The following is a 57,104-nucleotide window of genomic DNA, read 5'->3' on the forward strand; positions in this document are numbered from 1 at the left end:
ACGCCGTGGAGTCATGGTGGGGAGACTAACGTTGCCAACCTGGTGACCTTGTGTAGTTATCACAATGCGGTTAATGAGGATGATCCGAATGCGCCACCGCGGCGCGGGCGCCTTACCCGTAAGGGCGGGACAATAGTCTGGCAGCCACCCCACGCGCACTAGCCGTTAGGACAACACCGCCTAACGGCGACTTCCGGCACCCCAAAAACCCAGCGCGCTTAACCGGAAGAGCCGCTTAGCTTGCTGCGGGAGCGAAATCGAGGGCAGTATTGGTGGACTGCACCACGCGCAGATCTGAATCATCCGTGCCGTAGATGACCTTGGTATCGAAGGCAACGCTGCCCTCCACAGGCAGCGGCTGCGTGAGATCGATGGAGAGCTCTCCGGTTGATTCGGTATGCGAATCAAGAACCTTGAGTTCCTTGTCTGCGAGTTCAGTTCCCTGGGCTGTGCCCTCGAAGGATAGCGCGCCGAGGGAGGGGCGCTGCTGGACTGAGACGCCCAGTTGAGCCTTATCGCCCTCTAAAGAGTTGAGGGTATAGGTGGTGGTCTGCAGCAGGGTGGATTCGCCGGCAACACGGGAATCAACGGTCCATCGTGCGCCCTCGCCGATTTCCTCGGTAGGGAAGACCACAGGAAACGAGCTCAGCTGGGTTACTGCCTGCTCGACTACCTGACGAGCGTTGTCGGAGGCTCCCTGCGGCGCAGCGAGACGCAGTGAGGACATCTGCCCGGAGTCTTCCGCGCGCCAGCCGAATTGGAAGCCCTCCGCGCTGGAGAGATCTTCTTCGCCACTATAAGTGGGCACACCAGAGGTCACGAAGGCATTGCGGGTGGCGGGTAACTGCCCTTCCACAGCTTCGGAGGCAGCCTCGACGCTGGCTTGCAACGGCAGCGTGACCTTCGGGTCGTCGACGGAGGAAGCCTTGAAAGCAGCTGCGGCAGTGGAGTTGAAGAGATCCTGTTGGAAGCCCTGTGCGAAGGAATAGTCGAGCTTTTGCTCGGAATCAATATCCTTAAACTCTAAGACGCGCTTTTCTCCCCGCCCGGCGTCGATGACGGATACGCGGGGCGCATCAAGGGTGAGCCCCACTGGCTGTTCGACCGGAGGTCCGGGCTTTTCATAGGAGCAGCCAGCTAAGGCTCCTCCGCTAAGGGCAAGGGCGGAAAGGATGACAAGAGTCTGCACACGAAACACACATTCCAAAATACCGGACGTGGCGGTTTAGAATGGTGCGGGTGAGTCAGATTCGAAGGAGTTTCCTTAAAACCATGGTCGCGGTCGTGCTTTCCGTGGCGGCCGTTGACCAGACAGTCAAGCAGCTCATGCTTACTATCCTGACCGAGGGCGAGCCGCTGCCGATCGTGGGGGATTGGTTCCGGCTTCATCTTCTTTTTAACCCCGGCGCGGCTTTTTCCATGGGCGGGGATTCAAGCACGTGGCTATTTACCACCATTCAGCTCTCCTTCGTTATCGGCGTGGCCATCGCGGCTCCACGCATAAAGGATCGTGGCCAGGCAATCGGTTTGGCGCTGATCGCTGGAGGTGCACTAGGCAACCTCCTCGACCGCCTCTTTCGCGAGCCGGGCTTCTGGTTCGGGCACGTCGTAGACTATATCTCGGTGGGGGACTTCGCAGTCTTCAACATTGCAGACGCCTCGATCACCTGCGGGGTGCTGGTATTCATTGTGTCCATGCTGCGAGAGGAAAGGAGGCACAAGCTTGAGCAATAGGCAGACACGCACCTTCCTTGTTCCCGAGGGCCTCGATGGAATGCGGGCCGACGCCGCACTGGCCAAGCTCTTGGGGCTCTCGCGCTCAGTCACAGCGCAGCTGTGTGCTGACGGCGACGTGGTGATCGATTCGGCCGCCGTGTCCAAGTCGGACCGCCTCCAGTCCGCGACCATGGTTGAGGTCACGTTGCCGCAACCAGATGCACCACTCGTGCCTAAGGAAGAACTCGTCGAGGGCATGGATGTGCTCTACGCCGACGAAGACATCATTTGCGTGCAGAAGCCAGTCGGGGTTGTCGCCCACCCCACCCTAGGATGGGAAGGCCCCACGGTCATCGGAGGTCTGCGTGCGGCGGGGTACAAGGTCGCAGAGTCCGGTCCCACGGAGCGGCAGGGAATAGTCCACAGGCTTGACGTGGGTACCTCCGGGGTCATGGTTGTCGCTTCCTCGGAGCGAGCCTACTCCGCGCTCAAGCAGGCCTTCAAGCAGCGCACCATCACCAAGACTTATCACGCCATTGTGCAGGGTTTGCCCGACCCAATCGAGGGAACTATCGACGCCCCCATTGGAAGGCACCCCTCCGCAGGGTGGAAGTTCGCCGTCGTAGACGAGGGTAAGCACGCGGTCACGCACTATAAGCTCCTCGAGGCTTTCCGAGAAGCAAGCTTGCTGGAGGTACACCTCGAGACCGGGCGCACCCACCAGATCCGCGTCCACATGGCTGCCGTTGGACACCCCTGCGTGGGCGACCCCATGTACGGCTCAGATCCCAATCTTGCCCAACGCTTGGGGCTCAAGCGGCAGTGGCTGCACGCGCTCAAGCTCGGGTTCACGCATCCAGGGACGGGCAAGTGGTTTGAGATAGAGGCGCCCTATCCGCCTGATCTGGCACATGCCCTGCAGGTCTTGCGCTCATGAGGGTTTCTGCCCCATCCGCGCAGCGCATCTACCGGCGGCGCCGCGCTGCAGGAGGAATGCTCCTCGCGGGGCTTCTTTTGCTCGTGGTTTTCCTCTTCGGCGCCTTCGGGACGCACTCATCTACAGGCCTGCAAGGAGACCGCTTGGGGCCGGATGAGGAAAGTCGGGCCGAATATATCGCGCGGGCGCAGAAGCAGTTGGCTGAGGTTGACGCTGATTCGCCTACCTACGCTCTTGTCTCTTTCGATCATGATCTTTCAGCGACGGAGACTGCCGCAGCGGTGTCTCCGATCCGCCGCCTCAACGCTGTAATCATTGCGCAGTCGGCTCCTTTGGCCGTGCCTGAGCCCATTGCGGGTGAGGAACGCACGGACGTCTTAGACAGGCTTTTTGCTCGCGTGAGCTCGAGCCTTTCCGGAGTTGGCACGACCCCAGCCCTGGATAAGGCGAGCGCGGTGCTGGTGTGGGACGATGGCGCACACCTGCAGGAACTCGCTGACAACCCCTTGATTGCTGCGGTTGAGCCTGCGCCAGCCGACGCCCCCTGGGGATCCTTCGCCGTTCGGCCGCTGGGCACGGATTAAACAACGGGTAGGCTCGGTTTGATCATGAAGAGCTTTAAGAACTGGCCACCAAATTATCGCTTTGCCTATGTGCTTTGTGCACTTGGCCTAATCGTGTGCGCCGGTGCAGTTGTCTGGCATCTCGGCGGCGCCGAGGGGATGGTGATGGCTGGGCTGGGATTGCTGAGCTGTGCGGTGTTGCTGGTGATGATGCCGCGGTGGGCGCTCGACGGCAATGAAGAAGGCGAGCGCCGAGCGCGTGCCAGAGCAGCGCGCGAGGAGTTGCGGCAATCGCGCCGCGGGAGCTCCCAGAACTAGAAATCCTCGATCTGGCGAAGCTTGTGGGAATGGCGGGTTGCCCTGCGCTGCCTGATGAGATCGGTGACGTAGATGGCCACCGCTATCCAGATGATGCCGAAGCCAATCCACCGCGCTGTCGACATGTGCTCATTGACCACGAAGAGCGCCCACAACATCTGCATAACCGGAGTGATGTACTGCAGCATGCCGATGGTAGCCAAAGGCAACTGTTTGGCACCTTTGGCAAAGGTCATCAGCGGCAGGGCGGTGATGATGCCGGAGCACACGAGCAACGCCACGTGGGAGGGCCCCTCGCTCAGGAAGGTCGATTCCCCGCGGATACTCAGATAGATGAGGTATCCGAGTGCAACGGGAACCATGACTAGCGTCTCAGCTGCGACGGAAGTGGCGGCTGAAACCTGCAGCTGTTTTTTGACGAGTCCGTAGATGCCGAAGCTGAAGGCCAAAAGGAGCGAAATATACGGCGCTTGGCCGGTCATAAACGTCAACCACAGCACCGCCACGAAAGCAACGCCCACAGAAGCCGCCTGCCAGCGATTGAGTGTCTCCCGCAGGAAGATGATGCCCAAGGCGACCGAAACAAGCGGATTAATGAAATATCCCAAGGCCGCGTCAGCCACATGCCCGGAGTTGATCGCAAGTACGTAGACACCCCAGTTGATGGTGATGAGAGTGCCGCAAGCAGCCACCTTGCCCCACGTGCGCAGGGTGAAACCGCGCAGCTCGCGCCAACCTCCGGTGAAAAAGAGGAAAACGCATACTAGAAGCGCGGTCCAGATGACGCGGTGCGCGAGAATTTCTAACGGCCCGGCGGGCTTGAGCAGTGGGAAAAACGCTGGGAAAAATCCCCACATGAGATAGGTAATTACGGTGTAGAACATCGAGGGCTAATGCTACTCCCAGTATAGCCAATGCGAAGCACGGGTTCGCGTTTATTTTCGCCTCTTGCGTCGACCGCTAGAATGTTCGCATGGCCAAAAACTCCTCCTTCGTCCACCTGCATAATCACACCGAGTTTTCCATGCTCGACGGCATGGCAAAGGTGGACCTGCTTGCTGAAGAGGTTTTACGTCAGGACATGCCAGCGGTAGGCATGACGGACCACGGCAACATGTTTGGCTCCAACGCCTTCTACCAACGCATGACCAAGGCGGGTATCAAGCCCATCATTGGCATCGAGGCCTATATGGCGCCGGAATCCCGCTTTAATAAGAAGCGCGTGCTGTGGGGAACCCCGGATCAAAAGCGGGACGATGTCTCGGCCTCCGGCGCGTACCTGCACCAGACCATGCTCGCGGAAAACGCCACCGGCCTGAAGAACCTTTTCACGCTTTCCTCCCTGGCCTCCTACGAAGGCCAGCTGGGAAAGTGGCCGCGCATGGACGCCGAGCTCATCGCTGAGCATGCGGAGGGAATCATCGCCACCACCGGCTGCCCCTCGGGAGACGTACAGACGCACCTGCGTCTGGGCCAGTTCGATGAGGCTTTAGAGGCCGCCGCGATGTGGCAAGACATATACGGCAAAGACAACTTCTTCCTTGAATTGATGGACCACGGACTCGACATCGAAAAGCGCACGCGTGACGGGCTCCTGGAAATCGGACGCCGGCTGGACTTACCTCCCCTAGTGACCAATGACTGCCACTACGTCCTGGAGTCACAGGCTCCCGCCCACGAGGCCATGCTCTGCGTACAGACCGGCAAGACTTTCATGGACCCGGATCGCTTCAAGTTTGGTGGAACCGGCTACTACATCAAGTCCGCAGCGCAGATGCGTGAGACGTGGGATGACATGATTCCCTCCGGCTGCGATAACACCCTGTGGATTGCCGAGCGGGTCCAAGACTATGGCGAGATCTGGGAGGAGCACTCCCACGACCGCATGCCTATCGCCGACGTGCCGGAGGGCCATACGCCTACCTCGTGGCTCACCCACCAGGTCATGGCGGGACTGCAGGATCGCTTTGCGGGACAAGAGGTGCCGGAGAAGTACCTGGAGCGCGCCCAGTATGAGATCAGCGTCATCGACATGAAGGGCTACCCTTCCTACTTCCTGATCGTGGCCGAGCTCATCAAGCATGCGCGTTCCGTCGGCATTTGGGTGGGACCAGGCCGTGGTTCGGCGGCGGGTGCCCTCGTTGCCTATGCCTTGACCATTACCAATATCGATCCTATCGAGCACGATCTGCTCTTCGAGCGCTTTTTGAACCCCGAGCGTCCCTCCGCACCGGATATCGATATTGACTTCGATGATCGCCGCCGCGGTGAGATGATCACCTACGCCGCTGAACGCTGGGGCGAAGACAAGGTCGCGCAGGTTATTACTTTCGGTACGGTCAAGACCAAGCAGGCCATCAAAGACTCCGCGAAGGTGCACTTCGGGCAGCCGGGATTCCAAATTGCTGACCGCATCAACGGCGCGCTTCCCCCGGCGATTATGGCCAAGGACATCCCGCTCAAGGGAATCATGGACCCGGAGCACGAACGCTATTCCGAGGCCGCTGAGGTCCGGCAAATGATCGAGACTGATCCCGATGTCAAGAAGATCTACGAAACCGCCCGCGGCCTCGAAGGCGTGGTGCGCCAAGCAGGTGTCCACGCCTGTGCGGTGATTATGGCCTCGGTTCGCCTCATGGACCACATTCCGATGTGGCAGCGCCCGGCGGATGGGGCGTACATCACCGGCTGGGACTACCCTGCGTGTGAGGCCATCGGTCTGTTGAAGATGGACTTCCTGGGATTGCGCAACCTCACCGTGATCGGTGATGCCCTGGCCAATATCAAGCGCAACCGTGGCGAAGATCTGGAGTTGGAGGATCTCCACGCTGACGATCCCGCGGTCTCCAAGGTCTATGACCTGCTCTCACGTGGCGATACCTTAGGCGTGTTCCAGCTCGACTCCGGCGGAATGCAGGAACTGCTGAAGCGCATGAGACCGACCGGCTTCAAAGACATCGTGGCCTCCCTGGCCCTGTACCGGCCCGGCCCCATGGGTGTCAACGCGCACTGGGACTATGCCGACCGTAAGAATGGTCGCAAGGACATCACCCCAATCCACCCCGAATTGGAAGAGCCGCTGCGCGAAATCCTCGACGAGACTTATGGCCTCATTGTCTACCAAGAGCAGATCATGCGTATCTCTCAAAAGGTGGCTAACTATACCGCCGGTGAGGCCGATGGCTTCCGTAAAGCAATGGGTAAGAAGAAGCCCGAGGTCCTAGCCCAGCAGTACGATAAGTTTTGGGGTGGCATGAAGGAAAACGGCTATTCCAAAGCCGCCATGGACGCCTTGTGGGGAACCATTGAGCCCTTTGCCTCCTACGCCTTTAACAAGTCTCACGCCGCAGGCTACGGACTAGTCTCTTTCTGGACCGCCTACCTCAAGGCTTACTACGCCCCAGAGTACATGGCGGCGTTGTTGACCTCGGTGGGAGACAAGAAGGATAAGTCTGCGATCTACCTTTCTGACTGCCGCCACCTGGGAATCCACGTGCTCTCGCCGGATGTCAATCACTCGGAGGAGAACTTCCAGGCCGTGGGCGAGGACATTCGTTTCGGCATGGGGGCCATCCGCAACGTTGGTTCCGAGGTGGTCGAATCCATCGTTAAGACCCGGCAGGAGAAGGGCGAGTTCACCTCTTTCTCGGACTATCTGGACAAGATCGAGCTGGCGGCCTGTTCCAAGCGTGTGACCGAATCACTCATCAAGGCCGGGGCCTTCGATTCCTTGGGCCATCCGCGCAAGGGCCTCATGCTCATCCACGAGGATGCGGTTGATTCAGTGCAAACCACCAAAAAGGCCGCGGACAAGGGGCAATTCGATCTCTTCGCCGGCTTTGGCGGGGAGGAGAACTCTAGCGCGGTGAGCGCCTTTGCTATCGATGTCCCTGACGAGAGTTGGGACCGCAAGCACGAGTTGGCCCTCGAGCGCGAAATGCTTGGCCTCTATGTCTCGGGGCACCCGCTCGACGGCTTCGAGGATGCACTAGATTCTCAGACGGATACTGCTTTGCCCAAGATCCTCGCCGGCGAGGTCCACAATGGCCAAGAGCTCATCATTGGTGGCATCATCTCGGGCGTGGATCGCCGCTATTCCAAACGCGACGGTTCTCCCTGGGCCATTGTCAACGTGGAAGACCATAACGGTGCCCAGGTAGACATCCTGGTATTCAATCAGGTCTATTCCTTGGTCGCCCCCCAGATCGTCGAAGACAATATCATCCTTGCCAAAGTCAAGGTGAAGATCCGCGACGACCGGATGTCACTGTTTTGCTCCGACATCAGGGTGCCAGACTTGGGCCCCGGCGGGGGAGCAGGTCTGCCGTTGCGCCTGACCATGCGCACGGATCAGTGCACCCTGGACAATATTGCCAACCTCAAACAGGTACTGGTCAATAACAAGGGTGAGTCCGACGTCTATATCACGCTTGTCGACGGCGACCAGTCAACCATGATGGTTTTGGGCGAGCACCTTCGGGTGGAGCGCTCCGGAAATCTCATGGGCGATCTCAAGGCAAAGCTGGGGGCGGGAATCCTCGGCTAATAGGCCGCACCTTCTTTTACTCTTAATAGCCCTTTTTACGCAGCACAGATAACAGCGACATGAATATAATGTCGCTGCGGTGCGGGTCGCACAAAGGAACCCAGCTAAGGTAGACCGCATGGTCTATTGAAGGCTAGATTCATTTCGCGTTGAAGAGGAGTTTTAAAAAAAAGATGGTCAATAGGATTCGCACCACCCATGTGGGTTCGCTACCCCGCACCAAAGAGCTGCTCGCAGCCAATCTCGAGCGTTCCGCTGGAACCATCTCTCAGGAGGAGTTTCACGAGATTCTGCGCCGTTCTGTTGAGGACGTTGTCCAGCGCCAGGTAGATCTTGGCATCGATATTCTCAACGAGGGCGAGTACGGTCACGTCACTTCAGGGGCCGTAGACTACGGCGCCTGGTGGAACTACTCCTTTACCCGTCTTGGTGGATTGACCATGACGGATAAGGATCGCTGGGAGATTGGGGAGCAGATTCGCTCGGAGCCTGGGAAGGTGCGCTTGTCCTCGATGAAGGATCGCCGCGACCGTGCATTATTTGCGGAGGCTTATAACGACCCGGATTCCGGGATCTTCACCGGTCGCAAGAAGGTGGCAAACCCGGAGTTTAGTGGGCCGGTAACCTACATCGGTCAAGACCAGGTCAATGCCGATGTCACCCTTCTCAAAGACGCGATGGCGAAGGCTGGTGCTCAGGACGGCTTCGTTGCTGCGCTCTCTCCGGGCGCGGCGGCGCGACTGCCCAACAAGTACTACGAGGAAGACATCGATCTCGTGCGCGCCTGCGGTCAGGCCCTCAAAAGCGAATACAAGGCCATCACGGATGCAGGGCTGACCGTGCAATTTGACGCCCCCGATCTTGCCGAGGCCTGGGACAGCGTGGTTCCAGAGCCCACCGTGGTGGACTTTCAGGCCTTCCTCCGTGAGCGCATCGACGTCCTCAATGAGTCGATTAAGGATCTCCCACGCGAGCAAACCCGCCTACACATCTGCTGGGGATCCTGGCACGGACCGCACGTGACGGACATTCCCTTCGCGGACATTATCGGTGAAATCCTGCGTGCCAAGGTCGGTGGCTTCTCCTTCGAAGGCGCATCTCCGCGTCACGCGCACGAGTGGCGGGTCTGGCAGGATCACCAGCTGCCCGCAGGAACGTTAATCTATCCCGGCGTCGTGTCTCACTCGACCAATGCTGTGGAGCACCCGCGGCTGGTGGCAGATCGCATCATCAAGTTCGCTGAGCTAGTTGGTCCTGAGAACGTTGTGGCCTCCACTGACTGCGGGCTCGGTGGCAGGTTGCATCACCAGATCGCCTGGGCCAAGTTGCAGTCCCTCGTGGAGGGCGCAGAGCTGGCCACGAAGGAGCTCTTCTAGTTTGAAGATGGCGGGGTCAGCTAGGGCTAAGAGGTTCTAGAGCTGGATGCCCGCCTGTTTGAGCGCGGCGCGCAGCGGCTCGAGTATGGAGGGATCAGATTTAGCGATAAGCGCCAGCCCCTGGACCGCCGCTGCGCCGAGGCCCAAGATTGCCCCGGCCCAAGCTATGCCTTCCGCGGTGGCAGTACCCGGGCGCAGGAACTGCACGAAATCGGGCATCTCGTCCCATTTCTGATTTTCCACTTCTTTCTCGTGCTCAGCCACACAGTCCGGCGGGGTGGGCATCCCGGAAGACCCATATCCATTGGCTAATCCCAGCATCAGTTCCTTGGGCCCCATGAAAGAAGAACCCGCGGTTCCATTCTCGACCGCAGCCTGGTGAGCCGCCTTGGCATCCTCAACTTCCTGTGGGCATGTGCCATCTTCGGCGTGGGCGGCGACGGGGCTGAGCAATGCGATGCCGGTGGCGCCAAGGGCGACAAGAGCGACTGAAAGGCGAGAGCGGGACATGGGTTTTGACTCCTTGGAGGGTGAGGGACGCAGGAAGCGTGCCCCCACAACTTAGCAGAGCAAGAACGGCCCCGCCATGGCTATAAGCGCGAAGCTATTCTAAATACCGGTCTGGCTACCGGTATTTCCCGACGAGAAGGCAACCAATTGAGCGGCAGGTAATGCGACGCTTCGCATACCCTGGGGCTAAGATGAATACCCATGAGTAGTAACACCGCAGTTTTTGAGCCCATTCATGCCTCGGACATCCAGTCGGCCCAAGCACGAATTAGCTCGGAGATTGCGCCGACCCCGCTGCAGTATTGCCCGCGACTTTCCCGCCAGACCGGCTACGAGGTTTACCTCAAGCGCGAGGATCTGCAGGATGTGCGTTCTTATAAGATTCGTGGTGCCGTCTACGCGATCTCGAACTTGAGTGAAGCGCAGCGGGAAGCCGGCATCGTGGCAGCATCTGCCGGCAACCATGCCCAGGGCGTCGCCTATGCCTGCCGCACCATGGGGATTTTTGGCAAGATCTTCGTGCCCAGCCCCACCCCAAAGCAGAAGCGGGACCGCATCCTCGTCCACGGCGGGGACATGATCGAGCTCGTTGTCACAGGCGCCAACTTCGATGAGGCGGCGACAGCCGCGCATGCAGATGCTGAGGCCCGCGGGGCCACCATCATTGAGCCCTTCGATGCCCGCGACACCATCACGGGTCAAGGCACCGTGGCCGCAGAGATCCTCACGCAGCTCTCCGCCCTGGGTAAAACCCTCAACACCGTCGTCGTCCCGGTCGGTGGCGGCGGACTGCTCTCCGGCATCACCAGCTACTTGGCTGACATGTCCCCGCGAACCGCGATAATCGGGATCGAGCCCGCCGGCGCGGCTTCGCTAACCGCAGCTTTTGAGGCAGGAGGGCCTGTCACCCTCGATACCGTCGATCCTTTCGTCGATGGTGCGGCTGTCAAGCGCATCGGCACGCTGCCCTATCAGATCCTTGAAGCCAATCAAGGCCGCTTGCATTGGGATACCGTCTCCGAAGGCGCGGTGTGTACTGAACAGCTCGATCTCTATCAAAATGAGGGCATCATCGCCGAGCCTGCCGGGGCTCTCTCGGTAGCCGGCCTGCGCACGCTCAATCTGCAACAGGGCTCCACGGTGGTCTGCATCATCTCCGGCGGCAACAATGATGTCTTGCGTTATGCGGAGATCATGGAGCGTTCCTTGGTTCACCGCGGATTGAAGCACTACTTCCTCGTGAACTTCCCGCAAGAACCTGGCCAGCTGCGCCACTTCCTGCAGGACATCTTGGGACCAGAGGATGACATCACGCTCTTTGAGTACCTCAAGCGCAATAACCGGGAAACGGGTGCTGCTTTAGTTGGCATCGAGCTTGGTACAGCCTCTGCTATTGATGGTTTGCTCAAGCGAATGGACGCCTCCCGTATCAAGGTGCAGCAATTGCGTCCTGGCACCCCGGAATATGATTTCCTCGTCGCTTAGTTTCTTTTTTGATGCTGAGCACGTACCAGCGACCGGTAGAACACGAGGTCTGTGAGCACGAGATAGAGATCAAGCGATCGCGTTTCATCACGCTCATTGGCAGGGCCGATAGTGAGGCGGCAGCGCGCGACTTCATCGAGGCCGCGCGACTGCGTTTTCCCGATGCGCGGCATCACTGCTCGGCTTTTATCATTCATGTGGATGAGGCCAATCCTATCGAGCGTTCGTCCGATGATGGTGAGCCTTCCGGAACTGCAGGAAAGCCCATGCTTGAGGTCATCAAGGGAACGGGGATGCTCGACATCTGCGTGGTGGTAGTTCGCTACTTCGGCGGAATTAAGCTTGGCGCCGGAGGGCTCGTGCATGCTTACGGTGATGCGGTGCGCCAGGCGCTCTTATCGCTGGATAGGGTAACCCGGAGTAGGAAAGAGCTTTATTCCTTGCGTTTGACCCATGCACGGGCGGGGCGGGTCGAAGGGGAGCTTCGCAACCGTGGCATTTCTATCGTCGATGCGGATTATGGCGCGCAAGTGACGCTGACAGTAGCTCTTAATCCTGGCGCGCGGGAAGACTTTGATGCCTCTTTGGCGGCACTTACCCAAGGCGAATCCAATACAAAGCCTGTCGGGCACGCCTGGATAGAGCGCCCCGAGCGTTGATGGATAGTACTGTAGAATATCCGCCATGACTATGCAGCCTCGTCCCAATAACCCAATTCAGAAGAAGAAACAGGAAGTCCGCAAGCACGCTCGCAACGGTGTCATCTGCGTGGCAGCGGGGCTCGGTGGTGGATTCCTCCTCGGACTAGCTGCAACGTCCTTCGTTACTTATATGATGCTCGGCATCATCGTTGCCGTTGCTGGCGGAGTATACAACTGGTCCAAGATCCAAAAGATCGTGGGCGAGAATAACAGCCAAAACTAGCGGCAATCATGAGTAATGATTCTGCAGGCCTACCGGTCAGAATCGATGCTTGGGTATGGTCGGTGCGGATGTTTAAGACCCGCTCTGAAGCGGCTGATGCGGTTAAAGCGGGCCATGTTAAGCTCAACGGCAACGCAATTAAGCCTTCTCAGCAGGTAGTTCCCGGGGATCGCGTTCGGGTATGGCGCAATCATCATGAACACGATCTAGAAGTTCTGGCTACTGTGCGCAAGCGCGTCGGCGCATCAATCGCGCGCACCTGCTACAAGGATCACGCACCTCCTCCTCCCCGGCAATTTCTTCCCGCCGTTCCCGTCCGTGAGCGCGGTGCAGGCCGCCCGACGAAGAAAGAGCGGCGTGACATGGAGAAATTCCGCCGCAATACGCGCTAGTTCTTTTCGCGCGTATTGCGCTCGGAGTCCTTTGCACTGTGCGCGCGGAGCGCCTGCAGGTTTTTGAAGCGCCCATTGAGCCTTCTGCGCCGGTCTGCGCGGTCTCCGATGGACCAGGTTGCATCGATATGCTTCTTGCCAAACTTGTTGAGCAAGAGGTCATCGATGAGGCGGACCTGACCGGGGCGGAAGCGGTAGTGCATGGCCTCGTGGACAAAAGCTATATCCCCGGCATTGAGTAGGGCCTGCAGCTGACCGAGCGAGGTGACATCGTTGGCTTCGAGCAGTTCCGAGAGGAAGCGGTAATGATCAGAGCGAGAGCGCGGGAAGCGTCCGCCTAAGACCACAGCCAAGACCCCCGGCAGCGTTTCAGCATTGAGTTCCACGTCTTCATCGGTGTCGCCACTGGGATCCTTCAGTGCAGCAATCTCATCGAATTGCTGATCTGCTAATTCAATCAGCCCAGCCGCTAAGGTAAAAAGCCGATCCACCTGTGGAGAAGGTTGATTAGGACCCTGCTTGTAGCGGATATCGTGCTCGAACTCTGCCCAAGCATGTTGCAGCACCGTGCGGATCTGTACCTCAAATGTCAGCCCTTCATAATCCGACAATTCCTCAATGGCGTTTGTAACTGTGAGGATCAAATGGTGGGAGCCGTAGCCGAAGCCGCCGGAAATGCGAGTTTGTGCTGCCTTGTCCACAGAACGAATGACCTTGAAAGACTCGCCGAATACCTCTAGAGCCTCCGGTATGGCGGTGGAGTGAAAGACTGTCACCCGCACACCAAGGACATCGTGGATTTCTTCCCACGGACGTGGATACATCAACGTGCCATCGGGGAAACGCTTCTTGGCCTTAGCCTTGAGCGATGGCCAGCCCTTGACACGGGGCGAGACTCGGTCGAAGATGACGCCTGCGTCATTGAGCAAATCTTCGATGGCATCACCGAACTCGACCGCGGCGGTAGGATGCGCCCTTAACCACTCGTGGTATTGATTTCCTAGCTTGGAGATGCCGTTTTCAGCCATGGTGATACTCTAAGCTCCTTATGCGTTTCATCAGGTTAATTCTTGCGGGAACCCATTGCTCAAGACCAAAGGGTGCGCGCTAATCAGCGGACTATGAGCTGGACGCACCTGCGCGCTGGTGTGTGCCCACAGCCGTGCCGCTTCCGCTGTAGGTGCACGAAGTACAAACACCCGAGCTGAGTAGGGGACGAGATACGTAAGTCTATCGCATCGAAGTACTCGGCGGAGATGGCCGTCTAAGGTGCTAAACGTTTGGGGATGTGCAAGCCAAGCACTAATAGGCGAGCCAAGTACACGAACCTCTACTCCTGGGCAACCGGGTAAAGAATGGACAGCAGGGCGAGTCCAAAACCGCAAGCCCTTCGGCGTCAAAGCTCGCCTCTGCAGGTTTGCCGCAGCCACCGTCCACGCCGCGTGGACGCTAAGTCCTAGCTCATCGATGCCACGCTGGCTGAGATGACGAGACTGTTCCTTCGAGTGCATAACGAGCGCCATGGAAAGCCGCGAGGAAAGCGCAATGGTGGCGAGGGAGTCACAAAAACCATCATCAGAAAGGCGCGGCGACTCAACACGCTCCCGTTCGTACAAGGCGGGTACCAAACCGGCGATTGTGGACTCCGCATCGGCTGCAAGGTGAGGGCCACGCGGCGACTCTTGTGGTGCGGGAACAGGTGTTACGAGGCCTTTTTCACGAGCAAGGGCTAGGGGCATGAGGATTAAGCTCTTTTCAGTCCGTATCAAACAAGGTGTTGAACTCTTGTCTGATTTAGACTCCAGCATCCACGTGGCGGTTCCAGGCCGCGAAACTTCCTAGAAGGGAGGTTCCTCGTCAAGGCTGAGCTCTGATATGAGCTTGCTCGCCGGCCACAGGGCAATGTCTTGACCCTTCGCGATGAGCTCTTCCGCTCGCTTTTCTTTCGACGTCTTCGTGGCCCATTGACCGAGCACCAATATGGTTGTTTTCTTGGTGACGTTCTTTCCCACCTGGCCACCGCGCTGCGCGATACCAGACCACAAAAGCCCCTTGTCAAAAGGCTCAAAATCCCCGGTTAGGGTGACGTGCTGGCCGTAGAGTGCTCCTTGAGGATCAGCGTCGCTGTTGGGTTCTGGGATGGTGGTGGGCGTTGCCACCGATTGCCATGGAGCGGGCCCCTTGCGGGAGGATTCCTTGCCTTGGCCTTGGCCTTCACCTCGTGGCTTGGAGGCTGTGCCACCTGGACGCGATACATCCCGAAAGTCTGTTCCTGCGCCGAGGTCTGCAGGGGAGGTCGGCGCGGTATCGGAACGCAGCACCGGGATGACTGAGTCCTGGCTCATGGTGCCGAGAGCAAAGCCGTGGGTGCTAAACAAGTGGGAGAGATCGCCGCTATAGTTCCACCGAGAGGCAAGTCCAACGACGATGAGCCCTGCTGCGCGGGCATCTTCCGCGGCATCATGATGGCGAAAATCGCCGGCGCCTATGGCTTTCGCCACCGTGGGCAGGCGGTGATTTACAACCTCAATGATTCCCGCGCGCGAGGCCTCGCGAGACAGGGCCAACGAGCAGGCGAGTGGCACTTCCGGCACGGGCGCCTGAGCATAAAGCAGCCCGGTGCGCAGTGCCGTGGAATCAAACTGGGCGTTGTGAGCCACCAAAATATCGCTGCCCAAAAAATCGAAGAGCTCGGATGCTACCTGTGCGAAGGCAGGGGCGTCTGCCACATCCGAGGCCGTGATTCCGTGAATAGATATATTCACGTCGGCGAAGCTCTCGAGGCCTGGAGGTGGGGTGCACAGCCAGCTGCGGGACTGCGTCTCCTTGCCATCGCGGAAACGCACCGCACCGATCTGGCAGATAGATCCCCAGTTGTCATTGGCGGTCTCAACGTCAACCGCAGTGAAATCGAGCGCCGGAATGCCGGGGGAAGACTCTGCGATGGTGGAGGGGGCATCTCCCCGTTTAGCGGCATCGATGGCTCGCGCCAAATCTTCTGGTTGCTGGTGGGGCGCGAAGAGAATGCGGATTCCGGGGCCCACTAGCGTCAGGGAGCCGAAACCGGTTGCGGTGGGCTCGACCACTTCAGTGTCGCTCACTTTATCCAATGGGATAGACACGGTGGCCTCCTTCCCGAGGGAAGACGCCAGAAGCGTGTGGTGGAGCACGATCGCTTCGGAGGTGACGTCTATGGAGGCTCCGTGGGCGGTGATCGACACGTGAAGTTACCTTTCTAGGGTTTAGGAGGCGGAATCGAATACTGGGGGTTCGACCTGCCTCAAAAGAAGCGTCGAACGTGGCTGGACTGTGATCGTACCCTGCGCATCAATGATCGTATCTTCCGCAGGGTAGCCCCCTGAATCCGCAGTGTCGACGATGAGCTCCCACTTGGCCCCCAGATCTCGTTGTGGCAGGGTGAACTCAATATCCCCGTCGTGCGCATTGAAGATCATGATGAAGGAATCATCATCGATGTCTTCACCCCGTGCGGTTTTTTCGCGGATGGCGCTGCCGTTGAGATAGACCATGAGAGAGCGGCCGAAATCATGATCCCAGTCATCCTGAGTCATGAGCCGCCCCGATGGTACGAGCCAGGCAATATCGCGGTCTTGGACATCAGAGCCAAGAGGGCCGCCAGCCAGGAAACGCTCACGACGGAAGGCAGGGTGGTTGCGCCGAATGGAGATAAGGCGCTTGCAAAAGCCGTGTACGGCGGCGAACTTTTCCTCTTTGAGAAGGGACCAGTCCATCCATGCCAGTTCATTGTCTTGGCAATAGGCGTTGTTATTTCCGCTTTGAGTACGGCCCATCTCATCCCCGTGGGAAATCATCGGAGTTCCCTGCGAAAGCAGCAGCGTGGTGAGGAAGTTACGCATCTGCCGACGGCGCAGTTTCTTTACATCTTCATCATTGGTGGGGCCCTCCACGCCATGGTTCCACGAGCGGTTGAAGGATTCCCCGTCACGGTTGTCCTCACCGTTGGCGTCATTGTGCTTCTCGTTATAGGTCACTAGGTCACGCAGGGTGAATCCATCGTGCGCTGTAATGAAGTTGATGGAGGCAGTGGGGCGGCGATCGTTATTGCCGTAGAGGTCAGAGGATCCAGTGATGCGGGAGGCAAACTCGCCCAGCGTGGCAGGTTCGCCGCGCCAGAAATCACGCACCGTGTCACGGAACTTTCCATTCCACTCGCTCCAGATCGGAGGGAAGTTTCCTACTTGATAACCATTGTGGCCCACATCCCAGGGCTCGGCGATGAGCTTGACCTGGCTGACCACGGGGTCCTGCTGGACCAGATCAAAGAAGGTTGCGAGCTTGTCGACGTCATCCAACTCCCGCGCCAAAGTCGAGGCAAGATCGAAACGGAAGCCGTCCACGTGCATCTCCGTGACCCAATAGCGCAGAGAATCCATGATGAGCTGGAGCGAATGAGGATGCCGCACGTTGAGGGAGTTGCCCGTTCCCGTGTAGTCCATGTAGTGCGCTTTATTATCTTCGACGAGGCGATAGTAAGCGCTGTTATCAATGCCACGGAAGGCGATGGTGGGGCCTAAGTGGTTGCCCTCAGCCGTGTGGTTATAGACAACATCGAGGATGACCTCTATGCCAGCCTCGTGAAAGGCGCGAACCATAGTTTTGAACTCGGAGACCGCTTCGCCGGGCTGTTGGGCGTAGGCATAGTCGAGGTGAGGTGCGAAAAAGCCGAAGGTGTTATAGCCCCAGTAATTGCGCAGCCCGAGCGTGCGGAGGCGATCATCCTGGAGAAATTGATGAACCGGCATCAGCTCCACCGTGGTAATCCCCAGGTCTGTGAAGTAATCAATGATGGCGGGGTGAGCCATGCCCGCATACGTTCCGCGCAGTTGCTCAGGAACGTCCGGGTGACGCATGGTCATTCCCTTGACGTGCGTTTCATAGATCACGGTCTCACTGTGCGGGGTGAGGGGGCGGCGATCCCCGCGCCAATCAAAGAAGGGGTTGATGACCACGGAAAGCATGGTGTGGCCGAGCGAGTCCTCTTGGTTGCGCCCTGCGCCAAGTTCCGGGGAGTGAATGTCATAGGAGTATAGAGAGGAATCCCCGTCAAACTCGCCGTCATAGGCCTTGGCATAGGGGTCTACGAGGAGCTTTGAGGGATCGCAGCGAAAGCCTTGCTCGGGATCATAAGGCCCGTAGACTCTGAAGCCATAGCGCTGGCCCGAGGTGACATTGGGAAGGTAACAGTGCCAGACGTGGGCATGGACTTCAGTGAGCTCGATGCGTTCTTCTTCACCGTTGTGGTCGATGAGGCAGAGCTCAACCTTTTCCGCAACGTCGGAGAATAGTGCGAAGTTTGTTCCAGATCCGTCGAAACTGGAACCTAGTGGATAGGCCTCACCCGGCCAGACCTGGCGCCGCTGATTAGGGGAGGAGTCGGCGGCGCGACTCGGTGTTGGGGAAGTTGTCATGGCCAAGATCTTAATCCTTGCAGTGGACATTGGGGCGGGCGACGGGGGTTTAGCTCTGAGAAAGCCCGCTGAGGATGATGGCTGTCGCGCTCCTGATATCGGATTCGCCGTCGTAGTCAGGTTGAGGCGTACCTATGGTCTCCTGAAGTTGCGCCCTAGATTGCTCCATCAGCGTGGCGCCGAGCACCAAGTGAATGATGGATAGGGCGGCCACGCGCGCTGCTTCGGAGTCGTCGTCGATTGAGGCGATGAAGCGCTCGACCAACTGCTCCCAGGCCTTCGAGCCTGGCAAGGAGAGCCCTGCGATGGTTACCTCAGCACCATCGCGATGGGAAAGAAGCACGCTGCGCAAGTTGAGAGCAAGATCCTCAGTTGTGGAGCCATTCAGCGGTTCAATGATCCGGCTGGCCATGGCGGCTATCAGATCCTGCTTGTTCTTTATGTGCCAGTACAAGGCACCGGGTGCGACGGAAAGTGTGGTCGCCACACGGCGCATGGTGACATCTGCCAGACCGTAGGCCTGCAGCAATTCGAGGGCCGTCTCGATGATTAAATCCCGTTTAAGTTGCACGCTTAGCCATTGTAGCGATCGGCTTTGATGGCCCGTGTGGATATTAGTATTCCAGGAAGGCGGGTCACGAGGGCAACCTAAGAAAGGTAGTCCTCACAGGTAGTTATGAGATAACGCTCAGCGCATCATTATTGAACACTTGTTAGTATGTCCAAGTTAGATTTTTAGGCAGCAAGCAGGCTGTTGTGTTGTTTGTCCGTTATTTTTCCCTCAGGAGTGAGCGTTGACCTTGAAGAGCCCAGTGAAAAAGACTGTCCTGTCTTTGGCAATGATCGTGCCGCTCGCGCTGAGTGCCTGCGGCTCCAGCGATGATGCAGCGGAGGATTCTACGGGCAGTAGCGCTGCGGCTTCTTCGGGGAAGGCGGGCGCGACTTCGTCAAGCGCAGCTCCCTCCTCGGAGCAGGCTTCATCTTCCGAACAGGCGCCTGCCGGCGCTGTCTCGGAAGATGCGCAGGCGTTGGCTAATGGCGAAACCCCGCTGGGAAATGTCCCCGTGGTCAAGCCAGTGGAAGGCGGCCAGGCTGCTTCTCAAGCGGACGTTGACGCAATCAACGGTCTCGTTCGCGGTCTCTATGAGACAACTACCTTGCGCCAGTTTTTCCAGTACATGCCTGACCATGCTTGCCAGGCTGTACGCAATGCCAATAACGGCGAGCTAGCCAACATGGATTACAACCAAGTCCCCGACGTGCCTATGGATTCCCTGAAGTCCGGTATGGCTGCTGAGGGACAAGACACCTCCGGCCTCGAGGGCTTCGATTGGAATGCCACGGGGGTTGACTCCGTCAATGATGTCCTTGTCAACGGGGACGATGCCTCGGCCACCATCAACGTCAACACCAATAACGGCGTTGATAGCTCCACCATGCGCTTTAAGCGTGAGGATGGAAACTGGACTTTCTGTGGCGAGTACTAGTCCTTTGGGCTGGAAACTACCGCGTATTTCCCGCAGCATTGGCTACTGTGCGGGTGTGCTGGCGCTGTCGCTGTGTGCATTTTCTGCCGTCGGCGCAGTGTGGGGTCTGCTGCGCCCGGAACTGACTGGTCACGCAGCCAAAGGCGGCGGATACGTGCTGGACACGGTGGACAACGTTGAGTTCACCTCCTTTATTACCTTCACGCTCATCACTGGTGCGATGGCCATGGTCTTGGCGTTAGTCACCTATGTCAGGGCTCCGCGTCTGCACAGCGCTGCGATGATTTACTGGCTGGGAGTAGTGGCGCTCGCTGCCACCGCCGCTTTCTATGTACTAGGCGGAGTCACAGCTACCCATGCGCCTGCGGATCCCGGAGAAGTCGTGCATTTCGTCCCTACGTTTAGTCCCGGAGTGGCGTGGGTCGTGGCGCCATTTTTGGCGATGTTTAGCTACTGGTCTGCACTGTTTATAAACAAGGAAACTGAAGAAGTAGCGCCTAGATAGGTTTTAAGGCCACTTCACGGGAGATGACCCCACCGTATTGCGCGCGATGTCATCGACGCCATGCAGAATGGCCCGCAGGGCGCGGCCGAGCGTTAGCCGGAGCTCGGAATCGGTCAGACCCCCAGAAGTGATGGCTGCGTAGTCCAGACGGACTTGAAGGCCATCGGCGTTAATATGACAAAACGCAGAAGCCGAGTAATTGCCGCGGTTCCAGTCGTTGCAGATGAGAAAGACCCGCAGGAACTCCTTCTCCTCGATATTAGGATCCCAATGGCCCTTGATAAGCAGGCTGGGACCATTGTCTAAGGCAAAGGCGAAAAGGATGTCGTTGATCCAAGCGTAGATTGCCTGCTCACTGGCGATGTGAAACCGAGATATTCCCAGCGCCGGCAGGGCTTCCATCAGACGGTCGAGGTCTACGGCGCTGGGGTGCTCGCCTGGTTCTTCCCCCTCCTCCGGTGAGGCAGGGGCGGGCACGCGGGCGATTTCTGGGAAGGCCTCAAAAAGAGCCTCTAGATAAGACTGGGCATTGAAAATAGCCGGCAGGAGGGCGGCTTCTATCTGCTGAGTGGTGGGTGCGTCCTCCACAAGGAAGAAAGTATGACCCCACAGCTGTACCGACTCGGGGGAGCCGTAATCGAGGATGAGCGTCGGCGAGAGACAGTCATGGTTCCACGCGTTGACAAACTGCGCAAGGCGGGAGACATCCCCAAACTGGAGGTGACCCGTATGCCGAGTGAAGAAGCGAAGAAGGGGATCCCCGCGGGTATCCATGCTCAGACGTGTCTCCCCCTGGTGCGGATGGGGAAACAACAACTCCCGTGATTTCACGCGAATGCACTCTAGCTCGGCGCGCCTAGCGCACTCGTAGACGCGGCTAATGAGGCCCGCGTCGGCAGCATGCTCGCCGGCCTCCGGATTAAACCCTTGCATCGCGTCACATCCTTCCCAGTTTGCTTCAACTTAGCAGGGAAAAGCGCTATTCTTGCGTGGTGCCGAGTCTATAGGCATGCCCCTGCCCCGCGCTGTGAAATTCATATCGGTATATTGGTCATGTTATAGATTGCACGGATTCTCTCCACGCCTGCGGCAAAGGGCAGTGGAAGAGCCTAAACATTTGTCACTGTCACTAAGGAGCCCGAATGCTTCAGACCATCGACCTTCGAGGGAAAGAACTCAGTACATCGCAGCTGCGCCGCGTTTTGCCACGCGGTGGCACCGATGTCGCTTCAGTCTTGGACAAGGTTGCACCGATGGTTCATCATGTACGCGAGGAGGGGGCAGCGGCGGCCCTCGACTACGGTGAGCAATTTGATGGTGTACGGCCCGCCCAATTGAAGGTCAGCCCAGAAGCACTGGAAAAGGCTGCGGCCGAGCTGGATCCGGCGGTGCGCGAGGCAATTGAGGAATCCATCGCCCGCGTGCGCAAGGTACACGCTGAGCAGAAGCCCGCGCGCCACACCACCGAGTTGGCACCGGGTGCGCAGGTCACGGAAGTATTCTTGCCCATAGACAGGGTCGGTCTCTATGTTCCTGGGGGCAAGGCTGTTTATCCTTCCTCGGTAATTATGAATACCGTGCCAGCGCAAGAAGCCGGCGTTACTAGCCTGGTCGTGGCTTCGCCACCGCAGAAAGAGTTCGGCGGATTGCCTCACCCAACGGTGCTGGCTACCTGCTACATCCTCGGCGTCGATGAGGTGTGGGCAGTAGGCGGCGCACAGGCAATCGCGCTGTTGGCCTATGGAGACGATTCCGCCGCTCTTGAACCGGTGGACATCATCACTGGTCCCGGCAACATCTTTGTAACTGCCGCCAAGCGCCTCGTTCGCGGAATCGTGGGCACAGATGCAGAGGCAGGACCCACGGAGATCGCCATTCTTGCGGATAAGACGGCCGACCCAATATACGTGGCTTATGATCTTATTTCCCAAGCAGAGCACGATCCTATGGCCGCAAGCGTGCTCATTACGGATTCGCCAGAGTTGGCAGAGCAGGTACGCCTAGAGGTCGAGGCACGCTATACCGCCACGCTAAATGCGGAGCGCGCCGCGCAGGCCCTGCGTGGCCAGCAGTCTGGCATCGTCTTGGTCGATGACATGGAGGCTGGCATCGCCGTCGCCAATGCTTATGCGGCTGAGCACTTGGAGATCCAGACTGCACAGGCGCGGGCTGATGCCGAAAAGATCACCCACGCGGGAGCAATCTTCGTGGGTGAATTCTCACCCGTGCCTCTGGGGGACTACTCTGCGGGCTCAAATCACGTGCTGCCTACCTCCGGGACGGCGCGCTTTTCCGCAGGTCTTTCCACCCACACGTTCTTGCGCCCGGTCAATATCATTGACTACGACCGCGCCGCCTTGGGCGAAATCGCTGATAAGGTTATCGCCTTTGCCAATGCAGAACAGTTGCCTGCACACGGAGAATCCATCCGCGCCCGGTTCGAAGAGGAGAAGTAAATGGTATCCATCAACGATCTACCTTTGCGCGAGGAATTGCGCGGTGAATCTGCCTATGGGGCGCCGCAATTGCACGTGGCCTACCAGCTCAACACCAACGAGAACCCTTACCCGCCCTCGCAAGCGCTTATCGATGATCTCGTCAACGAGGTGCGCGAGCTTGCACCGCAGCTCAACCGCTATCCAGAGCGAGACGCGGTAGAGCTGCGCGAGGCGCTGGCGGAGTATGTTTCGCGTCAGACCGGCGTGGTGGTCAGCCGCGAACAGGTGTGGGCAGCCAACGGCTCCAACGAGGTTCTCCAGCAACTTCTGCAGGCTTTCGGCGGCCCAGGCAGAAGTGTCCTAGGATTTACGCCTTCCTATTCCATGCACCCCATCCTCGCCGCAGGCACCCAAACTCGTTTCATTGAGTGCCCGCGTGGCGCGGACTTCCGCATCGATATAGAGGCAGCTCTGTCTGCCGTGGCACGCCACGAGCCCAACATTGTTTTTATTACGACCCCGAATAACCCAACTGGGGATGTAACCCCTTTGGAGGACGTCGAAAAGCTCGTGCAGGCTGCGCCTGGAATCGTCATCGTCGATGAAGCATATGCGGAGTTCTCACCCTCTCCTTCGGCGACAACTCTGCTGGAGAAGTACCCCACCAAGCTGGTGGTTTCGCGGACGATGTCCAAGGCCTTTGATTTTGCCGGTGGACGCTTGGGCTACTTCGTGGCAGATCCCGCCTTCGTTGAAGCCGTAATGCTCGTGCGCCTGCCTTATCACCTTTCCGTGCTCTCCCAAGCTGCGGCGCGGGTTGCGCTGCGCCACAGTGAGGATACGCTCGCAACGGTGGCTAAACTCGCCGCAGAGCGAGACCGAGTCGTCGCCAAGTTGAACAAGATCGGCTTCGAGGTCGTGCCGAGTGAATCTAACTTCGTATTCTTTGGCAAGTTCAAGGATCAGCATTCCGCATGGGAGGCCTTCCTAGACAACGAGGTGCTCATCAGGGATGTGGGCGTCACGGGTTATCTGCGTGCCACCATTGGGCTTCCCCAAGAAAACGATGCCTTCCTTAATGCCGCCGAAAAGCTGGCGGCTACAGTACTAGTAAAGCCATAGAAGGAGCGCACATGAGCAACCGCATTGCAACCTCGCAGCGAGTGACGAGCGAGTCTCGCATCGAAGTCGAGATCAATCTTGACGGCACCGGAAAGTCCGAAATCTCTACCGGCCTGCCTTTTTTCAATCACATGCTCACAGCCTTTGCCACCCACGGCTCTTTCGATCTGCGGGTGAGTGCAGAGGGAGACACGGAGATCGATGCCCACCACACAGTGGAGGACACGGCAATTGTCCTCGGCCGTGCTTTTTTGGAAGCTCTGCAGGATAAGGCCGGGATCCGTCGTTTCGGATCGCAGCTTTTGCCCATGGATGAAACCCTGGTGGAGGCAGTCGTTGACATCTCCGGGCGGCCTTATTTTGTCATGAATGGGGAGCCGGAGAACATGCAGTGGCAGGTTATAGGCGGGCACTACGCAACCGTCATCAACCGTCACTTCTTCGAGACCTTCGCTGCGCATTCTGAGGTAACGCTGCACCTCAACGTGCGTTATGGGCGCGATCCGCACCATATTACTGAGGCGGAGTACAAGGCCATTGCCCGTGCGCTGCGCCAAGCTAGCGAATCGGACCCCCGCGTCACAGGAATTCCCTCTACCAAGGGTGCGTTGTAATTTATGAATGTCATGATCCTGATCCTGTTTTTGCTTGCAGGACTACTGGTAGGGGGAACCTATTCCGCCTACCAGGCTGGATCGCGGTTCTTCAGCATCGTGGCCGGCCTGCTAGCTGTTGTTAGCTTGGCGGCGGCGCTGGTGTGGATGGTAGGAAAAATGAACTGGTAGGAGGACATAACGCGGTGACCCACAACGCCCCCAACGTCTGGAAAGTTCCTGGCTATACGGAAACAATGGTAGCTATCGCGGCGGCCTTTGGCGCATGGTCAATCCTCCTTCCTGTCGTTCCTCTCGCTGTCCTTGACGCGGGGGGTAGCGCCTCTCTTGCAGGCGGGACCACTGGGGTGTTCATGGCGGCAACAGTCATCACTCAGTTCTTGACCCCGCGCATGCTGCGTTCTTTCGGGTATAGGCCAGTCATGATGGCGGCGTCGTTCATGCTAGGGGTGCCTGCCTTCGGGCACCTTTTGGGCGAAGAAGCCTGGGTGACCCTGACTTTTTCTGCGCTGCGCGGGATTGGCTTCGGCGCGCTAACTGTCGCGCAGTCTGCACTCGTGGCAGAGCTTGCCCCCGTTGGCTTGCGAGGAAAGGCAACCGGCATGATAGGCGTGTTCGTGGGGCTTGCGCAGACTCTATTCTTGCCGCTCGGTTTGGCCATGTCTGATTGGTGGGGCTATTCCAGCGTCTATATTGCAGCCGCTGCAATAGGGCTTTTGGCCGTGGCAATGTGTATTCGCCTTCCACGCATTAAGGCACAGCGAGTGCAGCCTGGCGTGACAGCGCTCCCGCAGGTGCCTACGTGGAAACTGGTCGCCGTACCCGCCTTGGCACTGACCACTGTATCCATTAGCTACGGAGCCATCTCTGCCTTTCTCTCGCCAGCTCTGCGGGAGATCGATCCCCGCACGGGTGCGACTTTGGGCGGAATCCTGCTCTCGCTCGTGGGGGCGGCCAGCTTAGTATGCCGCTACCTCGCGGGGGTATTTGCGGATCGGGTCGGCATGGCCGGGCGTCTGTATATCCCAGCCCAGATAGCGGCCTTCGCTGCAGTGTCCCTCATAGCATTGGTCCTGCACCAACAGTGGTCGGTGTGGTGGATAGTCCTAGGCGTAGTTATTTTCGGCGGCGCTTTCGGGATAGCCCAAAACGAAGCTCTGCTCTCTATGTTTGAAAGGCTCCCGCGCGAGCGTGTCTCAGAGGCTTCGGCCATCTGGAATGTGTTCTTCGATTCGGGAACCGGAATCGGATCCACCGTCTTGGGCGCCATGGTCGTGGCTGTGACCTATAGCGGGGCCTTCGGCGTTGGGGCAGTTATTTTGCTGCTCGGTGTGGCGATGAGCTGCGCAGACTTCATGCTCGGGCGTTCCCGCGTGAGTGAAGTCGATGACATTAAAACAAGACTCAGAAGGATGCGTAAGGTATAGCCCATGACTTCGAAGAAGACGGTTGCGTTATTGGACTACGGTGCCGGAAACTTGCGTTCGGCCCAAAGAGCATTGGAACGCGTAGGCGCGGACGTGGCCGTGACCTCGGATCCGCATGTGGCGGTCAACGCGGATGGACTGCTGGTTCCCGGTGTCGGAGCCTTCGCCTCGTGCATGGCGGGTCTGCGGGCGGCGCAAGGACCGCGCATCATTGGGCAGCGCCTCGCAGGTGGGCGCCCTGTGATGGGCATCTGCGTGGGAATGCAGGTGCTTTTTGAGGAGGGCAATGAGCATGGGGTAGAAACTGCGGGCTGTGGTGAGTGGCCTGGGCGCATTGAGCGCCTGCACGCAGACATCCTTCCTCACATGGGGTGGAACACCGTTGATGTGCCAATGGGCAGCGAGATGTTCGCCGGGCTAAGTGAGCAGGAGCGCTTTTACTTTGTGCACTCTTATGGTGCACGCAGCTGGGATCTGGTGACGGATATAACCATTCCGCCGCTGGTTACCTGGGCGGAGCACGGTGGAGATAGGTTCGTGGCAGCCGTAGAAAACGGTGCGCTCTGGGCTACACAGTTCCACCCTGAGAAGTCGGGGGATGCGGGAGCTACCCTGCTGGAAAACTGGATGAAGACCCTCTAGGTAGGATGTGACCCATGACCTTTACTTTGTTGCCGGCTGTCGACGTCGTCGATGGCCACGCCGTGCGCCTAGATCAGGGCGAGGCTGGAACCGAGAAATCCTACGGAGCCCCTCTTGAGGCTGCACTGAAGTGGCAGGCGGACGGGGCGCAGTGGCTCCACTTCGTCGACCTCGATGCGGCTTTTAACCGCGGATCCAACCATGAGTTGATGGCGGAAATTACCAAGAAACTTCACATCGATGTCGAACTGACCGGCGGCATCAGGGATGATGAGTCGCTTCTCCGCGCTCTCGGAACGGGCGCGCGCCGAGTCAATATCGGCACCGCCGCGCTCGAAAAGCCAGACTGGATTGCGCGGGTCTTGGGGGAGTACGGCGATAAGATCGCGGTCGATCTCGCTGTGCGCAACATCGATGGTCAGTGGCGCACCCGTGGTAATGGCTGGGTGTCTGATGGCGGTGACCTGTGGGAGGTCCTCGAAAGGCTGGATTCAGCCGGTTGCCAGCGCTTTGTCGTCACGGATGTATCTAAAGATGGAACGCTGACGGGGCCGAATGTTGAACTGCTGCGCGAGGTCGCCATGGCCACGCAGGCAAGTGTGACGGCCTCGGGCGGAATCTCCACTTTGGATGACGTACGCGAGCTCGCGCTCTATCAGAACCAGGGAATTGATTCCGCCATAATCGGCAAAGCTCTTTATGAATCGCGCTTTACTCTCGGAGAGGCGCTGACGGCAGTGGCTGAGGTCGAGCCCCTGCCTGCTGAGGAACCCATCGATCTCGAGGAGCTCTAACTCATGACTGATCCACGGGAGCTAGTGGCGTTGGCGGAGTCTGCCGTGGATCATGTGGCGGACTTGTTCGTCGCTGGGCTGGGCGCACCGCCCGCGGTATTCAAGGGTGAGACGGACTTCGCCACCGAAGTTGACTTGCGCATTGAGAAAGAACTGCGGGCGACGTTGACCCAGTTGACTGGAATAGGCGTCTATGGGGAGGAGTCCGGCGGTACTTTGAGCGATACCATCTGGGTCGTGGACCCAATCGATGGCACGGCTAACTACTCAGCGGGAAGCCCGCTGTGCGGGATTCTAGTATCGCTGGTGCACGAGGCACGACCTGTTGCTGCGGTGGCGGACTTTCCACTCTTGCGCCGCCGCCTCGTTGCTGCTGAAGGTGGAACCTTTCGGAGTTTCGGTGGGGCACACCCGTCTGATGTGGTGGGCCAGGCCGCGCCAGGATCAACCACCTCGGGCCACGGCTTTGTGGGGTGCTCTTCTTATCTCGCCACGGAGATTTTTCATGGTCTGCGTGTCACCGGCTTGCGCCCGCGCATGACAGGCTCCGTTGGACTGGATAATGCCTTCGTGGCACAGGGCGTATTCGATGGCACCGTGAACTTTTCCCCTCACGCATGGGACAATGCCGCAGGGGCCTTGCTTGTCAAAGCCGCAGGCGGGGTAGTCACGGACGCAAGTGGTGAAGAGTGGAATGCCTATTCCACGAGTTTCGTGGCTGGCACGCCAAGAACCCATGAGACCATCCTCGACGTTATTTCGCAGCATTCTCCTTAAACAATCTGCTTGAGCCCTGCACAGCAGAAGCCGCGTGCGAGGTGAGGATACTGAGTCTTAGGCTTTTCTATATTTGCAGTACATCTATTTTTTAAAAAGGAGTCCGCGATGGCATTAGCAGTGAGGGTCATTCCCTGCCTCGACGTCGATAACGGAAGGGTAGTCAAGGGAATTAACTTCGAGAACCTGCGTGACGCCGGAGATCCCGTAGAGCTTGCCGCGCGTTACGACGCCCTCGGTGCAGACGAGCTCACGTTCCTCGATGTATCCGCTTCCAAAGACGGACGCGGCACCATGCTCGAGGTGGTACGCCGAACCGCCGATCAGGTATTCATCCCCCTGACAGTTGGTGGCGGCATTCGCTCCGTCGAGGATGTTCGTGAGCTCCTGCGCGCCGGCGCGGACAAGGTCTCAGTAAACTCATCGGCGATAGCGCGCCCTGAGCTCCTACGGGAATTGGCGGACGTTTTTGGTTCGCAGTGCATCGTGCTCTCCGTCGACGCCCGGCGTGTGGCGGAGCCAAATGAGGACCATCCTTCTGGGTTTGAGGTCACCACCCATGGTGGCACCCGCTCGGCAGGGCTTGACGCTGTGGCGTGGGCTGCCCGCGGCGCGGAACTAGGAGTGGGGGAGATACTCCTTAACTCCATGGACGGTGATGGCACTCGGGAAGGCTTCGATATCGAACTCATCGAGGCCGTACGTGCAGCGGTTGATGTGCCGGTCATTGCCTCGGGCGGTGCAGGCAAAGCAGCAGACTTCCCACCCGCAGTGGCCGCCGGGGCCGACGCAGTGCTGGCAGCCTCCATTTTCCACTTTGGAGATGTAGCAATCTCCGAGGTTAAGGATGAACTGGCACGGGCTGGACACGAAGTTCGGCGATAGTTAGGCCAAAAGCTAGGCAGCGTATTAGCGCGCTGCGGATTCTTGGGAAACAGTGATTGAAAGTGACGAGGACAGCAATGAAAGATAGCCCCTCTGCCAACCCGGCAGACTACGAGCTCAGCGAAGATATCGCAGCCCTTCTCAAGCGCAACGATGCTGGCCTGGTACCTGCAATCGTGCAGTCAGAGGAGGGAGAGGTGCTCATGATGGCGTGGATGGATGATCACGCCTTGGCCTATACTCTTGCCTCGAAAAAGGGAACCTACTTTTCTCGGTCGCGCCGTGCCTACTGGATCAAGGGCGAAACTTCCGGCCATACCCAGAAGGTGCTCGATGTTCGCCTTGACTGCGACGGGGACACCATCTTGCTGAAAGTGCGTCAAAAGGGCGGGGCGTGCCACACCGGTGACCGCACCTGTTTCGATGCGAAGGATCTGATGGGGGAAGAGTTCAATGGGTAGGCGCGTAGGCCCGCTTCTTATCGCCCTTGGCTCCATCTTGCTGTGGTTTTCCTCCCGCTCCACGTGGGTTCTGGCGTTAAGCCAGGACGATAAATCTGGAACGGTCGAAAGCGCTATCCTCGGATCCTCATGGTCCATTGAGCTCATGGCTCTCACCTTGGTCTTGCTCGCTGGAGCCGTGGCAGGAATTGCACTGCGGCGAATCGCGCGCCGAGTCGTGGCAGGCATCTGCGCCCTTGCTGCAGCCGCAGCCGCGTGGAGTCCGGTCAGTCTGCTGACCTATGGCCCCGACCCAGCCAAGGCACAGCGCGTGCTGCAAGGCGCAGCCGCCAACAAGACGGCCGTCGACACCGCACATATCTCCGAGTGGGCCATGGTCACCTCCGTGGAAGTGAGCAAGCTGGGGCCGATCCTAGCAGTCATCGCGGCTGCATTGGCTCTTTTTGGAGCCGTACTTCTTATCATGCGCCCAGGTGCGGATAAGCCGCGCTCGAGTAAATATGAGACCCCAGCTAGCCGGCAGGCGAAGTTGGCGGAGGAGCTGGAGACTTCAGCTGATTCCGGGCGGGTCATGTGGGAGGCTCTCGACGCCGACATCGACCCGACGGATGTTTCTTCTTCCTCTGCAGACGGCGCGGGGGAGAGTCCCACTCAGCACGAGCGACGAGACAAAGCTGAATAGCATCTAACCTCCCGCGGGGTGCTTTCCACCCCCTAGCGGGGGGCAGGTGCCCGGAGCGGAGATTTCCTTCTAGCGGCATGATCACGCTAGCCTAAATGTGATCTTTATCGCCCCTCGAAGGGAGGTGCTGATGCCCACTCCAATTGCAGTCGATCACCTTGTGGCAGGTGTGCTTGAAGATGTCGCTGCGCGGGAAGCGCAGGTTTCTTTCCAAGAAGTCAAGGCCCGCTCGCGGGATCTGGAACCGCCGCGCGATGCTTTCGCCGCTCTGATGCGCAATGGCTGTTCTGTGGTCACGGAGTTAAAACGCGCGGTGCCTTATGCCGGGGAGATAACCCAGTTGAGCTCACCGGATTCGGTGGCGCAGTTGGCACAAAGCCTGGAAGCCGCGGGCGTTCATATGATGGCATGCCAGACTGATCGCCGCCGCTTTCATGGTTCTTTGGAAGACATGCGTGCCGCGCGCGCCGCCATAGAAATCCCCATGATGTCCCGCGACATCATTGTTGATCCCTATCAGATCCACGAGGCGCGTTGCTACGGCGCGGATGCCATCCCCCTTCAGGTGGAGCTACTTGAGCAGGTGCGTTTAGAGGCTTTGCTGGACCGTATCGAATCGCTAGGGATGACGGCGATTCTGGAGGTCCGCAATTGTGCGGAAGTAGATCGGGTCATCAAAGCAGGAGGCAGTGTCGTCGCCGTTAACGCGTGGTCTTTGACTTCGGATGCGATAGACAGGTTTGCTTTCTCCGAGATTGTGCCGGGCCTTCCGGAGTCCATGCTGCGCATCGCAATTGGCGGAGTAAACGTCCCCCGTAATGTTTTGTCCTATGCCTCGCATGGCGCAGATGCCGTTCTCGTGGGTGAGGCCGTCATGACGGCCAAGGACCCCGTGGCGTTGGCACGCTCACTGGTTGCCGCGGGCCAACACCCCGCGTGTCCTTCGCGCAAACGTTCCTGATTGCTCAGCTGCTCTTTTACAGGCGGTTTCTGTGCCTTCTCCAGCCCAGCCCGTTCGCTGGGGAGATGAGGGGGGGTAAATTCGGTATTCTCCTGCAGGGTAGTGCACACTAGTTGTCGTGCACACTCAGATTCTTGCCAATATCCCGTCGCCGCCCCAAGGGGTGTGGCATCTTGGTCCTCTACCCATTCGCGCCTACGCACTTTGCATCATTCTGGGCATAGTGGTGGCCATGTGGCTGACGTATCGGCGCTATACCGAGCGTGGGGGCAACCCTGATACGGTATGGGACGCCGTTATCGTCATTATCCCTGCTGGAATCATTGGCGGGCGCGTCTATCATGTGGCAACCGATTACGATAAGTACTTCTGCGCGGATTGCAATCCCGTGGATGTCCTAAAGATCACCAATGGCGGCCTAGGCATCTGGGGTGCGGTCGCTTTGGGGGTCCTCGCCATTTGGGTGATGTTTAAGGTCAAGAAAGTGCCAATGGCTCCTTTCGCTGACGCCGTTGCTCCTGGGCTGATCCTCGCGCAGGCCATAGGGCGGCTGGGAAACTGGTTTAATCAAGAGCTCTATGGGCGAGAGACTACCGTCCCCTGGGCGCTCGACATTTACTATCGCGTTGATGCTTCGGGGGCCTTTGCGCCCGTGTCAGGGCGTTCAACGGGTGAGGTCATAGCGAGCGTGCACCCCACCTTCCTCTATGAGTTGGTGTGGAACGTGGCCGTCTGCCTGTTCCTCATCTGGGCACAAAAGGCATGGAAGCTTGGTCACGGGCGGGTATTCGCCTTATACGTTGCCTCCTATACCTTGGGCCGTTTCTTCGTGGAAAACATGCGCAGTGACGAGGCGACGCACATATTCGGCCTGCGCATTAACGTCGTGATGTCGGTGATTCTCTTTGTCATTGCGGTTATCGTTTTCTTCCGCCTTGGCAAAGGGCAGGAGAGCGCCCAGGAAGTTGATCCGCGTTTCTTTGCAGCGAAGCAAGAGAAAGAAGACGGAGATTCGCTCACTATCGGCGGGGGACAAGGAGGCTCTGTGGCGAAGCAAACAGCAGAGTCGGATGAATCACACAGCGGAAAAGATCGCTGAGTAAGACGCGCCCGCGATTTCCAGTTATGCCCGGTCATATCCGGAAAATGTCCGTTCTATTTTTGCTTTTGGTCGCTGAGAGTTAGCCTCAAAGACAATAGAGAAAGGGCTTGGCAGTGGCCGGGAATTACTAACGCGGGTACTTTGGGAGGCGTCAAAAGTTCCCCGACGAAGAGGCCTTTCAATGCTGGATAGAAGAACAAAAATCGTCTGTACGCTCGGCCCAGCCGTAGCTAGCGAGGATGCAATTCTGCGTCTTGTCCAAGACGGCATGGACGTCGCCCGACTCAACATGTCTCACGGCGTTCCCGAAGATCATGAGAAGAACTACCACTGGGTCCGCAACGCGACCGACAAAACCGGGCGCGCGGTCGGCATATTGGCCGACCTGCAAGGACCGAAGATTCGTCTCGGCACCTTTATCAACGGTGAAGAGCAGTGGAAGAACGGCGAGATCGTTCGCATCACGGTCGATGATATCGATGGCACCCACGACCGCGTTTCCACAACCTACAAGGGCCTGGCCAAGGATGCCCGCCCCGGCGATCGCCTCCTTATTGATGACGGCAAGGTTGCCATTGTCTGTACTTCGGTAGAAGGCAATGACGTTGTCTGCGAAGTAGTTGAGGGTGGTCCAGTATCGGATCACAAGGGTGTCTCCCTGCCAGGCATGGACATCTCGGTGCCGGCCCTGTCTGAGAAGGACATCAAGGACTTGCGCTTTGCGCTTCGCTTGGGCGTCGATTTCATCGCGCTGTCCTTCGTACGCTCGCCTGCCGACGTGGACTTGGTCCACGCCATCATGGACGAGGAAGGCCGCCGCCTCCCAGTCATCGCTAAGCTCGAGAAGCCAGAGGCAGTCGATGCACTAGAGTCCATCGTTCTTGCTTTCGATGCCATCATGATTGCCCGCGGTGACTTGGGCGTCGAGGTTCCGCTTGAGCAGGTTCCGCTGTTCCAGAAGCGCGCCATCCAGATCGCTCGCGAGAACGCCAAGCCCGTCATCGTGGCTACCCAGATGCTTGATTCGATGATTAGTAACCTGCGCCCGACCCGCGCTGAAGCCTCTGACGTAGCTAACGCCGTCCTCGACGGCGCAGATGCAGTCATGCTCTCCGGCGAGACTTCCGTGGGTATCGATCCCCAAAACGTCGTTCGCACGATGAGCCGCATCGTACAAAGCGCCGAGGCCGATGGAACCGTGCCCCCGCTCAAGCACGTGCCGCGCACCAAGCGAGGAGTTATCTCCTACTCCGCACGCGACATCGCAGAGCGGCTCAACGCCAAAGCCATCGTTGCCTTCACCACCTCTGGTGATACCGCAAAGCGAGTGGCGCGTTTGCACTCCACTCTGCCGCTGCTGGTATTTACCCCGAACCAAGAGGTACGCTCGCAGCTCGCTTTGACCTGGGGTGCACAAACCTTCTTAAGCCCCAAGGTTAAGAGCACCGATGAGATGATGGAGGCCATCGACGAGGCATTGCTCGAGATGGACGCCTACGAGGAAGATGATCTCGTGGTTGTTGTTGCTGGTACGCCTCCAGGAATCTCCGGCAACACCAACATGATCCAGTGCCACCTGCTCGGTGAGAACAAGAAGCGCGCAAACAACGCTTAAGTTCTTATGACCTGCCTAGCGGTACTCGCCAGGCAGGTCATAGACGCAAAGGATCTAAAAAGAGCCACGGCACTGCCGCGGCTCTTTCTTTTTATTTAACGCTGGAGGCGAGTTGGCTTAATCTTCCAGACTTCGTTGGCATAGTCGGCGATGGTTCGGTCTGCCGAGAAGCGGCCCGATTCGCAGATATTGGCCCAGCACATCTTGGCCCAGTGCTCAGGGCGGTCAACGTAGTCCTGTGCCATCTGGTCACGCGTTTGGCGGTAGGAGGCAAAATCGCCGAGGACGTACCAGGTGTCCTGGGCGTAAACACCATAGCCATCGACCAAGGAGGAGCGGAGGTCACCGAAGAGCCCGCGGGTTTCATCCCCGAGCGTCCCATCGGTCAAAGCATCTAGGACGCGAGAGAGCCCAGGCACCTCTGCCACGAGCTTGCCTGGATCGTATGTCTCGCGCAGGGTGGGGATCTCCTCATTCCTCGCGCCAAAGATATAGGCGTTTTCTTCTCCTGCGGCCTCCACAATCTCAATGTTGGCGCCGTCGAGCGTACCTAGCGTGAGAGCACCGTTCATCATGAACTTCATGTTGGAGGTTCCCGAGGCTTCTTTGCCTGCCAACGAAATCTGCTCGGAGACGTCGGCGGCGGGAATGATGTGCTCCGCGGGGGAAACGTTGTAGTTCTCAACAAAGATGACGCGGATGATGCCGTTGGTATCAGGATCATTGTTGACCAGGTCTGCCACCGAGTTGATGAACTTGATGATCTCCTTAGCACGAACGTATCCGGGTGCGGCCTTTGCGCCAAAGATGAAGGTGCGCTTGGGTACGTCCTCGCCGTCTTCCTTGATGCGGAAGTAGAGGTCCAGGATGTAGAGCGCGTTCATGAGCTGGCGCTTGTATTCGTGCAGGCGCTTGATCTGGACGTCGAAGATTGAATCTGGATCGACCTCAGCGCCCTGGTGCTGCTTAATCCATTGCACAAAGTCACGCTTGTTTGCGGCCTTGATATCCATGAGCTCTGTGAGCACCGCAGAATCCTCACCGAAGTGACGCAGCTCCTTGAGCTGTGAAAGGTGAGTAACCCAGTCATTCGATCCGCTCAGCTTGGTGAGTAGTGCGGAAAGACGCGGGTTGCACATCCTCAACCAGCGGCGTGGAGTGACGCCATTGGTCTTATTATTGAACTTCTCCGGCCACAGCTGGTACCAGTCCTTCAGCGTCTCAGCCTTGATGATCTCAGTGTGGATGGCGGCGACACCGTTGATGGAAAAGGCGGCATAACAGGCGATCCAGGCCATGTGCACCTGGCCACCGGAGACAGGCGCCATGTAGTCGATCCGAGCTTGGTCGAGGCCGCGTTCTGCCATGTCGATACGGAAGCGGCGATCAATTTCCTCAATGAGTTCCCAGATGCGCCAGAACAGTTTCTGGAAAATGGAGATCTCCCAAGACTCCAGCGCCTCGGCCAAGACCGTGTGGTTGGTATATGCAAAGGTTTCGGTGACGACTTTCCAGGCGTCATCCCAGTTCATGGCGTGGTGGTCGAGCAGGATGCGCATCAACTCTGGAATGGCGAGCACGGGGTGCGTGTCATTGAGCTGAATGCTGTTATAACGGGCAAAGCCGCTCAAGTCTCCGCCGTGTTGGGCGATGTAGTTGTCCACCATGGCTTGTAGGGAAGCCGAGACGAAGAAGTACTGTTGGCGTACTCGCAGGACTTTTCCCTCGTAGGTGGTGTCATTGGGGTAGAGGACGCGGCAGATGTCCATAACGCGCTCGCGTTCGACAATGGCATCAGTAAAGCGCTGGGAATTGAAGGCGTCGTAGTCGAATTCGTTGATGGGCTCGGACTTCCACAGCCGCAGCGTGCCTACGTTGTCGGTGCCATAGCCGGTGATAGGCATGTCATAGGGGATGGCGCGGACATCTATGTCATCGAAGTGGACGCGGCGTTGCTCGGAGGCTCTGCGGATGACGAAGGAATAGCCATTTTCCATCCAAGAATCCGGCTCTTCCTTTTGGAAGCCGTTCTCAAATGTTTGGCGGAAGAGGCCGTAGCGATAAAGAAGACCATAGCCGGTGACAGGAAAATCTTGGGTCACGGCGGAGTCAAGGAAGCAGGCGGCAAGGCGCCCGAGGCCGCCATTTCCCAGCGCTGCGTCATGCTCGGCATCGAGGACATCACTCAGCTCGTGCCCGGCCGCGGCGGCGGCAACTTTGGCATCTTCCACGAGGTCCAAGTTGGTTAAGTTGTTGAGTAGGGCGCGGCCTTGGAGAAACTCGGCGGAAAAATAGTGCTGCTGGCGCGTGGCGGCGTAGGTAGCGCGCGTGGCTTCCCAGTTATCTGCAATATGGTCGATGACTCCCGCGGAAATACCGGACCAAAACTTCAGGTCAGTGGCGCGCTGCGGACTGACTCCTGCCGCTGCGCGCACGTGTGCGGGAACTGCGGATTCGAATGCGGAATGCTGTGGTTTACTCATCGATGTACCTTCTGTCTGGCAGGGTGGGCGAGTAGCGAGAGATGTGCTTTGCGAGACTCCGCCAGTTTATCCGCATTGGCCAGTCCCCGCAGGCCCGCACGAGCCCTACCAAGCTCGCGCCTGCGTCCTAGCGGGACAGATAAGTTAGCACCGCGGCAGCAGCTGCCTTCGTAGACGCCGCAACGGTTGGCTTGTAGTCAGGCAGGAAAGTCGGCTGGTGGTTGACCGGAGGGTCATCGAGTTGCTCAGCGGGAGTGGAGCCGATGAACCAGAAGTAATAGGGCACGTTCCATGCCTGTGGCAGGTAGCAGAAGTCCTCCGAGGCGGTGGAGGGTTCGGCATCGACCGATTCTGCGCCAAAGGTGGCGTCGAAGACCTCGCGAATGGCGACATCGGCCGCTGGGTCGTTATCGGTGACTTCGCCGTGGGCGAAGTACTCAAAGGTGGGTTCTGCCGGGCTTCCCGAAGCCGCGCATTCCGCTTTCACCATTCGCTCTAGGGAGGCATAGACTCGTTCTGCCAGGGCTGGGTCGTAGAAACGCGTGTTGAGCACGAGTTCAGCGGTTTCGGGGATGATGTTGTTCTTGTCGCCGGAGTGGATCTCGCCTACGGAGATGACGAAGAACTCTTGCGGCGCGACCTCGCGGCCGACGATAGCCTGCAAGCGAATGACAATCATCGCAGCGATATAAGTGGGATCGATGGAGTTATGCGGCATTGATGCGTGAGCGGACTTACCGAAAACTCGGATGCGCAGGGAGTCGCAGCCGGCCATGATGGGTCCCGGCTTGCTGCACACTTGGCCGGCTGGGCCGGGCATAATGTGTTGGCCCAGACACAGGTCGGGGGCAGGAACCCGAGCAATCAGTTCGTCGGCAAGCATAAACTTGGCGCCCATCGATGATTCCTCCGCCGGCTGGAAAAGCGCCAGGAAGGTTCCGGTCCAGTGCTCGCGCCCTTCGTCGAGAAGCGCGCACGCCCCCAGCAACGCGGTGGTGTGCATATCGTGGCCACAGGCGTGCATATTCCCGTTGGTCGCGGCATAGGAAACGTGGGTCTCCTCGGCCACGGGGAGGCCGTCGAAGTCGGCGCGGAAAAGGACCGTGGGTCCCGGCCCATTGCGGAAGATAGCGACTATGCCGAAGCCGCCGATGCCGTCCACGATCTCAGCGTCCATGAGGGAAAGCCGCTCAAGAATCTTGGCCGCGGTGCGTTCCTCGGTGTGGGAGAGCTCCGGGTGCATATGCAGGTCTTGGTAGAAATCTTCTTGCCAAGACAGGTCGGGCGCGCCGGGCCCGAAGACTGCGGAGAGATGTGGGGAAAGTGACATAGCCTTAATCCTTTTCATTTGGGTAGGGTCGCCTACATGCCGACTATTCAATTTGATGTATTGGTCCCCGATCCGCAGGCGGATCGGGTCTCAGAAATCTTCAGTGCCGCAACAAGTGAACTGGTGAGCAAGGGATCGCTCCACAGCGCTGACGTTACCCGCGTTAATGTGGATGCGTTTCCAACGGGGCTCGAAGAGCAACTGCGCCAGACTTACCGTGACGAACACGAAGAGCGTGACCTCGACGGCGCACATGTCTATCGCTATGACATCGCCGTCGACGGCGTAACGGGCTCGGTCAATCAGCTGGCCATGGTGCTCTCCAGGCTGCTGACCCCGCACGCTGTACTGCCCAAGGACCACGTTCTATTGGAGGACGAGGTTGCTCACGAACTGCCGGCGATCTTCCCCTGGTCCATCAACATCAAACCAGAGTAGACACCAAAAACGCAGGCGCTCGCAGCGCTTAAAGGCCTAAAACCTACGGGGAAACCTACAGGAAACCTACAGTGAAAACTATAGGGAGCGGGCCTGGTAGGCGCGAGCAACTTCTTGGCCAGCATTAAAGAGGCGATCCGGCATCGAGCCAGAGCTTTCTAGCTCGACGCCGAAAGTCTCGGGGGGTACATCGGCGGCGATGTCACCGGCAACGATACCCAGGGGGGTGGGGGGAGTGCTGGTAGCGCACAGCTGGGCGATGGTGCCGACAACCTTTCCGGTTGTGGATTGCTCGTCGAAGCGCCCCTCACCGGTGACAACGAGATCCGCGCCGGAAATTCTCTCGGGCAGGCCTAAGGCCTCGGCCACATACGTGCCACCGGAGGAGACGGAAAAATGCCCGCCGTTGCCCCAGAGGGTTGCAGAAAGCCACGATAGGGCGATGGGGGTTCCACCGGCGGCCCCGTAGAACTCACTGTTCTTATCCACTCCCGTGACTTCGCACAAGTGCAAAAGTGCGCCGGCCAGAAGTGCGACTTCCTGGCGGTCCGCGCCTTTCTGGGGTGCGTACATCGTGGCGGCCTCGAGCGGAATAGCGTGCGTATCGGCTAAGAGGGTGTAATCAAGAGCGCCGGCCTTGATGTTGAGCTGCGCTGTATCGATAGTGGCCAAGCGCACGTTCGCGGCTCCGCCTTTGGGTAAGGCGTAACCTCGTAAGTCGTGGCCATAGGCGCCGAGTGCGGAAAGGATGCCCATGCCTCCGTCGACGCTGGCGCTGCCTCCTAAGCCGAGGACGATGTGCTGCGCGCCGCGCGACTGTGCGTCGGCGATGAGGACGCCTGTGCCATAGGAGTCGGCTTGGGTTGGGTTGAGACTGTCCGCCACGGCGGGCAGGCCGGTGGCAGCGGCGACGTCGATAAAAGCGGTGGTGCCCGCGAGATAGTAGCTGGCCTCGATGAGACGCCCCACGGCGTCGGTAGTTGGCAGCGTGATGGTGTGGACTAGAGCTCCGTCGAGAGCTGCAGCGTTGGCTAGGGCAGCGGCAGTGCCTTCACCGCCATCGGCCATGGGGAGGCTAACAACTGTGGCCTCGGGGAGTACAGACCTGATGCCGGAGGCAATTCCTTCAGCCGCCTCGACGGCGGTGGCAGTTCCTTTGAAAGAGTCGGGGGCGACGATGATGAGCATGCCCGTGATTATAGAGAGCCACTCGCGCTAGCTACATTCCATTTGCGTTTTTTGATGTATGCGGGGAAACTATTGGTCATTTGACCAATACTTAACTCTCCAAAGGGGACCATCCGTGTCTATCGATCAGCAGATTTCCGAGTACTACGACAAGCTCCTCAAGCGCAATGCCGGTGAACCGGAGTTTCACCAGGCAGTGTCCGAGGTGCTCGACTCCCTCAAAGTGGTTTTGGGCAAGGACCCGCACTACGCAGACGACGGCCTGGTGGAGCGCCTGTGCGAGCCGGAACGCCAGTTGATCTTCCGCGTCCCGTGGATCGATGACAAGGGTGACATCCAGGTTAACCGCGGCTTCCGTGTGCAGTTCAACTCTGCGCTGGGCCCCTACAAGGGTGGTCTGCGCTTCCACCCCTCGGTCAACCTCGGCATCATCAAGTTCTTGGGCTTCGAGCAGATCTTCAAGAACTCGCTCACTGGCCTGCCCATCGGCGGAGGCAAAGGCGGTTCTGACTTCGACCCCAAGGGTCGCTCCGACCGTGAGATTATGCGTTTTTGCCAGTCCTTCATGACTGAGCTGCAGCGCCACATTGGTGAGTACCGCGACGTTCCCGCAGGTGACATCGGCGTCGGCGGTCGTGAGATTGGTTACCTCTTCGGGCAGTACCGCCGTCTGTCCAACCAGCATGAATCCGGCGTCCTTACTGGCAAGGGCCTGACCTGGGGCGGCTCCCTCGTGCGCACCGAGGCAACCGGCTACGGCCTGGTTTACCTCACTGCGGAGATGATGCGCACCCACAAGGAATCCTTCGGTGGCGCCAAGGTCATTGTTTCCGGCTCGGGTAATGTCGCGCTCTACGCAGCAGAAAAGGCTCAGCAGCTCGGCGCGACCGTCGTTGCTATGTCGGATTCCTCCGGTTACATCACCACTCCCAACGGCGTGGACGTGGACGCACTCAAGGACATCAAGGAGGTGCGTCGTGAGCGGATCTCCGCTTACGTCGAAGAGGTAGGCAATGGTGCGCAGTACCACGCCGGAGGCAATATCTGGGAGGTAGAGGCGGACGTAGCACTGCCTTGTGCCACCCAAAACGAGCTCGATGGTGAGTCCGCCAAGCTGCTCGTAGCCAACGGCATTCGCTACGTGGCAGAGGGCGCCAACATGCCCTGTACGCCGGAGGCTGTTCACTACTTCCAGGCCAATGGAACCGCCTTTGCGCCAGCCAAGGCCGCTAACGCCGGCGGCGTGGCAACGTCCGCCTTGGAAATGCAGCAAAACGCTACCCGCGATTCCTGGTCATTCGAGTACACCGATGGCCGCCTGCACCAGATCATGTCCAACATCTTTAAGAACGTCGAGCGTACCGCCCGTGACTATGGCTGCGAAGGTGACTATGTGGCGGGCGCCAATATCGCTGGCTTCAAAAAGGTCGCTGACGCGATGCTGGCGCAGGGCGTCATCTAGCACTGCCAGCACTGCTTATATAAACCTTCGCGCAGTTTCTTTGTCCCCGCACCGCGTGGGATAAGGCGGCTGCGAGAGGTATTTAGGTACGCTATGGCGCATGTACCGCGTATTTGAGTCCCTCGATGAACTTGTTCGTAATCTGGAACAGGCCCACAGCGTGCCCATGACATCGAACTGCTTAGTGCCGCGCCACGAGATGCTGGCACTGCTCGATGATCTTCGTAATGCGTTGCCGGTAGAACTCGATGATGCGCAGGACGTGCTGGATAAACAGGATGAGATCATTCACGGCGCGGAGGATCGCGCCGCCCAAACCATTGCTCATGCTAATGCTGAGGGCGATGATGTCCTGAGCCGCGCCCAGGCGGACTCTGAAGCCATGGTCCATGACGCGCAGCAGCACGCGGATTCCACGCTCTCGCGGGCAGAGGAGGACGCGCGCACCCTCATGGACAAGGCACACGATGAAGCGGAGCGCACCGTCGCCCAGGCCAACAGCGAATATGATCGCACCGTGGCGGATGCGCGCGCGGAGCAAGAGCGCCTAGTTTCCCAGGCTGAGGTAGTTCGTCGCGCCAGCGAGGAGGCGCACCGCATCGTCGAGGCTGCACACACCGAGTCGAACCGGCTGCGTAGCGAGTGCGATGACTTTGTCGATAGCAAGCTCGGTGAGTTTGAAGCCTCCCTCGGCGGCCTACTGCGGACCGTTAACTCGGATCGCGCGGCACTGCGTCGCGGAGCAGGAGTTCGTTCCCGCGGAGCGGGGGAGCGCGCGCCGCGCACCGAACGGGAGCGCTAGGGAGGCAGCAATAGTTCTCGGATAGAGACCCTATTGCCGCTAGCCAATGATGCGGCCGCGCGTCACGCGCTGGTCGTATTCGTGTTCAGCCTTGAGCGAACTGAGGATGACGAAAGCAGTGATGATGGCCGCGACAAAACCGGGGAAAGCATAGACCGTCCACATGGTGGCGATTTCTCCGCGCAGGACGTCGAGATAGTCTGCTCCGTGCACTCCATAGCGGCTGAAAAACAACAGCGACTCGAAAGCAGCTGCCCCAGCGAGCATCGCGGGGACGCTGATGAATACACCGGAGATGACATCACCGGTGAGCCATTGCAGCACGGCCACGAAGACGCAGAAGCACAGGGCGCCAACCATCACGGCGAGCTCGAAAGGCAAAGGGCTTAGCGTTATGGCGCCGACGATACTGCCGGCCAGCACGGCTAAGAAGGCAATTCTCCTTGCTCCGAACCTTCCGGTACCGCGGGCCCTCAGCTTTAACAGGGCTAGCTTGGGTGGCAGGAGCCGGTGGCATATACATCCGAAGGCGAAAATCCCCAGGGCCGGAGCCAGGCCGACGAGGACGAGCTCTGTGAAAACTTGTCCCGCTACGGTGGTCATGCTTGGTTCCATGATCCATAGCCTAAGCACAGTTGAGCGCTCGTTAAAGGCCCTTGGCGCAGCACATAGGGGCTTATGACGCAGCTTCCAGCCCCTTGCCAGCTTGAAAGTTGAGGAAGGGGCCTGCCGGAGTAGTCTTTCAAGAATGCTTGAAGCCGGTTCTACAGGGTAGTGTGTATAGCGTTATGACATCACCGCTTAAATTCAATGTTGCTGATCTTCTCCGCAGCCAGGGTGCAGAAGCCATGCCTGAGCAGCGGAGCCAGACCGGTCCCGCCCCAGAAAGAATCGGCCTTTCCATGATCGCCGTCGAGAAGGGCGATGACATCACCGTCGATGCCACCTTGACTCCGCTGGGATCCGGCGTATTGGTCGATGCCGATGTAACTGGAACACTCACAGCTCAGTGCGCGCGGTGCCTACGCGAGCTGCATCCGCACCTCGATCTCCATGTCTCCCAGGTGTTTTCTGCCGATGATTCCTTCGTCACGGGCGATGCCGCCCCCGAGGATCTTGGTTCAGGCGATGAGATTCCCGCCATTGTGGCCGATGATCTCGATCTCCTGCAGACCGTGATCGACGAGGCAGGGCTCAACCTTCCTTTCGCCCCGGTATGTGAGGAAGGCTGCGAAATCGATACGCCAGAGGGCGTGGAAACCGGCGTCTTGGATGACGGGGATGACGCTGAAGAAGAGGAAGAAAAGGTCGACCCACGGTGGTCGGGTTTGGAGAAGTTCCTGTGAGCAAGAAGAAGAAACTAACCGGTGAGGAGGCGCTTTTCGCGGCCTTCGCTGCCGTCGATCACGCGCCATTGCTCGCGCAGTTGGGCGTCGAGATGTCGGAGGAGTACTTGCGCCATGCTCTGACGCACCGCTCCTTTGCCAACGAGAATGGTCACCTTCCCAATAACGAGCGCCTCGAGTTCTTGGGCGATGCGGTGCTGGGCCTTTCCGTGGCTTCCAAGCTTTATACGGTCTATCCCTCGCGCCCGGAGTCCGATATTTCCAAGATGCGGGCCTCCATAGTCTCGCGCTATGGCCTCTCCGATATCGCGCGGGAAATTGAGCTGGGCAAGCACATCCTCCTCGGCAAGGGGGAGCAGTCCACTGGTGGGCGCGATAAGGACTCGATCCTGGCGGATACCACCGAGGCGATCTTCGGCGCCATCTACCTTCAGTTCGGTTTCGAAACCGCGCGTGAAGTCATCTTGCGCCTCTTTGCCAAGAAGATTGAGAATGCTTCCATTTCCGGGCGCCACCTGGATTGGAAGACCACTCTGCAGGAGCTCTGCGCTGATCTGCATGCCTCCATGCCGGTCTATACCGCCACCTCCACTGGTCCCGAACACGATCAGACCTTCAGCGCCGTCGCCACAGTGGCGGGCGTGTCGGTGGGTCAGGGAGTGGGCCACAACAAGAAGCTTGCCGAGCAGGAAGCTGCCCAACAGGCATTTCATACCCTCCGCGAGACGCCCTTGTTGGTGCAAGGCACGGCCGACAAAGAGCGATAACGAGAGCCAATGCCCGAATTACCGGAGGTCGAGACCGTTCGCCGCGGGCTCGAGCCTTACTTGAAGGGGCGTAGCTTCGCGCAGATGGAGGTACTGCATCCGCGTGCGAACCGCGGGCAGGAGGCACCGCTCAAGCAGCTCCTTGAGCGAAGAACAATCCGTGGCGTGGCGCGGCGAGGAAAATTCCTGTGGCTTGAGTTTGCGGACGAGAACCTTAAGGACCCTTCGCGTGATGTCATGTTCATTCATCTGGGCATGTCGGGGCAGCTGCGCATCGGCCCTAGCGATTCCAAACACGTGCGTATCCGTACGCGCTTGAGCGACGGCACCGAGCTGAGCTTTATCGATCAACGCACCTTTGGCTACTGGCTTTTCGCGCCCTGGCTGAAGATTGCACACATCGCCCCAGATCCTCTCGAGGCAGACTTTGATGCTGCGGCCGCCGCGCGCAAGATCCGTGCCAAACGCACAGTGATTAAGACGGCGCTGTTGGACCAGACGGTGGTCTCTGGCATCGGCAACATCTATGCCGATGAGGCATTATGGCGCGCAAAGATTCACCCCCAAACCAAGGCCTGTGATCTCTCGCAGGCCAAGGCCCTAGCGCTTGTCGATGCCGCCACCACCGTCATGCGCGGGGCCCTCGCCGTCGGCGGCACCAGCTTCGATGCGCTTTATGTCAATGTCAACGGCGAGTCGGGGTACTTTTCCCGCTCGCTGCATGCCTATGGCCGCACGGGGAAGTCCTGTGATCGCTGTGGCAGCCCAATTCGCCGCATCGTTGTCGGCGGCCGTTCTTCGCACTTTTGCCCCCGCTGTCAGCGCAGAACCTCAGCGAGGTCACGGGTGCGGGAGTAGTATCACGCCTCATGGGGATTGATGCGGTGCTGCTCAGGCGGATTCTTCGTGCCTTGGTTCAAGTCTTGGTTCTCGGGCTCGGTTGGTGGGCGCGGAAGCACCCGAACACGGTAAAGACGCGGCCGAATCGTCAACGTATGCCGAAGTTCATTGCGATTTTCGGCTGGGTTCTTTTCGTCGTTGGTGCAGTGCAGGCGGCTATCGGCCTTTCCACTGATCCAGCGCGCGCAAATAATTTGAAGGGAATGCTGGTTGCGTCGGCGCTCATGATCCTCGCTAGTTTGGTGTTCGTTGTAATCCAGCACAATTGGTTCGTCGAGCCAGGGGCCGATCGGGTGGATTTTCGCACCGTATTCGGTCGCGAGAAGCACATCGAGTATCAAGATATTGTCCGTGTGCGCGAGTACAGCGCGCAGGGGCAGCCGTTTATCCAAGTGCGGGACTCACATGGCACCAAACTCGGTCTGAGCCTGCCGCTTTATGACATGAGCCCCTTGCTGGACTACCTCGACGCGCATCCCCCGCAGTCCACCCGGAACTGAGCGTTCCCAGCTGGTCCGCTGGTTTAGAGCCCATCCTTGAGGCGTTCCTGCAAAGCGAATCTCACGGTATTCCACTCGGATTCTATAATCGAGAAAACGACAGTATCTCTAACCGTGCCGTTCTCGAGCAGAATGTGATTTCTTAGGACACCGTCTTGTTTCGCTCCGAGTTTTTCAATGGCCGCGCGAGATTGGCGGTTCTGCCAATGAGTACGGAACTCCACTGCGAGGCAATCTAGTTCTTCAAAAGCTCTGGAGAGCAGTAGGAGCTTCGCTGCAGGGTTGATCAGCGTTCCTTGAGAGGCGTTCCCAAGCCAGGTGGAACCGATTTCCACACGTCTATTCGCAGGATCGAGATTCATGAAGGTTGTCATTCCGACTGCCTTTCCCGAAATCTGATCAATGATTGCCCAGGGCGCCATCGTTCCTTTGGCTTGCAAATCCAGCCGCTCCGAAATGACCTTCGACATGGTTTCTGGCGAAGGTATATGGGTGTACCAGACCTTCCACAGGTCATCGACTTTTACCGCCGCTATGAGGTCTTGCTCATGGGACAAGCTCAGGGGCTCCAGACGAACAAAATGGTTGTCAAGAATTGGAGTGTCTGCAAAAGGCATGGTCAATACTCCTAAGTATGTGCCGATTTTGAAAGAAGAATGCGTGTGGGGGGAGGACGTCTAAGGTGAGGTGAAGGCTGCGAGGCAGTGGAGATACAAGCGCCTCAACTGCTCACTATATGCTTGTTGGGCTCTCCAGCTCACGCAGCAAAGAATTGGCTTTGCTGTCTAGCGCACCTGCTTACTATCAGATGACCTCGACTCCGCAACGAATGAGTGCTGTGCGTGCTTGCAGGCCGAGGAAGCCGCCAAGATCCTGCACCTTCTTGAGCTGGGGGAGCGCAACGATATCGCTTTCACTGAGACTTTCCATATGGAAGGCACCGTCTTCACCGTCCCACTGGGGGATGAGTTGAAGATAGATTTCATTACCTCCATCGAAAACAATCTCCTCCACTCTTTCAGCAAGTCGCGCTGGAATCGGAAGAGTCCGGAACCACTCGAGCACTGAGGGAATGCATTCGAGCCCGGTGTCTTCAGGGTTAAAGGATTGATCGCCTTGATCTGCGGCGAAGTCGTAGACGTCAAAACGGGGCTTGAGAAGATCTTGTTCATACATCAACTCTTGGATCACCGCGAGGCGGAAGGGCAGCGATAGGAACTCGAGTAGAGGTTCATCACTAACGGGGTGTTTCCATCTGCCTGTTGGCGCTCTCTCGAGGGAAGGCCGGTTGTCACTGGGCGGCGCATTGTAGGTGATGCTCACCCACGCAAAGCGATGCGCTGCGGCGCGGACATAATCCGTCAGCTCGTCAGTCGCAGCTTTGGCTTTTCTTTGCACGAGATTGAGTGTGCGGAGATCGCCACATTCCGTTGCATTCAGGAAGAACGTCGCTGTCCACTCTCCAGCATGCGTATCCAGGGAAATATATGCTGTGCGCAAGTCCGCCTGTGGAATGGAAGACTGCGGTGAGCGACCTTCGACGGTGAGGGAGCCAGGAAAGAGCTGGGAAGGCCGCTTGCTGGCAAAATCAAAGTACATGGCTGCTTCACCTACTGGATCCTCTGCAAGGCGAACACCGAGTTCTGTAGTGTCTTCGCCATCCACGGTGAAGGCGAAGATGCCCACCTCATCCCACATTGCCAGCGATTCATAGCCCTTGCGCTCGAAATCTCCCGAGGCTCCAGTCGAGGACACTAATCGTGCCGGGCCGAAAATCTCGGCGAGTGAAGATACATTGAGGGGATTTAGCGGCTTGTCGTTGATGCAGATGCCCGTGGCTCTAATATCAAGGTGAAGTGCGTTGTAATCGTGGCAGGCAGCAGTCTTGTGCTCGCTGGAATCCCGCGGATCTTCTTGAGGCGCTTGAGCCTTGTTGCGGCGATGGAAAAATGACCACATGTCAGTGCAGTGTAGCGGATTCACCCAGCCTGAGCAGTCTGTTTAGCTGAACCAAGCGACGCTGGAGTTGCCTGATGCATGCCCAGCCGGCGCTGGCTTCCACGACAGTTGAAACTCGCTTATCTCAGCTGTTTGTTGAGTCAGTGTGAGCAGGTAGGTTCCCTCAGGAACTGGGAGGTGAAGTGCGGAGGAGGAAAGCGCGGAGGTATCGCTGTATTGTGCCGCCATGGTCAGCTGAGTGTAATCCGTTAACCAGAGTCCTTGGGGTCCGCACTTCACCACACCAAGCGCTTCTCGGAACGGCTGGCTGGGGGTGGAAGGGACATCGATAAGCAGTGGGGCGTCTGCGTGGTTAGGGCCGGGGGAGGCAATGAAGATGCTCCCGAGGTTGCCTTGTTGGGCGACGTGAGCCAGCAGCTGGTCTAGGGTCCAGTCCTCGGCCACGAATCCAGAGTAGAAATCCTTCGCTATGACACAAACGAAGCCGTCTTCATCGACGCCTTGGTTGAGGGCTTTAAACATGAGAATAACCTTAATCTTTGATTGTGTCCTCCCTTAAAGGGTGGGAGGGCGTAGGTTGCTTGATGTGGAGCGTACTCCACCGCTCTGAACTGTGTTAAAGCTTTTGGGCGTGGTGAAGGTGGCAGCTATAACAGGGCTGGGCGATTCGATAAATCGTTATAGTGCTTAAGAATTATTAGAAAAACTTAGAGTTTAGACGGCGGCCAGAATGACAGTGACCGAAGGAGTTTAAAAAGTAATGGGATATTTTAATCTGAGGCCATGGAAGAAGGCGCCTGAGCTCCCAGCTAAGACTGTCGAGCCCGAAGTTCCACCCACCCGCATTTTGTTGCGTCGGGCTGAAGAGTATCAGCAGATGGTTGCTGATGTGCTGGAAGCAGGAGCCAGCGAAGATGAACTTCCGATCGCTGAGCCGGTGGCAAACGGTGTGGTAGAGATGTGGTCTATTGACCGCGGGGACCATTTTGAGCATCTCTCACAACGCCACCTTGACCAGGCTGGGCTCAGCTTCAGGGTGAGCTACCCTGACGATCCAGATCTGTGCGCGTCCTTCATCCTGGTCGCCGATGAGTGGCTGGATACGTCTTCATTACTCGGGGAGGCCGTTTATGCTGTGGGAACGCGTACGCTCCTCCATGTGTGTGGCTCCGAGGACGCAGCTGCAGTCGGCGGAATGATTCAGATTGCGGAGACCTTCTACGAGGAGGGCCTGTCAGATCCGAAGAACAATGGGATGCCTTTGACTCCCCGTCCTTTAGTCATGCAGGACGGTGTTCTCGCCGACTTTACTGAGGAATAACGCCGCGGTAACTCCGAAGAATAGCAACAGTAGGTAATGCTCCTAGGTGAGCACGACCGCTCCTCGTGGTGGAAGCGTGTCCAAGAAGCGAAGCCAGGTTTTGGGCTAAGATACAGTGTCCACAACAAGGAGTGATGTAGATGACCGAGCGTCTTACGGCATTTGTCCACGGGAGTGTCCAAGGTGTGGGCTTTCGTTGGTGGACCCGCTCACGAGCTCTAGAGCTGGGGCTTTCCGGGCATGCAACGAACATGAATGATGGTCGGGTGCAAGTGGTCTGCGAGGGGCCACGCACCGACTGCGAAGCTATGCTTGGACTGCTGCGGGAGCAGCCATCAAGTACCAATCGCCCCGGCTTTGTCGACGGCGTTTTCGAACAATGGTCTGCGCCTAAGGGCGAGCAAGGCTTCATTGAGCGTTAGTGCTGCGCTTGAGCGTCGAGAGTCAACGCTGCCGCAGTGACTTGCTAAGATTCTGGGAATGCACCTCAAATCGCTCACGCTCAAGGGCTTCAAATCCTTTGCGTCGGCGACGACCCTGAAATTCGAGCCCGGAATCTGCGCCGTCGTCGGCCCCAACGGATCGGGAAAATCCAACGTCGTCGATGCGTTGGCGTGGGTCATGGGGGAAGGCAGCGCAAAGACCCTGCGCGGAGGGAAGATGCAGGATGTCATCTTCGCCGGCGCGGGTGATCGCAAGGCTCTTGGCCGCGCGGAAGTCTCTTTAACCATAGACAACTCCGATGGGGCACTTGGCATCGATTACTCGGAAGTCTCCGTCACCCGCCGCATGTTCCGGGATGGCGCGAGCGAGTACGAGATCAATGGTGCCAAGGCACGCCTGATGGATATTCAGGAACTACTGTCTGATTCCGGCATTGGGCGCGAGATGCACATCATCGTCGGCCAAGGAAAACTGGCGGAGATTCTCGAGTCCCGGCCCGAAGATCGCCGCTCCTATATTGAGGAGGCGGCCGGAATACTCAAGCATCGCCGCCGCAAGGAGAAGGCGCAGCGCAAGCTCGTTGGAATGCAGGCTAACCTAGACCGGCTCGAGGACCTCACTGAGGAGCTTGGAAAACAACTCAAGCCTTTGGCACGGCAGGCTGAGGCGGCCAAACGCGCTGCTACCGTGCAGGCGGATCTCCGTGATGCGCGCCTGCGTATCGCCGGTGCGAAAGTGGTGGAACTGCGAGCCAAGTTTGAGGATTCCCAGCAGCAAGCAGAGATGCTTGCTGCGCAGGTTGAAGAGTTATCCGCGCAGCTAGAGGAAAGCAGCCAGCGTCAGGCAGAGGTCGAAGCGGAGCTAGCTGAGGTTGCCCCACGCACGGAAGCTGCCCAGAAGCTGTGGTTTGATCTTTCAACCCTGTCGGAACGCATTTCTGCGACGCAAAGGATTGCTGCTGAACGGGCAAGCAACGCGGGAGCGCAGGTGCCTTATGCGGGTGAAGACCCCGCCGAACTAGAAGCGCGGGCGGCCGCGGCGGATGAGGAGTTCGCAGAACTTTTGGCTGGGGCAGAGGAAACGGCAGAGACGCTGGAGGCTATCCGCGAGGAAGTCGCCGAAAAGAAGGAAGCCTTCGCGGCCGCAGAGAAAGAGCACTTGGCGCAGTTGCGGGCACTAGCGGATCGCCGCGAAGGCGTAGTGCGGCTCATCGCCGCCGAGGAAAGCCTGAGCCAACAAGTCAATGCTCGTGAGGAAGAACGCTCGCGCCTGAATGAAAGCGTGGATTCTTTTAAGCAGCGCACAGTCTCCGCGAAGCAGGAGGCCGCCGAAGTGGCTGCAGCGCAACGCAACCTTGTTGCTGAGCGTAGCCCCTTGGAAGAAGAGAAGGCGCGCCGGACACAGGAAGCTGCAGCGGCGGAGGCACGTCTCGAGGAATTGCGGGAACTGCAAAGGCAGCGCGAGGGTGCTGTCTACGCTCTGCGTTCGAGGATCGAGACCTTGGAGCAGACCATTCCGCAGTCTGCGGACCTGGGGGAGGAGTTTCGCCCAGTGGCGGGGTTTGTTTCGACCTCGCTGGAGACTGCTGTTGCCGCAGCGCTGGGGCCTTTCAAAGAGGCCTTGGTCGGAGAAGCTGGACCCGAGATTATCGCGCAGCTGGAAGAATCTTCGCGCACCGCGATTGTTGACGTGGATTCGAGCCTTGCAGGAACGCAATGGCGCGTCGAAGCAGATCTTCCCGCAGGAGCCACGTGGCTCTTAGATCATCTCACTCTGGCTGGCGAGGTGGCGGTGGCGCTCACGCGCCTGCTAGCGGATGTCGCCTTGGTCAACGACATTGAAGCGGGGCGGCAACTAGTGGCGGCGGACCCACGGCTGCGGGCAGTGACCGCCCGCGGAACCCTCATGGGGGAGGGCTGGCTGCAGGTGGGCACCGGCTCTGCCTCGACCATCGAGGTCAACGCGCGCATAGAGAAGGCCAGCGCAGAGCTGTCGACGGCTGGGCGGGAGCTTGAGGAGCTCTCCGGAACTCTTCAGGGTGCTAAACTCGCGGCGGAAGAAGCGCGGGTGGCTGCTGCCGCCGCTACCGCTGCCCTGCGCGAGCATGACTCGCAGGTAGAGACCTGGGAGCGTGACCATCAGCGGCTGCGCAAGCAATACGAGGCAAATAAGGCAGAAGAAGAAAAAGCACTGTCCCGTGCCGAGACGCTCGATGAGCAGATTGCCCGCCTACACGCCGAGCTTGAGCAAGCACGGGATCGCCTTGCTCGCGCTGATGATGACTCAAACGCGGAGCCCGAAGAGCCTGCGGCGCAGACTCGCGACATGGCTTTTAGTGCGCTAGAACAGGTGAAGGCGATGGAGATGGAAGCGCAGTTGGCCGCCCGCTCCGCCCAGGACCGAGTAGCCCAGGTGCGTGGGAAGGGTGATGCGCTGCGCCGCCAGGCTCAGCACGAAAAGCAGGCGCAGGCACGCCACGAGCAGGCGATGGCGCGGCGCAAGGCGCAGGCTGAACTGGCAAGGGTTGTCAGTGCACATGCACGCGATCTTGCAGCGCGCACCGATTTTGCCCTGGACAAGGCCGCGGCCCAGCGTGAAGAGTTGCTGGCGCGGCGTACTGCTCTTGGCGCCCAGCTGCAAGAGGTCAAGAAAGAGGTATCAGCGGCGCGCGCGCACGCGGAGCGGCTGAGAAACAATGCCCATAGCAGTGAGATTGCCCGCTCCCAGGCTCAAGTGCGCCTGCAGGAGTCGGAGTCAAAGATAGTCGAGCAACTGGGAGTATCCATTCCTGACCTGCTGCGGGACTACACCCCGGATGAGGACTTCGACAGACAAGCAGAAAACGCCCGCCTGAAGCAGGCGGAGAGGGATCTCAACTCGCTCGGCAAGGTCAACCCGCTGGCTCTCGAGGAGTACAAGGCTCTCGAAGAGCGCTACTCTTTTCTCTCCCAGCAGCTGGCGGACGTGGTCCAGGCCCGTGAGGATCTCACGGGTGTTATAGCGGACGTCGACAAGCACATCCTGCGCCTCTTTAGTGATGCCTGGCGCGATGTGGAAGCTGAGTTTCCTAGGGTCTTTGCCACGCTGTTTCCCGGTGGGGAGGGGCGCCTTATCCTTACAGAGCCGGAATCGCTCCTCACAACCGGCATCGAGGTTGAGGCGCGCCCACCGGGCAAGAAAGTCAAGCGCCTTTCCTTGCTCTCTGGCGGAGAAAAGTCATTGACCGCGCTCGCCATGCTTGTCGCCATCTTCCGTGCCCGGCCTAGCCCCTTCTACGTCATGGATGAGGTGGAAGCCGCGCTCGATGACGTGAACCTACGGCGGCTGATTGCGCTTTTTGAGGAGTTGCGTAAGGATTCGCAGCTCATTGTTATCACTCACCAGAAACCCACGATGGACGTGGCTAATGTTCTCTACGGCGTGACCATGCGTGGGGACGGGATAACGCGTGTGCTCTCCCAGCGCATGCACCCGGCTGGCACTGCACCCGGTGCCGCGGCTGCTGCTAGCGACGCCGCGCGCCTGGGTGTGGATGCGACATCGCTGCCGCGTGAATAAGAGTTCATCGCGTCCACATTAAGGGCTGCGGCAAGGAAGAGCCGCGAAGCAACGTTTCGCGCTGAGCCCTGAAGAGAAAAGGGCTTAATGATGCCAGGCGCAGTCAAGCCTGGCATCATGGAGGCCATGAATACTCCTGTGTTGATTGGCATTATCGTCGCGGTGGCGCTTATCGTGCTGCTCATTCTCCTGATTGTCGTTGGCAAAAAGCGCGGGGAGGCTAAGCAGGTTTCCTTCGAAAAGAATGAAGAGGACAAGCCCAAAGAGCTTACCCAGGAACAGAAGTCTGGCAACTACCAGGCAAAGGCCGGCTTTAATTTCGCTCCCGCTACTGCAGCTCAAGAGCGCGAACCCGTGCGCAAACAGCAGGATCAGCAGGCGAAGCAGCCGCAACAGGATCAGGAGGCTCAGCAACCTCAGGACGCCACGGCGATAGCCAATGCACAGTTGGCGGGCAAGGATCCTTCTGCCGTCACTGAGACAGCCCCCACCGCACAACCGGCAGCACAAGCACAGGATGAACATCCCCTTGAGGCTCAGTCGGAGGAGACTCAAGCGGCAACGTCCGCTGATGAAGCTACCTCCGTTGAGGAAACCACTTCGGTCGATGAGGCCGTGGAAGCACAGGAAGTCGAAGAAGCAACGTCTGATGCGCCTGCTGCGGAGGCCGCTAAGCCCGAGGTAGAGCCCGCGCATCTTGCCCCTGCAGCATCTCCCGCTGAAGGCACCGTGGAGCCTACTCCTAAGGAAGAAACCGCCGAGGAGACTCCCCAGGTCCAGGACGCCGCGGAAAACGCAAAGGAAACCTCTGAAGCTACAGAATCCACAGGAGAAGAAGCAGAAGCCACCGCAGCCTCTGCTGAGGAGGCGGCAGCGGCCGCGGGTGCGCAGGTGGAGTCGGCACAAGAGGCATTAGCGCAGGAGCCTGGAGAGCAAGAGGTTTCTGAAGACGTCGAGGTAGTTGAGGCCCCCGCGGAGCCGCAGGAGGATATCGTCCCAGCCGGTGGCCGCCTGGGACGCCTGCGCGGGCGTTTGTCCCGGTCGCAGAATGCTATTGGCCAAGGGCTGATGGGTATTCTCTCGGCCGGCGATCTTGATGAGGATGCATGGGAGGAGATCGAGGACACCCTCATCATGGCGGACCTCGGGACCAAGTCCACGCTCAAGGTCACGGAATCCTTGCGCGAGAAGATTGCGCAGCAGGGTGTCTCCAGCGAGGAGGAAGCACGCGATATGCTGCGTGCCGCGCTCATCGAGGTGGGTCACCCCGAGATGGACCGCTCAATTAGGGCCATGCCCAATGAAGGAAAGCCTGCTGTTGTGATGGTCGTTGGTGTCAATGGCACGGGCAAGACCACGACTACTGGCAAGCTGGCCCGCGTGCTCGTGTCTATGGGGCGCACGGTCTTGCTTGGGGCTGCTGATACCTTCCGCGCCGCCGCGGCTGATCAGCTAGAGACCTGGGGCCGTCGCGTGGGTGCATCGACGGTCCGTGGCAAAGAAGGCGCAGACCCTGCTTCGGTTGCTTTCGATGCCGTTGCTGCCGGCGTAGACAAGGGCGTGGACGTGGTTCTCGTCGATACCGCCGGGCGTTTGCATACCTCGGTTGATCTCATGGATCAGCTGGGCAAGGTCAAGCGTGTTGTGGAGAAGAAGACTGCGGTCGACGAGGTCTTGCTCGTCCTCGATGCCACCGTTGGTCAAAACGGCCTGACCCAGGCGCGCATCTTCCGCGATGTTGTAGACATCACCGGTGTTGTGCTCACCAAGCTGGACGGCACAGCCAAGGGCGGAATCGTCTTCCAAGTTCAAGAGGAGCTCGGCGTCCCAGTCAAGCTCGTCGGGCTTGGAGAGGGCGCTGATGACCTTGCGCCATTCGAGGTTGAAAGCTTCGTCGACGCATTGCTAGGGGAGAAGTAGCGCCCTTTGTTTTCTTTCGAAAGGTAGAAATAGCGAGGTAGATACTTCCTTCGAATAATTGCCGTCCAGCCCGTGCGTGAAGGACAATAACCGCAGTTAAATACGGTTATTGTGGCCATCGCGTGCGGGCTGTGATGTGTGTAGGAACCTTTCGGGTGATAGCCTGGGAACACTGTGTTTTCTCTATTCCAGTTGTTCATTAGTATTCCTATGTCCCTGGGATAGCTGAGAATCCTGCACTCTCTATGTCGATGATCTCCACCCCAGTAAGTGAGGCAAGTTTTCCGTGACGCTGCTCTATGTGATTCTCCTTGCATCCGCAGCCGTAGTTCTCGCCCCTGCAACGGTGAAAGTCGCAGATCGCGCCGCAGGCTATCCGCTGGCCGCAATCTTTATCTTTGCGGCAGCGCTCCTTGCCCGTCACTTGCCCGAGGTGGGTAGGGGACAGGTACTGGAGTTCTCTCTGACGTGGGTCAAGGACTTCCTAGCCCCCGGAGTAGACATTAATTTTTCCCTGCGCGGCGACGCGTTGGGACTCTTCTTTGCCCTGTTGGCGCTCGTCATCGGTGCGGTGGTTTTTGTCTACTCGGCTGCCTACCTCCCCAAAGGCAAGGGCAGCACCAGCTTTTATGTGCTGATGACGGCCTTTACTCTGTCGATTCTGCTGCTGGTCTTGGCCGATGATGTGGTCGTGCTGTTCCTTGCTTGGGAACTGGTATCCCTGGCTTCTTTCCTTCTCATCGCGCGCTCCGGAAAAGCCGGAGAGGATGGCTCGCAGCGAACCCTGATCCTCACCTTTATCGGAGGATTGACTCTTCTAACGGCGGTGGCCATTGCGGCTACCTCCGCAGGAACCACAAATCTAACGGAGATCTTGGCATCCCCGGTATGGGGCGAAAGCCCAGCCCTGAGTGCTTGGGTGGCGCTCCTGGTCGCAGTCTCGGCCTTTAGCAAGTCCGCGCAGTTTCCCTTCCACTTTTGGTTGCCGGAAGCCATGGCTGCCGCGACTCCGGTCTCGGCCTTCCTGCACGCGGCTGCGGTTGTCAAAGCCGGCATTTACCTTTTACTGCGCTTTTCCACCATTTTCCACGACGTCGCGTTATGGAACTGGCTGCTTATCGTTGTGGGCATGGCTACGGCGGTGATGTCTGCCGTGTTCGCCTTGCAAAAGACTGACCTGAAGAAGCTCACCGCTTATTCCACGGTCTCGCACCTGGGCTGGATCGTGGCGACAATCGGTGTGGGTACTCCGCTGGCGATTACCGCTGCGGTGGTGCATACCCTGGCCCACGCCTTGTTTAAGTCCTCCATCTTCATGTTGATAGGCGTCATCGATCATGCGGCGGGCTCACGCGATATTCGCCGGCTCGGAGTCTTATGGAACAAGCTGCCCTGGACCTTTGGATCTCTGCTCATCGGCACGGCCTCTATGGCCGCGGTCCCACCGCTGCTGGGATTCGTTTCCAAAGAGGGGATGCTCGCCGCTTTTGAGGAGGCTCCCATAGGAACCGGCCCGCAGATCATTCTCTTGGTGGCAGCGGCTGTCGGTGCATTCTTTACATTCAGCTACTCGGCGAAGATCATCTTCGGAGCCTTCTTCGATGGTCCACGCCCCATGGATGGCGTACACGAGGCGCCAGTACGCTTGTGGCTGCCAGCCGCCTTGCCCGGTGTGCTCTCCCTGCCCTTGGTATTCGTGCTGGGCTCCTTCGATCGCCCGGTCGACGCCATTGCCCAGTCCATCGGTATGACGAGCCGCTCTCACCTGAGCTTGTGGCATGGCATCACGGTCCCGCTGCTCATTTCCATTGCCGTACTCATCGCGGGCGTGGTAGCTACTGTTTACCGCCGTCAGCTGTGGGCGCTGGTGGAGGACAAGGCTCTCTTCCCACGTAGCGGCAACGAAGCCTTGAGTGCCGTACAAAATGCGAGCCAGAAGTTGGGTAAGGCGGCCGGCAAGATGTCGGATACACACAACCCCTCCTTCTTGCTGCTGCCGATCATCATCTTGATCATCGTCTTGGCCGGGGTGACTCTGCTTGGCAATGGCATCGATGGAGTTCCGCTTGCACCGCGGGTGTCAGGCCTAGACAATGCCTGGGATCTGGTGCCTTTCGCCATCATTGCGCTGGCAATGAGCGGCCTCGTGCGCACCCGAAACCGCCTGACTGGGGCTGTCCTCATCGGCATGGTCGGCGTGGGCGTGACGTTGCAGATGCTGCTCTTGGGCGCACCGGACGTGGCGTTGACGCAGTTTACTGTCGAAGCCCTTTCCGTCATCGTCATGATGATGGTGCTGCGCTATCTACCGGAGAAGTTCCAGCCGGTGCGCAATAAGCCGCGCTGGATAAGCTCCATCGTCATCGCCATTCTGGCCGGTATAGCCGCATTCCTGGCGGTGTGGGCGCTCATCGGCCGCCACGAACGCTCTGACTTGGCGTTGTGGTATCTCAAGGAGGCTCCCGGGATTACCGGTGGTGACAACGTCGTCGCCACCATCATCGTTGAGTTCCGTGCTCTTGATACCTTGGGCGAGCTTTCCGTGCTGGGCATGGCCGCTGTCGTCATCGCTGCCGTCGCTGCTTCCTTGCCTCGCTTCCCCTTCACGCCGGGCACGCGCCCAGCTCCCTTCGGCCAATCGCAGCTGAACTCGGTGCCGCTGCGCAAGGTGCTCGTCCTCGTGGTACCGGTGCTGGTCATCGTTTCTGTCGTGGTATTCTTCCGCGGACACAATGCCTCCGGCGGCGGATTCCCCGCGGCGCTGATTATGGGCGCTGCCATCGGGTTGACGTACCTTTCGCGCGGCTCCGATGAGATTGTCTTTGGCAAGATGACTCCTATTCACCTCACCGGCATCGGAATCATCGTGGCGCTTTCGGCCGGATTCATCGGCTACTGGCACGGTGGATTGGGCAACGGCGGCTTCCTTACCGCGATTCATGGCCATGCCTTTGGCC

53 protein-coding genes (1 of these 53 running past the window's edge) are annotated in these 57,104 nt (G+C 58.7%); 38 read left to right on the top strand and 15 right to left on the bottom strand.

Annotated features, from left to right (window positions below; all coding sequences use genetic code 11):
• Positions 1-235: 235 nt before the first annotated feature.
• On the bottom strand, positions 236-1,198 hold the full coding sequence (locus tag B2696_RS10105; RefSeq protein ID WP_075730103.1) for a hypothetical protein: 963 nt from the start codon (positions 1,196-1,198) through the stop codon (positions 236-238).
• Positions 1,199-1,230: 32 nt separating this feature from the next.
• On the opposite strand from B2696_RS10105, the gene lspA reads away from it, so the two are divergent.
• The 4 genes from lspA to B2696_RS10125 are packed head-to-tail and all read left to right on the top strand — an operon-like array spanning position 1,231 to position 3,534.
• Positions 1,231-1,734 (top strand): signal peptidase II, encoded by a 504-nt coding sequence (gene lspA, locus B2696_RS10110; protein WP_286955224.1) that lies wholly within the window; start codon positions 1,231-1,233, stop codon positions 1,732-1,734.
• Between the two features lie 40 nt (positions 1,735-1,774).
• On the top strand, positions 1,775-2,653 hold the full coding sequence (locus B2696_RS10115) for an RluA family pseudouridine synthase (protein WP_075731205.1): 879 nt from the start codon (positions 1,775-1,777) through the stop codon (positions 2,651-2,653).
• Positions 2,650-3,237: a hypothetical protein gene (locus tag B2696_RS10120; RefSeq protein ID WP_286955226.1), complete on the top strand. Its 588-nt coding sequence runs from the start codon at positions 2,650-2,652 to the stop codon at positions 3,235-3,237. Before B2696_RS10115 ends, B2696_RS10120 begins: the two co-directional genes overlap by 4 nt.
• Before the next feature lie 24 nt (positions 3,238-3,261).
• Positions 3,262-3,534 (top strand): hypothetical protein, encoded by a 273-nt coding sequence (locus tag B2696_RS10125; protein ID WP_286955228.1) that lies wholly within the window; start codon positions 3,262-3,264, stop codon positions 3,532-3,534.
• Here B2696_RS10125 and rarD read toward each other — a convergent pair.
• Positions 3,531-4,418, bottom strand: coding sequence for an EamA family transporter RarD (rarD, locus tag B2696_RS10130; protein ID WP_075730099.1), 888 nt, complete (start codon positions 4,416-4,418; stop codon positions 3,531-3,533). The two genes, B2696_RS10125 and rarD, sit on opposite strands and share 4 nt — an antisense overlap.
• A gap of 89 nt (positions 4,419-4,507) precedes the next feature.
• Here rarD and dnaE point away from each other — a divergent pair, with 89 nt between their 5' ends.
• Together dnaE and B2696_RS10140 are read left to right on the top strand one after the other, a co-directional pair.
• A complete protein-coding gene (gene dnaE, locus B2696_RS10135) occupies positions 4,508-8,080 on the top strand; it encodes a DNA polymerase III subunit alpha (RefSeq protein WP_286955229.1) in 3,573 nt (1,190 codons plus the stop codon).
• Positions 8,081-8,253: 173 nt separating this feature from the next.
• A complete protein-coding gene (locus tag B2696_RS10140; protein ID WP_075730097.1) occupies positions 8,254-9,456 on the top strand; it encodes a cobalamin-independent methionine synthase II family protein in 1,203 nt (400 codons plus the stop codon).
• A 36-nt stretch (positions 9,457-9,492) separates the two neighbouring features.
• On the opposite strand, the gene B2696_RS10145 is transcribed toward B2696_RS10140, so the two are convergent.
• Positions 9,493-9,966 carry a hypothetical protein gene (locus tag B2696_RS10145; RefSeq protein ID WP_286955231.1) on the bottom strand — a complete coding sequence of 158 codons (474 nt, stop codon included), beginning with the start codon at positions 9,964-9,966 and terminating at the stop codon, positions 9,493-9,495.
• Positions 9,967-10,167: 201 nt separating this feature from the next.
• Between B2696_RS10145 and ilvA the strand changes: the two genes are divergently transcribed.
• Genes ilvA through B2696_RS10165 form a run of 4 tightly spaced genes read left to right on the top strand, consistent with a single transcriptional unit; the run spans position 10,168 to position 12,767 of the window.
• A complete protein-coding gene (gene ilvA / locus B2696_RS10150; protein ID WP_286955232.1) occupies positions 10,168-11,451 on the top strand; it encodes a threonine ammonia-lyase IlvA in 1,284 nt (427 codons plus the stop codon).
• 11 nt (positions 11,452-11,462) lie between these two features.
• The gene (locus B2696_RS10155) at positions 11,463-12,110 is read left to right on the top strand and encodes a YigZ family protein (protein ID WP_286955234.1); all 648 of its coding nucleotides are present in this window, start codon (positions 11,463-11,465) and stop codon (positions 12,108-12,110) included.
• Between the two features lie 25 nt (positions 12,111-12,135).
• Complete coding sequence (locus B2696_RS10160) at positions 12,136-12,375, top strand: hypothetical protein (protein WP_075730093.1); 240 nt, start codon at positions 12,136-12,138, stop codon at positions 12,373-12,375.
• An 8-nt stretch (positions 12,376-12,383) separates the two neighbouring features.
• Complete coding sequence (locus B2696_RS10165) at positions 12,384-12,767, top strand: RNA-binding S4 domain-containing protein (RefSeq protein WP_276621728.1); 384 nt, start codon at positions 12,384-12,386, stop codon at positions 12,765-12,767.
• On the opposite strand, the gene B2696_RS10170 is transcribed toward B2696_RS10165, so the two are convergent.
• The 4 genes from B2696_RS10170 to B2696_RS10185 all read right to left on the bottom strand — a co-directional run bounded on the left by B2696_RS10170 (position 12,764) and on the right by B2696_RS10185 (position 18,788).
• Complete coding sequence (locus B2696_RS10170; RefSeq protein WP_286955237.1) at positions 12,764-13,795, bottom strand: GTP pyrophosphokinase; 1,032 nt, start codon at positions 13,793-13,795, stop codon at positions 12,764-12,766. The two genes, B2696_RS10165 and B2696_RS10170, sit on opposite strands and share 4 nt — an antisense overlap.
• An 810-nt stretch (positions 13,796-14,605) precedes the next feature.
• Entirely contained in the window at positions 14,606-15,988 is a 1,383-nt protein-coding gene (locus tag B2696_RS10175; protein ID WP_286955238.1) for an exonuclease domain-containing protein, read from the bottom strand.
• 21 nt (positions 15,989-16,009) lie between these two features.
• Positions 16,010-18,217 (bottom strand): glycogen debranching protein GlgX, encoded by a 2,208-nt coding sequence (glgX, locus tag B2696_RS10180; RefSeq protein ID WP_276621723.1) that lies wholly within the window; start codon positions 18,215-18,217, stop codon positions 16,010-16,012.
• A 49-nt stretch (positions 18,218-18,266) separates the two neighbouring features.
• The gene (locus tag B2696_RS10185; protein ID WP_075730088.1) at positions 18,267-18,788 is read right to left on the bottom strand and encodes a TetR family transcriptional regulator; all 522 of its coding nucleotides are present in this window, start codon (positions 18,786-18,788) and stop codon (positions 18,267-18,269) included.
• A 241-nt stretch (positions 18,789-19,029) separates the two neighbouring features.
• On the opposite strand from B2696_RS10185, the gene B2696_RS10190 reads away from it, so the two are divergent.
• Both B2696_RS10190 and B2696_RS10195 read left to right on the top strand, forming a co-directional pair.
• Positions 19,030-19,704 carry a hypothetical protein gene (locus B2696_RS10190; RefSeq protein WP_286955239.1) on the top strand — a complete coding sequence of 225 codons (675 nt, stop codon included), beginning with the start codon at positions 19,030-19,032 and terminating at the stop codon, positions 19,702-19,704.
• A complete protein-coding gene (locus B2696_RS10195; protein WP_276621719.1) occupies positions 19,691-20,209 on the top strand; it encodes a hypothetical protein in 519 nt (172 codons plus the stop codon). The genes B2696_RS10190 and B2696_RS10195 overlap by 14 nt, the downstream gene beginning before the upstream one ends.
• A gap of 3 nt (positions 20,210-20,212) precedes the next feature.
• Here B2696_RS10195 and B2696_RS10200 read toward each other — a convergent pair whose 3' ends face one another.
• Positions 20,213-21,142, bottom strand: a complete 930-nt coding sequence (locus B2696_RS10200) for a YbjN domain-containing protein (protein ID WP_286955240.1) — start codon at positions 21,140-21,142, stop codon at positions 20,213-20,215.
• Positions 21,143-21,351: 209 nt separating this feature from the next.
• On the opposite strand from B2696_RS10200, the gene hisD reads away from it, so the two are divergent.
• From hisD to pyk, 14 genes are all read left to right on the top strand, one after another.
• The gene (hisD, locus tag B2696_RS10205; protein ID WP_276621717.1) at positions 21,352-22,665 is read left to right on the top strand and encodes a histidinol dehydrogenase; all 1,314 of its coding nucleotides are present in this window, start codon (positions 21,352-21,354) and stop codon (positions 22,663-22,665) included.
• The gene (locus B2696_RS10210) at positions 22,666-23,769 is read left to right on the top strand and encodes a histidinol-phosphate transaminase (protein ID WP_075730083.1); all 1,104 of its coding nucleotides are present in this window, start codon (positions 22,666-22,668) and stop codon (positions 23,767-23,769) included.
• A gap of 11 nt (positions 23,770-23,780) precedes the next feature.
• On the top strand, positions 23,781-24,383 hold the full coding sequence (hisB, locus tag B2696_RS10215; protein ID WP_276621716.1) for an imidazoleglycerol-phosphate dehydratase HisB: 603 nt from the start codon (positions 23,781-23,783) through the stop codon (positions 24,381-24,383).
• 3 nt (positions 24,384-24,386) lie between these two features.
• On the top strand, positions 24,387-24,554 hold the full coding sequence (locus tag B2696_RS10220) for a hypothetical protein (protein ID WP_170216827.1): 168 nt from the start codon (positions 24,387-24,389) through the stop codon (positions 24,552-24,554).
• A gap of 65 nt (positions 24,555-24,619) precedes the next feature.
• Entirely contained in the window at positions 24,620-25,810 is a 1,191-nt protein-coding gene (locus B2696_RS10225; protein WP_286955275.1) for an MFS transporter, read from the top strand.
• A 3-nt stretch (positions 25,811-25,813) separates the two neighbouring features.
• The gene (gene hisH, locus B2696_RS10230; protein WP_075730081.1) at positions 25,814-26,452 is read left to right on the top strand and encodes an imidazole glycerol phosphate synthase subunit HisH; all 639 of its coding nucleotides are present in this window, start codon (positions 25,814-25,816) and stop codon (positions 26,450-26,452) included.
• Between the two features lie 14 nt (positions 26,453-26,466).
• A complete protein-coding gene (gene priA, locus B2696_RS10235) occupies positions 26,467-27,246 on the top strand; it encodes a bifunctional 1-(5-phosphoribosyl)-5-((5-phosphoribosylamino)methylideneamino)imidazole-4-carboxamide isomerase/phosphoribosylanthranilate isomerase PriA (protein WP_276621714.1) in 780 nt (259 codons plus the stop codon).
• Positions 27,247-27,249: 3 nt separating this feature from the next.
• The gene (locus tag B2696_RS10240) at positions 27,250-28,023 is read left to right on the top strand and encodes an inositol monophosphatase family protein (RefSeq protein WP_286955241.1); all 774 of its coding nucleotides are present in this window, start codon (positions 27,250-27,252) and stop codon (positions 28,021-28,023) included.
• Positions 28,024-28,131: 108 nt separating this feature from the next.
• Positions 28,132-28,908 (top strand): imidazole glycerol phosphate synthase subunit HisF, encoded by a 777-nt coding sequence (hisF, locus tag B2696_RS10245; RefSeq protein ID WP_075730078.1) that lies wholly within the window; start codon positions 28,132-28,134, stop codon positions 28,906-28,908.
• Between the two features lie 77 nt (positions 28,909-28,985).
• Positions 28,986-29,369: a phosphoribosyl-AMP cyclohydrolase gene (gene hisI / locus B2696_RS10250; protein WP_286955242.1), complete on the top strand. Its 384-nt coding sequence runs from the start codon at positions 28,986-28,988 to the stop codon at positions 29,367-29,369.
• Positions 29,362-30,051 (top strand): TIGR02234 family membrane protein, encoded by a 690-nt coding sequence (locus tag B2696_RS10255; protein ID WP_286955243.1) that lies wholly within the window; start codon positions 29,362-29,364, stop codon positions 30,049-30,051. Before hisI ends, B2696_RS10255 begins: the two co-directional genes overlap by 8 nt.
• Positions 30,052-30,181: 130 nt before the next feature.
• Positions 30,182-31,012 (top strand): indole-3-glycerol phosphate synthase TrpC, encoded by an 831-nt coding sequence (locus B2696_RS10260; protein ID WP_286955244.1) that lies wholly within the window; start codon positions 30,182-30,184, stop codon positions 31,010-31,012.
• Between the two features lie 118 nt (positions 31,013-31,130).
• Positions 31,131-32,111 (top strand): prolipoprotein diacylglyceryl transferase, encoded by a 981-nt coding sequence (gene lgt, locus B2696_RS10265; protein WP_075730074.1) that lies wholly within the window; start codon positions 31,131-31,133, stop codon positions 32,109-32,111.
• A gap of 187 nt (positions 32,112-32,298) precedes the next feature.
• The gene (gene pyk, locus B2696_RS10270; RefSeq protein WP_075731199.1) at positions 32,299-33,729 is read left to right on the top strand and encodes a pyruvate kinase; all 1,431 of its coding nucleotides are present in this window, start codon (positions 32,299-32,301) and stop codon (positions 33,727-33,729) included.
• 95 nt (positions 33,730-33,824) lie between these two features.
• Here the strand turns inward: pyk and B2696_RS10275 are convergent, their stop codons facing one another.
• Both B2696_RS10275 and B2696_RS10280 read right to left on the bottom strand, forming a co-directional pair.
• On the bottom strand, positions 33,825-36,212 hold the full coding sequence (locus tag B2696_RS10275; RefSeq protein ID WP_286955245.1) for a glycogen/starch/alpha-glucan phosphorylase: 2,388 nt from the start codon (positions 36,210-36,212) through the stop codon (positions 33,825-33,827).
• Between the two features lie 127 nt (positions 36,213-36,339).
• Positions 36,340-37,542 carry an amidohydrolase gene (locus B2696_RS10280; protein ID WP_286955246.1) on the bottom strand — a complete coding sequence of 401 codons (1,203 nt, stop codon included), beginning with the start codon at positions 37,540-37,542 and terminating at the stop codon, positions 36,340-36,342.
• 36 nt (positions 37,543-37,578) lie between these two features.
• Here B2696_RS10280 and B2696_RS10285 point away from each other — a divergent pair, with 36 nt between their 5' ends.
• A complete protein-coding gene (locus tag B2696_RS10285; RefSeq protein WP_286955247.1) occupies positions 37,579-37,980 on the top strand; it encodes a hypothetical protein in 402 nt (133 codons plus the stop codon).
• A gap of 78 nt (positions 37,981-38,058) precedes the next feature.
• Here the strand turns inward: B2696_RS10285 and B2696_RS10290 are convergent, their stop codons facing one another.
• Entirely contained in the window at positions 38,059-39,168 is a 1,110-nt protein-coding gene (locus B2696_RS10290; RefSeq protein ID WP_286955248.1) for a glycerate kinase, read from the bottom strand.
• 115 nt (positions 39,169-39,283) lie between these two features.
• Between B2696_RS10290 and gdhA the strand changes: the two genes are divergently transcribed.
• On the top strand, positions 39,284-40,630 hold the full coding sequence (gene gdhA, locus B2696_RS10295; RefSeq protein WP_286955249.1) for an NADP-specific glutamate dehydrogenase: 1,347 nt from the start codon (positions 39,284-39,286) through the stop codon (positions 40,628-40,630).
• 100 nt (positions 40,631-40,730) lie between these two features.
• Positions 40,731-41,432, top strand: coding sequence for a DivIVA domain-containing protein (locus B2696_RS10300; protein ID WP_276621704.1), 702 nt, complete (start codon positions 40,731-40,733; stop codon positions 41,430-41,432).
• A gap of 39 nt (positions 41,433-41,471) precedes the next feature.
• On the opposite strand, the gene B2696_RS10305 is transcribed toward B2696_RS10300, so the two are convergent.
• Positions 41,472-42,035, bottom strand: coding sequence for a hypothetical protein (locus B2696_RS10305; RefSeq protein ID WP_276621703.1), 564 nt, complete (start codon positions 42,033-42,035; stop codon positions 41,472-41,474).
• Positions 42,036-42,220: 185 nt separating this feature from the next.
• Here B2696_RS10305 and B2696_RS10310 point away from each other — a divergent pair, with 185 nt between their 5' ends.
• From B2696_RS10310 to B2696_RS10325, 4 genes are read left to right on the top strand one after another with little or no spacing between them, the layout of a single operon-like run.
• Positions 42,221-42,778 carry a YceD family protein gene (locus tag B2696_RS10310; protein WP_075730066.1) on the top strand — a complete coding sequence of 186 codons (558 nt, stop codon included), beginning with the start codon at positions 42,221-42,223 and terminating at the stop codon, positions 42,776-42,778.
• Entirely contained in the window at positions 42,775-43,545 is a 771-nt protein-coding gene (rnc, locus tag B2696_RS10315; protein ID WP_075730065.1) for a ribonuclease III, read from the top strand. Before B2696_RS10310 ends, rnc begins: the two co-directional genes overlap by 4 nt.
• Before the next feature lie 9 nt (positions 43,546-43,554).
• The gene (gene mutM, locus B2696_RS10320) at positions 43,555-44,403 is read left to right on the top strand and encodes a bifunctional DNA-formamidopyrimidine glycosylase/DNA-(apurinic or apyrimidinic site) lyase (protein ID WP_276621701.1); all 849 of its coding nucleotides are present in this window, start codon (positions 43,555-43,557) and stop codon (positions 44,401-44,403) included.
• 11 nt (positions 44,404-44,414) lie between these two features.
• Positions 44,415-44,945: a hypothetical protein gene (locus B2696_RS10325; protein ID WP_286955252.1), complete on the top strand. Its 531-nt coding sequence runs from the start codon at positions 44,415-44,417 to the stop codon at positions 44,943-44,945.
• Positions 44,946-44,968: 23 nt separating this feature from the next.
• Here the strand turns inward: B2696_RS10325 and B2696_RS10330 are convergent, their stop codons facing one another.
• From B2696_RS10330 to B2696_RS10340, 3 genes are all read right to left on the bottom strand, one after another.
• Entirely contained in the window at positions 44,969-45,562 is a 594-nt protein-coding gene (locus B2696_RS10330; protein ID WP_286955253.1) for a GNAT family N-acetyltransferase, read from the bottom strand.
• Between the two features lie 187 nt (positions 45,563-45,749).
• Positions 45,750-46,904 carry a DUF6892 domain-containing protein gene (locus B2696_RS10335; RefSeq protein WP_286955254.1) on the bottom strand — a complete coding sequence of 385 codons (1,155 nt, stop codon included), beginning with the start codon at positions 46,902-46,904 and terminating at the stop codon, positions 45,750-45,752.
• Positions 46,905-46,946: 42 nt separating this feature from the next.
• The gene (locus B2696_RS10340; RefSeq protein WP_286955255.1) at positions 46,947-47,426 is read right to left on the bottom strand and encodes a hypothetical protein; all 480 of its coding nucleotides are present in this window, start codon (positions 47,424-47,426) and stop codon (positions 46,947-46,949) included.
• A gap of 238 nt (positions 47,427-47,664) precedes the next feature.
• Here B2696_RS10340 and B2696_RS10345 point away from each other — a divergent pair, with 238 nt between their 5' ends.
• The 5 genes from B2696_RS10345 to B2696_RS10365 all read left to right on the top strand — a co-directional run.
• Positions 47,665-48,225 (top strand): hypothetical protein, encoded by a 561-nt coding sequence (locus tag B2696_RS10345; RefSeq protein WP_286955256.1) that lies wholly within the window; start codon positions 47,665-47,667, stop codon positions 48,223-48,225.
• Between the two features lie 140 nt (positions 48,226-48,365).
• Entirely contained in the window at positions 48,366-48,647 is a 282-nt protein-coding gene (locus B2696_RS10350; RefSeq protein WP_075730057.1) for an acylphosphatase, read from the top strand.
• Positions 48,648-48,705: 58 nt separating this feature from the next.
• On the top strand, positions 48,706-52,227 hold the full coding sequence (gene smc / locus B2696_RS10355) for a chromosome segregation protein SMC (protein ID WP_286955258.1): 3,522 nt from the start codon (positions 48,706-48,708) through the stop codon (positions 52,225-52,227).
• A gap of 87 nt (positions 52,228-52,314) precedes the next feature.
• Positions 52,315-54,147 carry a signal recognition particle-docking protein FtsY gene (ftsY, locus tag B2696_RS10360; protein WP_376778868.1) on the top strand — a complete coding sequence of 611 codons (1,833 nt, stop codon included), beginning with the start codon at positions 52,315-52,317 and terminating at the stop codon, positions 54,145-54,147.
• Positions 54,148-54,433: 286 nt separating this feature from the next.
• A protein-coding gene (locus B2696_RS10365; RefSeq protein WP_286955260.1) for a DUF4040 family protein crosses the window boundary here: on the top strand, positions 54,434-57,104 show its 5' portion. The gene runs 308 nt beyond the window's last position; the window shows 2,671 of its 2,979 coding nt (coding positions 1-2,671); its start codon is at positions 54,434-54,436; the stop codon falls past the right edge of the window.

The sequence above is a fragment of the Corynebacterium sp. UBA4397 genome (genome assembly GCF_002390965.1).
In the GTDB taxonomy this organism is placed as follows: Bacteria; Actinomycetota; Actinomycetes; order Mycobacteriales; family Mycobacteriaceae; genus Corynebacterium; species Corynebacterium flavescens.

What these genes read in the sequence shown, in the direction of transcription:
- hisI (WP_286955242.1), top strand. Translation starts at nt 28,986, where the DNA reads ATGAAAGATAGCCCCTCTGCCAACCCGGCAGACTACGAGCTCAGCGAA.
- B2696_RS10260 (WP_286955244.1), top strand. Translation starts at nt 30,182, where the DNA reads ATGCCCACTCCAATTGCAGTCGATCACCTTGTGGCAGGTGTGCTTGAA.
- B2696_RS10330 (WP_286955253.1), bottom strand. Translation starts at nt 45,562, where the DNA reads ATGCCTTTTGCAGACACTCCAATTCTTGACAACCATTTTGTTCGTCTG.
- B2696_RS10145 (WP_286955231.1), bottom strand. Translation starts at nt 9,966, where the DNA reads ATGTCCCGCTCTCGCCTTTCAGTCGCTCTTGTCGCCCTTGGCGCCACC.
- B2696_RS10350 (WP_075730057.1), top strand. Translation starts at nt 48,366, where the DNA reads ATGACCGAGCGTCTTACGGCATTTGTCCACGGGAGTGTCCAAGGTGTG.
- ftsY (WP_376778868.1), top strand. Translation starts at nt 52,315, where the DNA reads ATGATGCCAGGCGCAGTCAAGCCTGGCATCATGGAGGCCATGAATACT.
- dnaE (WP_286955229.1), top strand. Translation starts at nt 4,508, where the DNA reads ATGGCCAAAAACTCCTCCTTCGTCCACCTGCATAATCACACCGAGTTT.
- B2696_RS10165 (WP_276621728.1), top strand. Translation starts at nt 12,384, where the DNA reads ATGAGTAATGATTCTGCAGGCCTACCGGTCAGAATCGATGCTTGGGTA.
- B2696_RS10345 (WP_286955256.1), top strand. Translation starts at nt 47,665, where the DNA reads ATGGGATATTTTAATCTGAGGCCATGGAAGAAGGCGCCTGAGCTCCCA.
- hisB (WP_276621716.1), top strand. Translation starts at nt 23,781, where the DNA reads ATGAGCAACCGCATTGCAACCTCGCAGCGAGTGACGAGCGAGTCTCGC.
- B2696_RS10160 (WP_075730093.1), top strand. Translation starts at nt 12,136, where the DNA reads ATGACTATGCAGCCTCGTCCCAATAACCCAATTCAGAAGAAGAAACAG.
- B2696_RS10155 (WP_286955234.1), top strand. Translation starts at nt 11,463, where the DNA reads ATGCTGAGCACGTACCAGCGACCGGTAGAACACGAGGTCTGTGAGCAC.
- B2696_RS10240 (WP_286955241.1), top strand. Translation starts at nt 27,250, where the DNA reads ATGACTGATCCACGGGAGCTAGTGGCGTTGGCGGAGTCTGCCGTGGAT.
- B2696_RS10210 (WP_075730083.1), top strand. Translation starts at nt 22,666, where the DNA reads ATGGTATCCATCAACGATCTACCTTTGCGCGAGGAATTGCGCGGTGAA.
- B2696_RS10340 (WP_286955255.1), bottom strand. Translation starts at nt 47,426, where the DNA reads ATGTTTAAAGCCCTCAACCAAGGCGTCGATGAAGACGGCTTCGTTTGT.
- B2696_RS10125 (WP_286955228.1), top strand. Translation starts at nt 3,262, where the DNA reads ATGAAGAGCTTTAAGAACTGGCCACCAAATTATCGCTTTGCCTATGTG.
- B2696_RS10225 (WP_286955275.1), top strand. Translation starts at nt 24,620, where the DNA reads ATGGTAGCTATCGCGGCGGCCTTTGGCGCATGGTCAATCCTCCTTCCT.
- B2696_RS10220 (WP_170216827.1), top strand. Translation starts at nt 24,387, where the DNA reads ATGAATGTCATGATCCTGATCCTGTTTTTGCTTGCAGGACTACTGGTA.
- B2696_RS10120 (WP_286955226.1), top strand. Translation starts at nt 2,650, where the DNA reads ATGAGGGTTTCTGCCCCATCCGCGCAGCGCATCTACCGGCGGCGCCGC.
- priA (WP_276621714.1), top strand. Translation starts at nt 26,467, where the DNA reads ATGACCTTTACTTTGTTGCCGGCTGTCGACGTCGTCGATGGCCACGCC.
- B2696_RS10285 (WP_286955247.1), top strand. Translation starts at nt 37,579, where the DNA reads ATGCCGACTATTCAATTTGATGTATTGGTCCCCGATCCGCAGGCGGAT.
- B2696_RS10200 (WP_286955240.1), bottom strand. Translation starts at nt 21,142, where the DNA reads ATGCAAGGGTTTAATCCGGAGGCCGGCGAGCATGCTGCCGACGCGGGC.
- B2696_RS10140 (WP_075730097.1), top strand. Translation starts at nt 8,254, where the DNA reads ATGGTCAATAGGATTCGCACCACCCATGTGGGTTCGCTACCCCGCACC.
- mutM (WP_276621701.1), top strand. Translation starts at nt 43,555, where the DNA reads ATGCCCGAATTACCGGAGGTCGAGACCGTTCGCCGCGGGCTCGAGCCT.
- B2696_RS10305 (WP_276621703.1), bottom strand. Translation starts at nt 42,035, where the DNA reads ATGACCACCGTAGCGGGACAAGTTTTCACAGAGCTCGTCCTCGTCGGC.
- glgX (WP_276621723.1), bottom strand. Translation starts at nt 18,217, where the DNA reads ATGACAACTTCCCCAACACCGAGTCGCGCCGCCGACTCCTCCCCTAAT.
- rarD (WP_075730099.1), bottom strand. Translation starts at nt 4,418, where the DNA reads ATGTTCTACACCGTAATTACCTATCTCATGTGGGGATTTTTCCCAGCG.
- B2696_RS10115 (WP_075731205.1), top strand. Translation starts at nt 1,775, where the DNA reads ATGCGGGCCGACGCCGCACTGGCCAAGCTCTTGGGGCTCTCGCGCTCA.
- hisD (WP_276621717.1), top strand. Translation starts at nt 21,352, where the DNA reads ATGCTTCAGACCATCGACCTTCGAGGGAAAGAACTCAGTACATCGCAG.
- lspA (WP_286955224.1), top strand. Translation starts at nt 1,231, where the DNA reads ATGGTGCGGGTGAGTCAGATTCGAAGGAGTTTCCTTAAAACCATGGTC.
- ilvA (WP_286955232.1), top strand. Translation starts at nt 10,168, where the DNA reads ATGAGTAGTAACACCGCAGTTTTTGAGCCCATTCATGCCTCGGACATC.
- B2696_RS10290 (WP_286955248.1), bottom strand. Translation starts at nt 39,168, where the DNA reads ATGCTCATCATCGTCGCCCCCGACTCTTTCAAAGGAACTGCCACCGCC.
- B2696_RS10275 (WP_286955245.1), bottom strand. Translation starts at nt 36,212, where the DNA reads ATGAGTAAACCACAGCATTCCGCATTCGAATCCGCAGTTCCCGCACAC.
- B2696_RS10310 (WP_075730066.1), top strand. Translation starts at nt 42,221, where the DNA reads ATGACATCACCGCTTAAATTCAATGTTGCTGATCTTCTCCGCAGCCAG.
- smc (WP_286955258.1), top strand. Translation starts at nt 48,706, where the DNA reads ATGCACCTCAAATCGCTCACGCTCAAGGGCTTCAAATCCTTTGCGTCG.
- B2696_RS10325 (WP_286955252.1), top strand. Translation starts at nt 44,415, where the DNA reads ATGGGGATTGATGCGGTGCTGCTCAGGCGGATTCTTCGTGCCTTGGTT.
- B2696_RS10335 (WP_286955254.1), bottom strand. Translation starts at nt 46,904, where the DNA reads ATGTGGTCATTTTTCCATCGCCGCAACAAGGCTCAAGCGCCTCAAGAA.
- B2696_RS10170 (WP_286955237.1), bottom strand. Translation starts at nt 13,795, where the DNA reads ATGGCTGAAAACGGCATCTCCAAGCTAGGAAATCAATACCACGAGTGG.
- B2696_RS10255 (WP_286955243.1), top strand. Translation starts at nt 29,362, where the DNA reads ATGGGTAGGCGCGTAGGCCCGCTTCTTATCGCCCTTGGCTCCATCTTG.
- B2696_RS10300 (WP_276621704.1), top strand. Translation starts at nt 40,731, where the DNA reads ATGTACCGCGTATTTGAGTCCCTCGATGAACTTGTTCGTAATCTGGAA.
- hisF (WP_075730078.1), top strand. Translation starts at nt 28,132, where the DNA reads ATGGCATTAGCAGTGAGGGTCATTCCCTGCCTCGACGTCGATAACGGA.
- hisH (WP_075730081.1), top strand. Translation starts at nt 25,814, where the DNA reads ATGACTTCGAAGAAGACGGTTGCGTTATTGGACTACGGTGCCGGAAAC.
- B2696_RS10280 (WP_286955246.1), bottom strand. Translation starts at nt 37,542, where the DNA reads ATGTCACTTTCCCCACATCTCTCCGCAGTCTTCGGGCCCGGCGCGCCC.